Annotated in this window: 51 protein-coding genes, 3 pseudogenes and 1 riboswitch (1 of these 55 running past the window's edge); of the genes and pseudogenes, 22 read left to right on the forward strand and 32 right to left on the reverse strand. The window is 35.7% G+C overall.

Annotated elements, in window-relative coordinates; translation table 11 throughout:
• From A9G23_RS04245 to pepN, 20 genes and pseudogenes are all read right to left on the reverse strand, one after another.
• Window positions 1-722 (reverse strand): contractile injection system protein, VgrG/Pvc8 family (locus A9G23_RS04245; RefSeq protein ID WP_218059489.1); only part of this gene is annotated, 722 nt, incomplete at its 3' end.
• Window positions 670-1,413: a type VI secretion system tip protein VgrG gene (vgrG, locus tag A9G23_RS04250; RefSeq protein WP_065586439.1), complete on the reverse strand. Its 744-nt coding sequence runs from the start codon at window positions 1,411-1,413 to the stop codon at window positions 670-672. The genes vgrG and A9G23_RS04245, both read right to left, overlap by 53 nt.
• A 117-nt stretch (window positions 1,414-1,530) precedes the next feature.
• Window positions 1,531-2,442, reverse strand: coding sequence for a triphosphoribosyl-dephospho-CoA synthase CitG (gene citG, locus A9G23_RS04255; RefSeq protein ID WP_081296945.1), 912 nt, complete (start codon window positions 2,440-2,442; stop codon window positions 1,531-1,533).
• Between the two features lie 100 nt (window positions 2,443-2,542).
• Window positions 2,543-4,087, reverse strand: a pseudogene (locus tag A9G23_RS11720) (DNA translocase FtsK); the annotation flags it as partial.
• Between the two features lie 879 nt (window positions 4,088-4,966).
• A pseudogene (locus A9G23_RS11725) lies at window positions 4,967-5,488 on the reverse strand (DNA translocase FtsK 4TM domain-containing protein); the annotation flags it as partial.
• Window positions 5,489-5,608: 120 nt separating this feature from the next.
• The gene (locus A9G23_RS04265; protein ID WP_065586440.1) at window positions 5,609-6,130 is read right to left on the reverse strand and encodes a gamma carbonic anhydrase family protein; all 522 of its coding nucleotides are present in this window, start codon (window positions 6,128-6,130) and stop codon (window positions 5,609-5,611) included.
• Window positions 6,131-6,135: 5 nt separating this feature from the next.
• Entirely contained in the window at window positions 6,136-7,377 is a 1,242-nt protein-coding gene (locus tag A9G23_RS04270; RefSeq protein ID WP_065586441.1) for a Bcr/CflA family multidrug efflux MFS transporter, read from the reverse strand.
• Between the two features lie 131 nt (window positions 7,378-7,508).
• Window positions 7,509-8,198, reverse strand: a complete 690-nt coding sequence (rsuA, locus tag A9G23_RS04275) for a 16S rRNA pseudouridine(516) synthase RsuA (protein WP_065586442.1) — start codon at window positions 8,196-8,198, stop codon at window positions 7,509-7,511.
• 21 nt (window positions 8,199-8,219) lie between these two features.
• The gene (locus tag A9G23_RS04280; protein WP_065586443.1) at window positions 8,220-8,951 is read right to left on the reverse strand and encodes a class I SAM-dependent methyltransferase; all 732 of its coding nucleotides are present in this window, start codon (window positions 8,949-8,951) and stop codon (window positions 8,220-8,222) included.
• Entirely contained in the window at window positions 8,938-10,965 is a 2,028-nt protein-coding gene (prlC, locus tag A9G23_RS04285; protein WP_065586444.1) for an oligopeptidase A, read from the reverse strand. Before prlC ends, A9G23_RS04280 begins: the two co-directional genes overlap by 14 nt.
• Window positions 10,966-11,060: 95 nt before the next feature.
• A complete protein-coding gene (locus tag A9G23_RS04290; RefSeq protein WP_065586445.1) occupies window positions 11,061-11,318 on the reverse strand; it encodes a BolA family protein in 258 nt (85 codons plus the stop codon).
• Window positions 11,319-11,409: 91 nt separating this feature from the next.
• Complete coding sequence (locus A9G23_RS04295; RefSeq protein ID WP_065586446.1) at window positions 11,410-11,682, reverse strand: STAS domain-containing protein; 273 nt, start codon at window positions 11,680-11,682, stop codon at window positions 11,410-11,412.
• Between the two features lie 6 nt (window positions 11,683-11,688).
• Window positions 11,689-12,330: a phospholipid-binding protein MlaC gene (gene mlaC, locus A9G23_RS04300; protein WP_065586447.1), complete on the reverse strand. Its 642-nt coding sequence runs from the start codon at window positions 12,328-12,330 to the stop codon at window positions 11,689-11,691.
• Between the two features lie 9 nt (window positions 12,331-12,339).
• Window positions 12,340-12,924, reverse strand: a complete 585-nt coding sequence (mlaD, locus tag A9G23_RS04305; RefSeq protein ID WP_065586448.1) for an outer membrane lipid asymmetry maintenance protein MlaD — start codon at window positions 12,922-12,924, stop codon at window positions 12,340-12,342.
• 11 nt (window positions 12,925-12,935) lie between these two features.
• On the reverse strand, window positions 12,936-13,715 hold the full coding sequence (gene mlaE, locus A9G23_RS04310) for a lipid asymmetry maintenance ABC transporter permease subunit MlaE (protein ID WP_141669964.1): 780 nt from the start codon (window positions 13,713-13,715) through the stop codon (window positions 12,936-12,938).
• Window positions 13,715-14,533 (reverse strand): phospholipid ABC transporter ATP-binding protein MlaF, encoded by an 819-nt coding sequence (gene mlaF, locus A9G23_RS04315; RefSeq protein WP_065586450.1) that lies wholly within the window; start codon window positions 14,531-14,533, stop codon window positions 13,715-13,717. The genes mlaE and mlaF overlap by 1 nt, the downstream gene beginning before the upstream one ends.
• Before the next feature lie 266 nt (window positions 14,534-14,799).
• On the reverse strand, window positions 14,800-16,323 hold the full coding sequence (locus A9G23_RS04320) for a phosphoethanolamine transferase (protein ID WP_065586451.1): 1,524 nt from the start codon (window positions 16,321-16,323) through the stop codon (window positions 14,800-14,802).
• Entirely contained in the window at window positions 16,310-16,903 is a 594-nt protein-coding gene (locus A9G23_RS04325) for a hypothetical protein (RefSeq protein ID WP_065586452.1), read from the reverse strand. Before A9G23_RS04325 ends, A9G23_RS04320 begins: the two co-directional genes overlap by 14 nt.
• Before the next feature lie 833 nt (window positions 16,904-17,736).
• Window positions 17,737-18,066 carry a rhodanese-like domain-containing protein gene (locus A9G23_RS04330; RefSeq protein ID WP_065586497.1) on the reverse strand — a complete coding sequence of 110 codons (330 nt, stop codon included), beginning with the start codon at window positions 18,064-18,066 and terminating at the stop codon, window positions 17,737-17,739.
• 123 nt (window positions 18,067-18,189) lie between these two features.
• Entirely contained in the window at window positions 18,190-20,823 is a 2,634-nt protein-coding gene (gene pepN, locus A9G23_RS04335) for an aminopeptidase N (RefSeq protein ID WP_065586453.1), read from the reverse strand.
• Between the two features lie 158 nt (window positions 20,824-20,981).
• Between pepN and pncB the strand changes: the two genes are divergently transcribed.
• From pncB to A9G23_RS04360, 5 genes are all read left to right on the forward strand, one after another.
• Window positions 20,982-22,172 (forward strand): nicotinate phosphoribosyltransferase, encoded by a 1,191-nt coding sequence (gene pncB / locus A9G23_RS04340; protein ID WP_065586454.1) that lies wholly within the window; start codon window positions 20,982-20,984, stop codon window positions 22,170-22,172.
• 173 nt (window positions 22,173-22,345) lie between these two features.
• Complete coding sequence (asnS, locus tag A9G23_RS04345) at window positions 22,346-23,749, forward strand: asparagine--tRNA ligase (protein WP_065586455.1); 1,404 nt, start codon at window positions 22,346-22,348, stop codon at window positions 23,747-23,749.
• 302 nt (window positions 23,750-24,051) lie between these two features.
• Window positions 24,052-25,197: a porin gene (locus A9G23_RS04350; protein WP_081296947.1), complete on the forward strand. Its 1,146-nt coding sequence runs from the start codon at window positions 24,052-24,054 to the stop codon at window positions 25,195-25,197.
• A gap of 304 nt (window positions 25,198-25,501) precedes the next feature.
• Window positions 25,502-26,641, forward strand: coding sequence for a porin (locus A9G23_RS04355; protein WP_065586456.1), 1,140 nt, complete (start codon window positions 25,502-25,504; stop codon window positions 26,639-26,641).
• A gap of 856 nt (window positions 26,642-27,497) precedes the next feature.
• Complete coding sequence (locus tag A9G23_RS04360) at window positions 27,498-27,698, forward strand: hypothetical protein (RefSeq protein WP_065586457.1); 201 nt, start codon at window positions 27,498-27,500, stop codon at window positions 27,696-27,698.
• Window positions 27,699-28,084: 386 nt separating this feature from the next.
• On the opposite strand, the gene A9G23_RS04365 is transcribed toward A9G23_RS04360, so the two are convergent.
• Both A9G23_RS04365 and lpcA read right to left on the reverse strand, forming a co-directional pair.
• Window positions 28,085-28,864 (reverse strand): class II glutamine amidotransferase, encoded by a 780-nt coding sequence (locus A9G23_RS04365; RefSeq protein ID WP_065586458.1) that lies wholly within the window; start codon window positions 28,862-28,864, stop codon window positions 28,085-28,087.
• 1 nt (window position 28,865) lies between these two features.
• Window positions 28,866-29,444 carry a D-sedoheptulose 7-phosphate isomerase gene (gene lpcA / locus A9G23_RS04370; protein ID WP_065586459.1) on the reverse strand — a complete coding sequence of 193 codons (579 nt, stop codon included), beginning with the start codon at window positions 29,442-29,444 and terminating at the stop codon, window positions 28,866-28,868.
• A gap of 395 nt (window positions 29,445-29,839) precedes the next feature.
• Here lpcA and ribH point away from each other — a divergent pair, with 395 nt between their 5' ends.
• The 11 genes and pseudogenes from ribH to gorA all read left to right on the forward strand — a co-directional run bounded on the left by ribH (window position 29,840) and on the right by gorA (window position 39,808).
• Entirely contained in the window at window positions 29,840-30,310 is a 471-nt protein-coding gene (gene ribH / locus A9G23_RS04375; RefSeq protein WP_065586460.1) for a 6,7-dimethyl-8-ribityllumazine synthase, read from the forward strand.
• 4 nt (window positions 30,311-30,314) lie between these two features.
• Complete coding sequence (gene nusB / locus A9G23_RS04380; protein WP_065586461.1) at window positions 30,315-30,734, forward strand: transcription antitermination factor NusB; 420 nt, start codon at window positions 30,315-30,317, stop codon at window positions 30,732-30,734.
• 21 nt (window positions 30,735-30,755) lie between these two features.
• Window positions 30,756-31,811 (forward strand): TrmH family RNA methyltransferase, encoded by a 1,056-nt coding sequence (locus A9G23_RS04385; RefSeq protein ID WP_065586462.1) that lies wholly within the window; start codon window positions 30,756-30,758, stop codon window positions 31,809-31,811.
• 147 nt (window positions 31,812-31,958) lie between these two features.
• Window positions 31,959-32,894: a multifunctional transcriptional regulator/nicotinamide-nucleotide adenylyltransferase/ribosylnicotinamide kinase NadR gene (gene nadR / locus A9G23_RS04390; RefSeq protein ID WP_065586463.1), complete on the forward strand. Its 936-nt coding sequence runs from the start codon at window positions 31,959-31,961 to the stop codon at window positions 32,892-32,894.
• 61 nt (window positions 32,895-32,955) lie between these two features.
• Entirely contained in the window at window positions 32,956-33,732 is a 777-nt protein-coding gene (ubiE, locus tag A9G23_RS04395) for a bifunctional demethylmenaquinone methyltransferase/2-methoxy-6-polyprenyl-1,4-benzoquinol methylase UbiE (protein ID WP_065586464.1), read from the forward strand.
• 14 nt (window positions 33,733-33,746) lie between these two features.
• On the forward strand, window positions 33,747-35,291 hold the full coding sequence (gene ubiB, locus A9G23_RS04400) for a ubiquinone biosynthesis regulatory protein kinase UbiB (protein ID WP_065586465.1): 1,545 nt from the start codon (window positions 33,747-33,749) through the stop codon (window positions 35,289-35,291).
• Window positions 35,292-35,377: 86 nt separating this feature from the next.
• On the forward strand, window positions 35,378-35,599 hold the full coding sequence (tatA, locus tag A9G23_RS11885) for a twin-arginine translocase TatA/TatE family subunit (RefSeq protein WP_442899764.1): 222 nt from the start codon (window positions 35,378-35,380) through the stop codon (window positions 35,597-35,599).
• Window positions 35,600-35,602: 3 nt separating this feature from the next.
• A pseudogene (gene tatB, locus A9G23_RS04410) lies at window positions 35,603-35,896 on the forward strand (Sec-independent protein translocase protein TatB); the annotation flags it as partial.
• 44 nt (window positions 35,897-35,940) lie between these two features.
• Entirely contained in the window at window positions 35,941-36,702 is a 762-nt protein-coding gene (tatC, locus tag A9G23_RS04415; RefSeq protein WP_065586467.1) for a twin-arginine translocase subunit TatC, read from the forward strand.
• Between the two features lie 54 nt (window positions 36,703-36,756).
• Window positions 36,757-38,181, forward strand: coding sequence for a bifunctional D-glycero-beta-D-manno-heptose-7-phosphate kinase/D-glycero-beta-D-manno-heptose 1-phosphate adenylyltransferase HldE (gene hldE / locus A9G23_RS04420; RefSeq protein WP_065586468.1), 1,425 nt, complete (start codon window positions 36,757-36,759; stop codon window positions 38,179-38,181).
• 274 nt (window positions 38,182-38,455) lie between these two features.
• Window positions 38,456-39,808 carry a glutathione-disulfide reductase gene (gorA, locus tag A9G23_RS04425; RefSeq protein WP_065586469.1) on the forward strand — a complete coding sequence of 451 codons (1,353 nt, stop codon included), beginning with the start codon at window positions 38,456-38,458 and terminating at the stop codon, window positions 39,806-39,808.
• Between the two features lie 81 nt (window positions 39,809-39,889).
• Here gorA and A9G23_RS04430 read toward each other — a convergent pair whose 3' ends face one another.
• Complete coding sequence (locus A9G23_RS04430) at window positions 39,890-41,242, reverse strand: MFS transporter (protein ID WP_065586470.1); 1,353 nt, start codon at window positions 41,240-41,242, stop codon at window positions 39,890-39,892.
• Window positions 41,243-41,485: 243 nt separating this feature from the next.
• Between A9G23_RS04430 and A9G23_RS04435 the strand changes: the two genes are divergently transcribed.
• The 5 genes from A9G23_RS04435 to A9G23_RS04455 all read left to right on the forward strand — a co-directional run bounded on the left by A9G23_RS04435 (window position 41,486) and on the right by A9G23_RS04455 (window position 47,627).
• Entirely contained in the window at window positions 41,486-42,055 is a 570-nt protein-coding gene (locus tag A9G23_RS04435) for a DNA-3-methyladenine glycosylase I (protein ID WP_065586471.1), read from the forward strand.
• 4 nt (window positions 42,056-42,059) lie between these two features.
• Window positions 42,060-42,644, forward strand: a complete 585-nt coding sequence (locus A9G23_RS04440; RefSeq protein ID WP_065586499.1) for a YdcF family protein — start codon at window positions 42,060-42,062, stop codon at window positions 42,642-42,644.
• A gap of 152 nt (window positions 42,645-42,796) precedes the next feature.
• Window positions 42,797-44,158, forward strand: coding sequence for a tRNA uridine-5-carboxymethylaminomethyl(34) synthesis GTPase MnmE (mnmE, locus tag A9G23_RS04445; RefSeq protein ID WP_065586472.1), 1,362 nt, complete (start codon window positions 42,797-42,799; stop codon window positions 44,156-44,158).
• Between the two features lie 500 nt (window positions 44,159-44,658).
• On the forward strand, window positions 44,659-45,039 hold the full coding sequence (locus A9G23_RS04450; protein WP_065586473.1) for a hypothetical protein: 381 nt from the start codon (window positions 44,659-44,661) through the stop codon (window positions 45,037-45,039).
• A 1,097-nt stretch (window positions 45,040-46,136) separates the two neighbouring features.
• Entirely contained in the window at window positions 46,137-47,627 is a 1,491-nt protein-coding gene (locus tag A9G23_RS04455; protein ID WP_065586474.1) for a hypothetical protein, read from the forward strand.
• A 503-nt stretch (window positions 47,628-48,130) separates the two neighbouring features.
• On the opposite strand, the gene A9G23_RS04460 is transcribed toward A9G23_RS04455, so the two are convergent.
• Window positions 48,131-49,066, reverse strand: coding sequence for a hypothetical protein (locus A9G23_RS04460; protein ID WP_065586475.1), 936 nt, complete (start codon window positions 49,064-49,066; stop codon window positions 48,131-48,133).
• Window positions 49,067-49,310: 244 nt separating this feature from the next.
• Here A9G23_RS04460 and A9G23_RS04465 point away from each other — a divergent pair, with 244 nt between their 5' ends.
• On the forward strand, window positions 49,311-49,514 hold the full coding sequence (locus A9G23_RS04465; protein WP_065586476.1) for a heavy-metal-associated domain-containing protein: 204 nt from the start codon (window positions 49,311-49,313) through the stop codon (window positions 49,512-49,514).
• Window positions 49,515-49,729: 215 nt separating this feature from the next.
• Here A9G23_RS04465 and thiD read toward each other — a convergent pair whose 3' ends face one another.
• From thiD to rpe, 8 genes are all read right to left on the reverse strand, one after another.
• Complete coding sequence (thiD, locus tag A9G23_RS04470) at window positions 49,730-50,527, reverse strand: bifunctional hydroxymethylpyrimidine kinase/phosphomethylpyrimidine kinase (RefSeq protein ID WP_065586477.1); 798 nt, start codon at window positions 50,525-50,527, stop codon at window positions 49,730-49,732.
• Between the two features lie 11 nt (window positions 50,528-50,538).
• Window positions 50,539-51,180 (reverse strand): thiamine phosphate synthase, encoded by a 642-nt coding sequence (thiE, locus tag A9G23_RS04475; protein WP_065586478.1) that lies wholly within the window; start codon window positions 51,178-51,180, stop codon window positions 50,539-50,541.
• Window positions 51,181-51,192: 12 nt separating this feature from the next.
• Entirely contained in the window at window positions 51,193-51,978 is a 786-nt protein-coding gene (gene thiM / locus A9G23_RS04480) for a hydroxyethylthiazole kinase (protein ID WP_065586479.1), read from the reverse strand.
• A 54-nt stretch (window positions 51,979-52,032) separates the two neighbouring features.
• Window positions 52,033-52,134: riboswitch (TPP riboswitch) on the reverse strand.
• 403 nt (window positions 52,135-52,537) lie between these two features.
• On the reverse strand, window positions 52,538-53,569 hold the full coding sequence (locus A9G23_RS04485) for an AI-2E family transporter (protein WP_065586480.1): 1,032 nt from the start codon (window positions 53,567-53,569) through the stop codon (window positions 52,538-52,540).
• Between the two features lie 287 nt (window positions 53,570-53,856).
• Window positions 53,857-55,218, reverse strand: coding sequence for a Trk system potassium transporter TrkA (gene trkA / locus A9G23_RS04490; RefSeq protein ID WP_065586481.1), 1,362 nt, complete (start codon window positions 55,216-55,218; stop codon window positions 53,857-53,859).
• Window positions 55,219-55,327: 109 nt separating this feature from the next.
• Window positions 55,328-56,323 carry a tryptophan--tRNA ligase gene (gene trpS / locus A9G23_RS04495; RefSeq protein WP_065586482.1) on the reverse strand — a complete coding sequence of 332 codons (996 nt, stop codon included), beginning with the start codon at window positions 56,321-56,323 and terminating at the stop codon, window positions 55,328-55,330.
• Between the two features lie 23 nt (window positions 56,324-56,346).
• Window positions 56,347-57,042 carry a phosphoglycolate phosphatase gene (locus A9G23_RS04500; protein WP_065586483.1) on the reverse strand — a complete coding sequence of 232 codons (696 nt, stop codon included), beginning with the start codon at window positions 57,040-57,042 and terminating at the stop codon, window positions 56,347-56,349.
• A protein-coding gene (rpe, locus tag A9G23_RS04505; RefSeq protein WP_065586484.1) for a ribulose-phosphate 3-epimerase crosses the window boundary here: on the reverse strand, window positions 57,035-57,671 show its 3' portion. 41 nt of this gene lie beyond the right edge of the window; 637 of the gene's 678 nt are visible here — the last part of the coding sequence; its start codon lies beyond the right edge, outside the window; it ends in the stop codon at window positions 57,035-57,037. Before rpe ends, A9G23_RS04500 begins: the two co-directional genes overlap by 8 nt.

A 57,671-nucleotide genomic window follows, 5' to 3' on the forward strand; every position in this document is an offset into this window, starting at 1 on the left:
CGGACCCACAAGCTTTCCATGCCACTTTTCCACTCTTTTAAATCAAAGTTAAATTTAACCCGATAGCGTCCTTGGGTATCAATATAGCCATAAATGTCATTGTCGGGACTGGTGACCCTTGCCGGTAAAGTACCACTGACTTGTGGCCAGCGTATGGGCGCGGGGCGATAGGGTTTTAAGGCTTGATAAGGAATGGCGGTAAAGGTGAGCTCATAAGCATCAGTGCGATTACCTTGCCCCTGTACATTTAAAATAATGATACCGTCATTAATATCTGCTAGCGGACTGCCGTTGAGGTTAATCCATTGACCGGGGGCAAGGTGATAGTGATTACTCTTGCCTTTGAGAATAATTTGCTGGCTAATCGCCTGTTCATGACGAATACGGGCATACCACTGACCACTTTCAATCTGATTATCGTAAGTGTTATGGTCATTATCACTATTATCCTCACCATGAGTGTGTGGATTTCCCTGTCCGTTGCTCGCTAAGCCTTGATAGTGCTCAGCATAACGATAGTCGCTGCCATAGGTGGTAAGGTCTTTGGGTTGGGTGTTAACTTCTCCCCGTAAATTGGCGAGGGCATCACGGTAGTGATAGTCTTGTACTTTGACTGAGGAGACCACCACTTCGCTATGCAGGCTGATATCCCACACACTTTCCACACCCCTATCGAGCGTGCCAGAGGGGGGGGTTATCGTCAATATTAGCCACCTGCGCATAGCCTTGCTCATAATCACTTAACACCATTACATCACAGTGGCGCTCGGCGTGGGTTTCAAAGCGAAACCAGATACCCACATCGGCCAATAAGCGTTGAATAAATTCAAGGTCACTCTCTTGCCACTGCGTGATAAACTCCCGCTCAGGATAGCTCTCTTTTAACTCTAAACGGTAATCAATGCCCGTTAAACCATGACTGCGCAGCACTTCTTCAACCACACTCACCACGCTTTGCTGTTGAAATATGGCACTATGTTGCCCAATAGCCAGCCGTGCTAAACACGAAGATAATACCACCTGATAATGAGCTTCCTCTTTATTGACCGATAACTGACTAAACTCAGTAATCACCCCATGCAAGGTGCGTTTATCATTCACCGACGGTAAGTCACTTAATGATGAGATTGTTGACATTACGCTTTGATACGGTTGATGGATAACAGGATTAAAAGAGAATGTGGCTTTTTGATTAAGCACTGAATCAATGGATAACGCTTTGTCAGAGCTGGTAAAAGTAATCACATAACGCCAAGGCTGGTTTAACGACTCATTACCGTCAACATGCCAAACCGAAATCGGCGAGCGCAGCCCCTCAACAGTTAAGCTATAGCGATTATGGCTAACGCCCCCTAAGCCCGTCACTAATCCGTCCCCAAATTCACCGATTAAGTGATTAAGCGTGTTGTCCATATTGTTTTCCTATTTTCCCTAAAATCTCTATATTTTATTGTTAATGAGGTGATTGGCTTATCGTTATTTATAGTATTGTTTTAAGCATAAACGATAATGGGAACAGAGTATAAACCATTATGAGGTAAAATTTAATGGTTTTTTATACTGGGACAAAAACCAAGTGATTGCAATTAAATCAGCCGAACCACCGGGGCTTAAATTGCGTTTTATTAATTCGGTGTCAAGTTGATATAGGTTGTGTCGACCATCAGGATGAATGATACCACCTTGATTAATGAGTTTCTTGGCTTGTTTTTGAACAAAGGTTAATCCATCTAAGCCTCCTCTTGAAACTACATTTGTATCTTGATTATAAGCAAGTAGATGTAACATGGCTTGTAATAAGCAACTTTCTTCATCATAGCCACTGTTTTGCATTTCTTCAAAGATAGGCAGTGAGATATTTCTAACTGTTGCATAGCCGGATTCAGCTTCTCCTCTTGCTCCAGTAAGGTTATGGAGCTTAAATAGCTTCTCGCCTACAGAACTCGTTAGATTATTTTGCTTTAGTTCGTTTTGAACCATGCCTTGGCAAAAGGATGAAACCTCGTTGCAAATACTTTGCGTGTTGAGGGGTAATTCTAGCTGTTCTAATTTGCCAATCGCGCCGAGTAGTAGTCCAAAGGCGAATATCCCCCCTTTATGAGTATTAACTTGATTGGTGGCTTGTAACATGGCTTGTTCACACTCAATACCAATCGGTCTAATTCCCGCTAAAAATAGTTTGTTATTGTGTAAAGCGGATGCTTTGCCATATTGATAAAAACATTCAAACCAGTTGCTAATGGCACTGATACTGTGGACAAAGGTTTGAAAATCCATATCACGATGCGCACCACTATTATTCATATCAACCAATCCGGGTTTTGGTGATAGGCAAATTTCTTTTATTAATGCTTGAGTTGCTAATTGCGCAGGTAAACATCGATTGGGGGCATTATTGAGTTTTAATTCTAATAATGCGATTTGCTGATAATAATCACTCATTATTATGGGTTACCTATTGGGATGATATGTATCATGTTATGTGATGCTAGGGCGTCATAAACCAATTCATTGCCTAAAATGGATTAGTTTATGACAAGGATTAATAATTGCTATGTGTAGATACCGCTAGTACTTCCCGATTACCATTGTGGCTTGGAGCGCTAATGATGCCCTCTACTTCCATTTGTTCCACAATGCGGGCAGCTCGGTTATAGCCAATTCTAAATTTTCGTTGTACGCTAGAAATAGATGCTCTCCGCGTTTCTACAACAAATGCAACAACTTGATCGAATAATGGATCGAGCTCTTCACCTAACATATCTGCGTTACCATTTTCACTTTCGTCGGTTGCTACAGTGACATTTTCGATATATTTTGGTGTGCCACGAGCTTTCCAATCTTGTACAACGGCATGCACTTCTTCATCGCGGACAAAGGCGCCATGAACGCGAATTGGAATGGAACTATTAGGAGCTAAATAAAGCATATCCCCCATACCAAGTAGTGATTCAGCGCCCATTTGATCCAAAATAGTACGCGAGTCAATTTTACTTGATACCGTAAAAGCGATACGGGTTGGAATATTTGCTTTGATTAAGCCGGTAATGACATCAACCGAGGGGCGCTGGGTCGCTAATACCAAGTGAATACCAGCCGCCCGTGCTTTTTGAGCAAGCCGTGCAATTAACTCTTCGACTTTTTTACCAACTGCCATAATAAGGTCAGCAAACTCATCAACCATAACCACAATATATGGTAATTTTTCCAGTGTCGGCATGTTAAGATCCATGCTGTCTGTTGGTTTCCAAAGCGGATCGGGAATAGGCCTGCCCATTTGTTCTGCCAGTTTGATTTTTTCGTTATAACCGGCAATATTACGGACACCTAACGCCGACATGAGTCGATAGCGTCGTTCCATTTCGTTAACACACCAATTAAGCGCATTGGCAGCATCTTTCATATCAGTTACTACTTGGGTTAATAAGTGTGGTATCCCTTCATAAATAGATAGTTCAAGCATTTTCGGGTCGATCATAATAAACCTGACATCTTCAGGCTGTGATTTATACAAAATACTTAAAATCATTGCATTAACGCCGACTGATTTACCTGAACCTGTCGTACCGGCAACTAATAGATGTGGCATCTTTGCCAAATCAGCAACCACTGATTGCCCAGCGATATCTTTCCCTAAGACTATCGTTAGTGGTGATTGCGCATCTTTAAACTGTGGACTATCTAAGACTTCTCTAAAATAGACCGTTTGGCGATTTTTATTAGGTAATTCAATGCCAACATAAGGCTTACCCGGAATGACTTCGACCACACGAACCGATGGCATGGATAGTGAGCGAGCTAAATCACGGTCTAGCGTTGAAATTCGAGCAGCTTTAATACCTGGTGCCAGTTCAATTTCAAATCGAGTAATCACAGGCCCAGGTAAATAATCAACCACTTTAGCTTTAACTCGGTAATCTGATAGACTCTTTTCAATTAGTTCAGCCATGGCGTTTAAAGCGGCATGATCAACTTCGATTCGCGCTGTCGGTGGTGCAGTTAATAAGTTTAGCGACGGCAAAGGTGTAGTTGGTTTAGGTAATGGTTTATCATGACGTCGCAATAATGGATGAATTAAACTTTCTTCGTCGCTTTCATTGGAATAATCTTGAATATCTTCAACGCGATCTTCTTCAGGGTAGATGTCGTCAATGATTGGATTGGCTTTTTTTAGCGCTTCAGTATCAATATATTCCAGTTGTTCTATGTCTTTTTTTACTTCTGTTGTAATTTCTGTATCTGCTATGTTTTTTAAGCCTGTAATAACTTCTGGCTCTTGTATAAATGGTTGCTCGGCTTCAATTGTTTCAATCGTTGAAACGTCTGTGGTGGGTTCAAAGGGTGTTTGTTCATGAGTGAATTTAATTTCAGGTTCGTGATGTGCTGAAGTAAAAAAGGGTTTACTTGGGGCATCTGAAATTTTGTATTTATCTGATTTTTCAAATGATAATTTTTCTTCGGAGTTTTGCGTTTGTATAGCTTGTTTAATTTTCTCCATTGATGACGACAACGCTTGCTCTTGAGCTGGAGTGGTTTTATTTCCATTCATGTTTTGAATAATCGATTCAAGACGAGACAAAATTTCGTTTGGATCGAGTTCTTTCTTTGGCGAATTATTGTCAATTGTTTGCGGTATCGCTGTTGACTGTGGTAATTGCGTATTTTTGCGAGTTGATTCGATTAATTCGTCAGTGGTTTTTATTAATATTTCTTCATTGTCAGTTGATACGATTGTATTTGAAGACGGTTCTTGAGATGTTTCATTACTAGGGATAGCATTCGATGTTTGAATGATATGAGTATTATCATTTTTTGTATCAAAAGGCATAGTAAATTGAGGTTCTTGGGTGTCCTCATCAGACCTTGCTGTTGGTTTTTCATGCTGTTCAAGTTTATGAGTTGTACGATAATTAATGAACCATCTAATCGGCGACAGTAGCATCATGACAAAAGCGCCTAATTTTTCAATTAGATTGAGCCATGATAATCCAGTTAATAACGTGACACAAGCTAAACAAATTCCAAGAAGAATTAATGATAAAGCAACGCTATTTATAATGGGTAAAAGGCTTTCAATGACTATCGCACCCAGATAGCCACCCGCTTCAAATTGTTCAGAATCACGGATATTTAAAGCAAAAAATCCAGTCGCACTAAATATAAATGCTAAAATACCAATAATCCGAAATGAAAGGCTAAAGTAGTTAATAGGATCATTTGCATGCTTATAAAGATAAACGATTGTCTGTAAGCAAATAAAGATAGTAATGAAGGGTAGGCTATAAGCAATAAAGCCTAAAAATTGAAAAAAAATATCGCAGGTATATGCGCCAATATAACCACCAAAATTGCTAATAGGGTAGTGCCAAGCAGTACGAGACCAACCGGGATCGGATGGATCGTAACTGAACTGTGATAATAATAAACAAACAGATAAACCTATTATTGCGAGGAGAATGAATTGAGTAATAATCTGTTTTCTTGTCATTTTTGGCTTTTTCAAACAAGTACCTAAAAACTATTGCTATTAAAATTGCGAGCATTTTATCATAAATTGTGTCTGCTCACAGAGTCAATACTCCCTAAAACGTGATTTAATGTTAGGTTATTATGTAACGGGAAATAGGGTGGTATTGAATCTTATACCATTTTGTACATATCGATGCGCATTAGTAATATTGGCAGTAATTTCAGTTTCGGTTAATTTGCGAATAATTTTGGCAGGCGCACCCATAATTAAACAACCTTCTTCATAGGGTATGGTGTGTGTTACTAGTGAGTTAGCACCAACAAGGCAATTTTTTGCAATTTTGGCATTGTTTAATAAGGTACTTCCCATACCAATTAATACATTATCTTCAATTGTGCAGCTATGTAGGATGACATTATGCCCAATAGTGACATTTTCACCGATAATGCAGGGAATATCAGTTTCAATATGGATGGTCGTGTTATCTTGTACATTACTATTTTTTCCAATATGTATGGGGGCTATATCACCCCGTAAAACAGCGTTAAACCAAATAGATACGCCTTCTTGTAATACAACATCACCAATGATATCGGCAGATTTTGCAATAAAACAATTTGGATGAATTTGTGGATATAAATTCCCTAGTTGATAAATCATAATTGTTACCTTTTATTGTTTTTGACACTCAAAAATAAGCTAACAGAAAGGAAATTGCATAACACCATAGAGCTAATCATGAGCCATTCTGTTGTATTGTCGACCGTTATAGTTACCGCAGTATGCGATGATACTAATATTGATAATAATATACCCATTGTTCCTGCAATTGCGAATCGAATTGTACCTGCCAGCGAAGAAGCTGTGCCGGCAATATGTGGGTAAAAATCTAAAACGACGGCCATACTATTGCCACCAATGATTGACATACAACCAATATAACCAGCAACACAAGCAACAAGATAGGCAAATCCTAAATTAAATAGTGTGACGAGCATCAGCCCTATTGCCATAATAAATTGGAGCAAAAGACCCAACTGCATCATTTTAATAGCGCCAACATGTTTAACAAAACGGCTATTTAATGTATTCATCAGAACCATCACTATGATATTGAACGCAAAGTAGTAACCAAAGTTAATTGATGCCACACCATGCAGATTCATATAAACAAAAGGCCCTAAACTTAAGAATGAAAACAATCCTGCACTAGAAAATGCGCCTATCATCATATAAGTTAACACTTGCCTATGGCGAAATAGGGTAATGAAATTACTTAATATACGCATTAAACTGAATTTATCACGTTTTGTTTTGGCTAGTGTTTCGGGAATAAAGGTGACAACTAGACCAAAGCAAGTCAAAGCAATTAAGCTGATAGTGTAGAAATTAGCTTGCCAATTAAACCAATATAAAATAAATCCACCAATAATCGGTGCCAGTAATGGTGCAACATTGGATATCAGCATCACAAACGACATCATTTTAGAAAACTCGTCACGATCATGATAAATATCTTTCATTAACGCATTAATGACTATTGCTGTAGCTGCCGCCGCAATACCATGAAAAAAGCGAGCTGTAATTAATTGATTAATATTGTTGGCAATACCACAGCTTAACGCCGCAACTATAAAAATAATTAGACCAAAAATGAGAACATTACGACGCCCATAACTATCTGTGAGTGGTCCAAATAAAAGTTGCCCAACAGAAAATCCTAATAAATAGCAACTAATTGTTAACTGTACCGTGCCATCGGTTACATTAAAGTCGCGTGCAATAGTTGGCATCCCGGGTAAATACATATCTATAGATAGAGGCATCAGCATAGAGAGTAATCCAAGGATAAATATAAGTGCTTGTTTCGAAATTTTAAGATTAACTAAAGTATTTTGAGTTGGCACGTGGTACCTCCTTCAAAGTTTATTCAAAATGCGCATAATAATATACGCGGCAATAAATACCGCCAAATTATTTAAAAACATTCAAATGGTTAAAAGGAATATTTTTGTTAAAAATTATGCAAATTCGTGTGTCAATTAAACGAGTCGATTTCATCTTGTGTAAGTGGTCGATATTCCCCTTCAGGTATATCAAGGTTTACTTTGCCTATCTGTTTTCGATGCAACGCAACAACATGATTATTGACCGCTGCAAACATGCGTTTAACTTGATGATATCGTCCTTCACTAATGGTTAATTCAGCTTGATAGTCATCAATAATATGTAATTTAGCGGGTTTAGTGAGCGATTTCTCACTTTTTAATTGAATGCCATTTTTAAACATATCAATCAGTTCAATGCCTAATGGTTGTTCAACCGTGACAACATAGACTTTTTCGCAATGATGCTTGGGTGATGTAATTCGGTGTGACCATTTACCATCATCAGTCAGCAATACCAGCCCTGTCGTATCAAGATCAAGCCGGCCTGCTGCATGTAGTTTTTCAGGCATCGGTTCATCAATAAAATAAAGAATAGTGGGATGGTCGGGATCATCGGTTGAACAAACATAGCCTTGGGGCTTATTGAGCATGAAATAGCGTTGGTTGGTCACTTGTTCGATTTGGTATCCATCATAATGAACAATTTGTTTTGGCGATAATTGATAAGCGCCCGATTTTATAATCTCACCATCGACAGTTACTTTTTTTGCTTTGAGTTCTTTGGTTACAATCGTGCGGCTGGCGCCTAAGTGATGAGCAAGAAATTTATCTAATCGCATAATTTAAAAAGTGTTCCTGTATTACTTTAAAGGTGTATATATATCAAAGCGGTGATTTTTAGTTTTTATTTCGGCCGTGGGTTTTTGATTGGCTAAAAATGGTGCATAATCGGGTCTTTTTACCACAACTCTTTTTTGGGCTAATTGCCTTGCTGGTGCTAATAAGTTATCTGCATCATTATCACTGCCAACTAACTGTTGAAATATGCGCATCTCTTTTTTGACAAGTGCACTTTTTTGTCGATGTGGAAACATCGGATCGAGATAAACCACATCGGGTTTTTCAGGGTAAGAACTTAATCCCTCAATGCTTGAATAATGAATTAAACGTAAATGCTGATTAAGCCAACTACCAATATGGGGATCTTGATAAGCCCGTTGTAAACCATCCTCTAGTAATGCAGCAACGACGGGGTGTCGTTCAAACATAGTGACATGGCAGCCGATAGACGCTAAAACAAAGCCATCTCGACCAAGCCCTGCTGTGGTATCAACAACGGTAGGTAAATACTCACCTTTTACACCAACGGCTTTAGCAATTGCTTCACCGCGACCACCACCAAATTGGCGACGATGTGCCATAGTTCCAGAAACGAAGTTTACGCATATCGAACCTAATTTTGGTTCGTCAGTCTTTTGTAACTCAAGTTGATTGTTTTGGGTAATCAGAGCGAACGGTAGATCGGCATGTGCGGATAACCATTGCTCAGCTAATAATTTTAGCTGAGCTACGTTAGGACTAGTGGATACCATAATGACGAAGTAATGCTTCAAGTTGAGGTTCGCGGCCTCGGAAGTTTTTAAATAGTGTCATTGGTTCATCGCTACCACCTTGCGACAAGATGTTATCAAGAAAGGCATTCCCCGTTTTGGTGTTGAAAATACCTTCTTCTTCAAAACGTGAAAATGCATCAGCCGATAATACTTCTGCCCATAAATAGCTGTAATAACCCGCAGCATAACCACCAGCAAAGATATGACTAAATGCATGTGGGAAACGACCCCATTCAACGGTAGGCACAACAGCGACTTGCTGTCTTACTTCGGCTAACGTATTTAGAATATCAGGATCTTTTTGTGTATGTAATTTAAAGTCAAAAAGACCAAATTCCAATTGGCGCAAAATAAATAGTGCAGCTTGATAGTTTTTAGCATCTAGCATTTTTTCTAACATTTCTGCTGGTAGAGGCTCGCCTGTTTGATAATGTCCTGATATAAATGCAAGTGCTTCAGGCTGCCAACACCAGTTTTCTAAGAATTGACTTGGTAACTCAACGGCATCCCAAGGTACCCCATTAATTCCGGCAACAGATGAAGTATCAATCTCGGTTAACATATGGTGTAAGCCATGACCAAACTCATGGAATAGGGTGGTGACTTCATCGTGCGTAAATAATGCTGGCTTGTCGCCAATAGGGCGATTAAAGTTACAGGTTAAATAGGCAACTGGTTTTTGTACATGACCGTCAGCAAAACGCATACGACCAATACAATCATCCATCCAAGCACCACCACGCTTGTGTTCGCGTGCATATAAATCAAGATAGAAGCTGCCTTTCAATTCACCGTTAGCGGCAAAGAGATCATAAAATTTTACTTCAGGATCCCAAACTTCTACGCCTTGGCGTTCTTTGGCTGTAATCCCAAAGATGCGATGTACTACTTCAAATAAACCATTAATTACTCGTTGCTGAGGAAAATAAGGTCGCAACTCTTCATCGTTAATACTATATAAATACTGTTTTTGTTTTTCGCTATAATAAGCCACATCCCATGGCTTGATATCACTAGCACCAAAAAACTCGTAAGCATAACGTTTAAGTTCAGCCAGCTCTTTTTCACCTTGAGGTTTAGCTTTAGTTGCTAAATCATTTAAAAATTCGATGACTTGTGAGGTGGATTGTGCCATTTTTGTTGCAAGTGATTTATCAGCATAAGTATTGAAGCCTAGTAATTGTGCAAGTTCATGACGTAGCGTTAAGATTTGTTTGATGATCTCGGTATTATCCCACTTACCAGCATGGGGTCCTTGATCTGATGCACGAGTAGTATAGGCTTGATAAAGTTCAAATCGTAAATCACGATTATCACAATAAGTCATAACAGGAAGGTAACTTGGCATATCTAAGGTCAGTAACCAACCCTCTTCACCTTTTATTATGGCTTGTTCTTTGGCAGCAGCAAGCGCACTTTCAGGTATGCCAGAGAGTTCTTTAATATCAGTAATTAATTTTGACCAACCCATGGTCGCATCAAGCACATTATTGCTATATTTTGAGGATAATTCTGATAGTTTTGCAACAATTTCACCGTAGCGTTTTTGTTTATCATCAGGTAAACCAATTCCGGATAATTCAAAATCACGTAATGCATTATTAATAACTTTTTTCTGTGCTTTGCTTAACGTAGCGTATTGTTCGCTTTCTCTGAGTTGTTTATAGGCTTGATATAAAGGTTTATATTGTCCTACCCATGTACTGTATTCAGATAGTAATGGCAGACAAGCTTCATAAGCTTCACGTAATTCTGGGCTATTTTTAACTGAATTAAGATGGCTAACTGGAGACCAAGCTCGGCCAAATTTTTCGTCCATTTCATCAATTGGTTGGATTAAGTTATCCCAAGTATATTGGCTATTTTGCTTTAATACTGTTTCAATTGTATTTCTGCAGTTTTTTAAAGTCTCTTGTATAGCAGGCAAAACATGCTCGGGCTTAATTTGTGAAAAGAGGGGTAATGGTGCATCTGTTAATAATGGATTAGTCATGTAGCGATACCTTTATACACATGGGTTGTCTATTGATAGAACATAATATGGTGGCAAATTTAGTTAATTCAAGAGAATGTCATGCTTGGGAAGCATTATAATCCCATCAATTTGCGTTCACGCTGCCACTCTGAGGGAGTATAGGTTTTTATCGAAAGTGCATGGATACGGTTATCGCTAATAAATTCTGCCAAAGGAGTATAAATCGCTTGTTGTTTTTTTACACGATTTAAATCGGCAAATAATTCACCGACAGCAATCACTTGAAAATGGCTACCATCGTCGGTCAAGACATGTACATCATCAAGCTCAAGCGAACTTTTTAATTTATCTATAATTTCTTGTTTATTCATTATTCATACTCATCTTTAATATAAATTATGGGTGTTATGTTTTGTTAAAAAGTTTCAGGTAACCATGTGTTTTAGTATAAAACCTAACTTTTTATATATTGATCACAGGTTGTAGATCGTACAATGTAATTAATGTTTGTAACTGAGGATTAATACCCTTGAGCTTTACATCATATTGATTGCAAAAATAAATTAACGTCGCAAGCCCTGAAGAATCAACTCGAGTTAGCTGCCCTACATCAATGTATTTGACACCATCTAAAATGGTATTTTGTGTTGACCATAAGTCGTTTAAAGAGTGAACATCAAGTTCACCCAGTAAACACAATACATCTTGTTGTTTTTCTGATTTGATTCGCGACATTATAGACTAACCTTCTTGTTTAGCATTTGGATCAATATTGCGATTTGAGAGATTAGTTAATTGTTTAGTTAATGCATCAATACCGTCTTGACGTAAAATCGTTGACCACTCATTTTGTTTGGTGGTGATCATGCTTACACCTTCAGCAATTAGATCATAAGCTTTCCATTCGCCAGTCACAGAGTTTTTGCGCCATTGGAAATCAATTCTTAATGGTTGAGCTTGATTTGGTTGAATTAATAAAACTCGAATAGAAATGAGGTTTTTACCTGTTAAATTCTTTGCTGTTTCAACTTGGTACTGCTGCCCATTATACATAGAAAGTGCTTGAGCAAAAGCTTGTACAAGATAGTTTTCAAATGCCGAAAAATAAGCTGCGCGTTGTGTTTCTGTTGCACTTTTATAATAATTACCTAAAATGAGTGCACCAGCATATTTGACCTGAACATAAGGTAATAAATCTGATCTTACGATCTCTTTTAGTTTGTTAGGGTTTGATTTTAATGCTGCGGATTGTGCATTCATAGTGCTAAAAATTTTATCAGCAGCAACTTGCATCTCTTTATAGGGATCATTTTCGGCAAATGCAGCAGCACTAAATATTAAAGCTATTACTAAAAAAACAGCCTGTTTGAATTTGATTAACATAATAACTCCTTACTTTTCGTTTATGTCTTGCGTATCTTGTTTTTTATCTTTATCAGATGAACTGCCTACACTATAAAGAAATTGGCCAATTAAATCCTCTATAACCATGGCTGGTTTGGTATTGTTTACCACAAAACCATCTTGAAAATAAGCTGGTTTATTATCTTTTTTCTGTGCTACATGTGTTGTATCATCAGCTTCTAATGCATCAAGCTCAAATTCAGTATTTTGATCTAATCCAAAATTAATATCTATGAATTGTTCACCTAATAATCCTGAAGTTTTAATTGAAAGCGAGCTTGAGCTTGGAATTTTATCATATTGTGCATCTATATCCATTGTTACATAAGGCTTGTACTCATCGTCATTTGACGCATTTAGTGAAATATTACTGACACGACCAATAACTACCCCACCAATTTTGATAGGTGATCGCACTTTTAGTCCACCTATGTTATCAAATACTGCATAAACCCGATAAGAATGATGGCTAGTAAATGATGTTGGATCGGTAACTCTAAAGCATAAAAATAGTACTGAGCAAATGACCAGCACCATAAATAATCCTACTGTAATTTCAACTTTACGACTCATGTTTAATAACCTCAATGACTAAACATTAATGCGGTTAAAATAAAATCTAACCCCAAAATAACTAATGATGAATAGACAACAGTATTAGTTGTTGCCCGGCTAATTCCTTCTGATGTTGGCACACAATCATAACCATTAAAAAGTGCAATCCAAGTGCTGGCGATGGCAAAGGCAAAGCTTTTGACAAAACAGTTACCTAAATCATGCCACCAATCCACATTACTTTGAATAGATGACCAGAAGAATCCTGAATCAATACCTTTCCAATCAACGCCAACAAGTGCACCACCTAAAATGCCAACTGTGACAAAAATTGCAGTTAAAAATGGCATACTAAAAAATCCAGCCCAAAAACGCGGAGCAATAATACGTCTTAAGGGATCAATTGCCATCATTTCCATACTTGATAACTGTTCAGTTGCTTTCATTAAGCCGATTTCGGCCGTTAATGCAGAGCCTGCACGACCTGCAAACAGTAGTCCAGCAACAACAGGACCTAATTCACGAAGTAAAGCAAGAGCAACCATCATCCCTAAACTTGCTTCTGCACCAAAGGTAGTTAGAATAAAATAGCCTTGCAGAGCCAAAACCATGCCTATAAAAAGACCAGAAACAATAATAATGGTCAGTGACTGTACACCAACAAAATAAAATTGCTTAACGAGTAATGGAAATTGTTTGTTCAATTGAGGTTTACCAATTAATGCTCCAAAAAGCATAACACCAGAACGACCAATCATCGCAATGAAATTGATAAACCATTGCCCCAATTTTGCTAGTAAATTCAACATTATTTTATACCTCTGCTTAGGTCTAATTTGTAATCATCAGCAGGATAATGAAAAGGTACAGGTCCATCAGCTAATCCGTCAAGGAACTGTTTAACCCGTAAATCGTCATTATCACGTAATTGCTGTGAAGTGCCACCTGCAATAATGTGCTGTTCAGCTACAATATAAGCATAATCTGCAATACTGAGTACTTCATTCACATCATGGCTGACAACAATGCAGGTTAATCCTAATGATTGGTTAATTTCAGATATCAGTTTAACAATAACACCCATCGAGATAGGATCTTGCCCAGCAAAAGGTTCATCAAACATAATTAAATCGGGATCAAGAGCAATGGCCCTAGCTAAAGCGGCTCGCCTTGCCATACCGCCAGATAGTTCGGATGGCATCATTTGAGCTGCACCGCGTAAGCCAACAGCTTGTAATTTCATTAAAACTAAATTATGCAATACAGGTTCCGGCAATTTGAAGTGTTCGCGTAGTGGATAGGCGACATTATCAAATACAGTCAGATCGGTAAATAATGCCCCTGACTGGAATAACATGCTTATGCGTTTACGCACTTCATAAAGTCGGGATCGAGACATGCCTGGAATGTCCTCTCCATCAAATAAGATTTTTCCTGACTGTGGTTTTAGTTGACCACCGATGAGTCGTAATAGTGTAGTTTTACCAATTCCTGAAGGCCCCATAATAGCAGTCACTTTACCTTTAGGGACATTTAAACTCATATTTTTATAAATAGGCCTTGTTCCACGATAAAAAGACATATCATGGATTTCAACCAAATTCTGTGGTAATGCCTCTTCCACCATTATTTCCTATACTACTAAAATTATAATTGTGGCTATTTTACTTGATATTTGTGAATAAAGGAATTAAAAGTGGTTATTGAATTGTTATTTTTAAACAAACTTTTAGCAACGAAGGTTAGAGGAAAAAATAAATTGAAATGCACAAAATAAAAAAGAAATCAGACCTTACCTAGCAAACGTAAATCAGACAATTAGCAAGTAAGTTTAATAAAATTTTTTATTTTTTGATTTCTTTTTTATTTAATATCTTGTTGATTGGTTTCAAATTAATCGTTTAATTTTAATATAGTATTTTTTATTGCAGGTTGCAATGGTAATGATTTTGTTCTTGAAATATGATTAATTTCTTCTTCATTGTCAAATGGAATATTTGAGAAAAAGTCATATTTTTGTTTAATATTTGTCGCATCTATTCCTAACCAATTCGCTATTCCATTAGTAAAAAACAAGCCCGTTTTATTTAAACTTATTATTTGTCTAGATGTATCGTCACTAGATATTTTAATTAATGGAATGTGATAACCTTCTTGCTCTTCTGAGTGCATTAATTCTGAATTTTTATCCTTGATGTTACGTATCTTTATTCCGTGATCAGAAAAATATATCATACTAAAACTTTCGTTAGTTTCTTTTAATTCATTATAAATTTCTTCAATTAATTTATCTGTGAAATAGACTATTTGATTATAACAGTTTATATTTTTATAATTTTTAGTTAATTTTATGGGGAAATTAAACCGTTGATATCTTTTTATAACATCGCACACTTCGTATGGATGAAGATCATGAAGATGTATAACAAAAAAGTTTCGTTTATTATCATGAGATAATTGTAAGTATTTTTTAAAAGTTACTAATAAATCATGATCTGTTGTTGTATCGGCGTCTATTTTTTTTTGGAAAAAAGAATAATTACTTTTTAATCCAATACTTGTAATTGGAGTAGCATGTCTTCCTACATAATTTTGATTAGATATCCAAAAAGACGTAAATCCTGCACTATTCACTAAATCAATTAAATTTAAGTTATATTTAGGCTTAAAATTGTTTTGTAAGGTCAAAACTCTTGTTAAAGATGGTATTGTATGGGTAGCAGGGGATAACATGCCATCAACGATAGTACCATTAACATTGCTTAAAAAGGGAGTTGTATCTGGTTTATAGCCATATAATCCGTGATAAAATTTGGAACCACTTTCGCCAATAATTAAAACATAATTTTTATATTTATTGTTGACATTAACTACATGCCAATCGTTCTTGTTAATATTTTCTTTAAAATCTTTTAATTCAGTTATTGCATTTTTAGTGGACAAATATAATTCTTTAAAAAATATTAAGTTTGGTATAAAAATAAGACTTCCAATTAAACTAATAATTAGAATGAATTTGTTGTTGATTTTGAGTTTACCTTTGTTAACTAAGGTTTTTCCCCATAAAATAAAATAAGTTAATATAAAAATACTGTATATAATATATTTTATTGATATTTTTGATAAAAAATCTGAAGATTCTGCTACATTAGTTGAATATAAAGTAATAAGATAATCTGAAGTGATAAAACCAAATTTCAATCCAATCGGTAAGTATAAAGATAAAAATACAATTACGGGGAAAAAAATAAACCAATACAATTTTTTATATTGTGAAATAAATAATATTAAACATGTAGATGTAACTATATTGATTATAGTAAATTGGATATGAATACATCTAAATAACAGCCATAGTGCAAAGTATAATAGGCATGCATTGGTTATATTTACTAATATTTTTTTATTTGATGTCATTTTTCTTTTTCCATAGTGATGTAATAATTAGCAATATGATTAATATGATAAATCCAATAAAGAATTTATTATTGTCTTTTATTTTTATTAAAATATCAGTCGAAGCTGAATATAAAATTAAATAAGGCAATGCCCCTAAATATGAATAGAGCAAGTATTTAAATTTGTTTTCCTTAAAATAAACCCCCATATAATTAATTGCATTATATGGTATAGGGCTTAATCTCAAATAAAACAAATAATGAGGTTTTGAAGGATTTATTGATACTTTATATTTTTCAGTTAATGCTTTTATATCAAAAAATAAAAGACTCTGTGGAATGTAAATCATTATGAACATATTGATTATAATTCCTGTGCTTGAAATTAAAAAACCTTGTTTTTGTCCTAAAATCAAAATAGCTAATACATACAGGATTGGCATAGGAAAGAAGAATATTGGTAATATTGCAAAAAAAATTAGCAAATATAGTTGTACAAATTTTAAATTTTTTAAAATGTTAAAAATATAAACGTAATCAGTAATCTTAAATAAAAATAAGATTAAAATTAAAACCAGTAGTTTGATATAAATATTCATTTCTATATATTAGCTATTATCATCAATAAATAGTCATGCGATTGCTTGTTATAACTGTAGGAAGATGCTGGGATGTTTACGCTTCATGACTAAAATAATCCTCTAAAAATTTATAAGGCGTTTTACTCAAGATCACTTTAGGCAATTTAATCGTATTATAGTAGTTTACAAATCTCTTAAGCCTTTGTTTTCTATTTTCTGAATTGTTCAATATTTGCGGATTATGCCACATCTCTATTAAAGTGTGTATCATTTCTTTCGTTTTTCCCATTTGTTTAAGGGCAGATAGGTTTCGTGAATTTTTGATTGATACGATAGTTGTAAGGCGTTTTTACAAATAGGTGTTTGCTCATTCCTTGATATTCACATCAGATATACAATAAATATTTTCTGGTTTTCTGCTTCCTTTCATTTTTAAGTATAAGGTAAAAGCCTGGTGTCGACATACAACATTTCACACGGATAGATTTTATTACCGCGTTTAGCTTGTCGACTTAATTTATCTTCAATGAATTTTTTATTATTAATAAAAAGGTTAGATTCTTCACTCATGATTTTATAACGTTTGTTTTTACGCAGTAAGGAGATAAATAGCTTCAATCTAGCTTTTGTTAGCTCGTTATAAAAATATTTAGCCTGATCGGCGACTATTATTTTTTTCCCCTATAATATAGTTGCTATATCTCCAGCCAGTGAAACAACGTTATGCATATTCATTACAGTAGTTTCTCCAATTACTGTAAATAACGTGAGTAATTCCTATAGATTAATTTCCCATCTTATTAAATCTAATTTATTCTATGATTAGGTAATTATTCATGTTCATTAAGTGTCTAGTACCTAGCCATTTGTTTGTCAACCGTTAGTGCCCAAGCATCAATCCCGCCCGTAAGGTTATATAGGAAGTGGGGATCAAAGCCGTTTTCTGCTAAATAATAAGCAACGTTTAGGCTTCGCCTGCCATGATGACAATAAATAACTATATCGATCTCATCTGGGATTTTATCTAAATATAGCGGGATCATATTCATTGGAATATGCGTTGCGTTATTGATAACACAAATGGCTACTTCATTGGATTCTCGTACATCAAGCAGAAATAGATTTTCTTGCTGCTTTAATTTTTGTACAAGTTCGACTGGGGTGATTTCCTTTATTGTCATTATGTAAAACTCATTAGAATAATTGTCAAAAAGTTTCAGGTAGGTATGTGTTTCAGTATAAAATTTCAATTTTAAATTGATTAATATATCCTGCAATGATATTGCAGGATATATTTTTACCACTTATACCGCTAATGCCTTACTAATTTTTTCAAATAAATCTTTAGATAAATTTTCAATTTTTAGTAATGCTTCAAGTGCTTTTCGCATTTGTTGTTGACGTTTTTCGTCATAACGTTTTAATCGAATAAGCGGATCGATAAGCCTTGCTGCAACTTGCGGATTTTTTTGGTTTAACTCAGTAAGAATCTCAACTAAGAATTGATAACCACTGCCATCTTCAGCATGAAATGCCACAGGGTTATTATTGACAAAGGCGCCAATTAATGCACGAATCCGATTTGGGTTACTGAGTGTAAATGACCGGTGAGTTAATAATTTTTTCACGGTAGCAAGAACATTCTTTTCTGGGCTTGTTGCGTTCAATGCTAACCATTTGTCCATAACAAGTCCATCTTGATGCCATTTATTATCAAAGTCAGCTAATAAGTCAGTTCGACAATCCAGTTCAGCTTTTACCGCTACATTTAAGGCCGCTAAACAATCGGTCATATTATTGGCTTGATGGTATTGTTGGCCAACTAATGTATTGGCGCGCAAACTATCATCGGCATATGCTAATAAAGTTAAACAACAGTTTTTAAGTGACCGTTTAGCTATATCATTATGTTCAATTTGATATTGTGATGTTTTATTGTGGTGATAAACGGCTAATAATTCATCATAGAGTTCGTTTGCAAAATGAGTTAATAAAAATAGACGCACTTGATAAATTGCGATTGGATCAACCACAGTAAATAAATTCGCCAACTCGTTTTCAGACGGTAAGGTCAAGATTTGCGCAATAAGGAAAGGATCAGTATTTTCTGATAACAATACCGCTCTAAAACTATCTAATACTGAATCAGGTAGCATTAATTTCTGATTTTCCTGATAATTTTTTACATTTAAGCGAACATATTTTGCTAATAACATTTGAGCTGCATCGTAACGGCTAAATGTGTTAGTCGCGTGTTGCATTAAGAAAATAAGATCATTATCTTGATAATCATAAGTTAACTTAACAGGCGCTGAAAAATCACGTAATAATGAAATGATCGGTTTTTGAGTGACATTATCAAAGATAAATTGTTGTTTGTTTTGTGTTAAATTTAAAACATGGTGAATAGTTTTGCCTTGGTATTGCAGTGGAATTATTTCACCATTATGTTGATATAACTCGATATCAAGTGGGATATGCAAAGCTTGTTTTTGTGCTTGATCTTGAGTTGCTGGCGTATATTGTTCTACCGTTAAAGTATATTGTTGATTTTTTTCGTTGTAATTATCGGTAACGACAAGTTCAGGCGTACCTGATTGACTATACCATAATTTAAACTGAGTTAAATCGATACCTGAGGCATCTTGCATGGCGGCAACAAAATCATCGCACGTTGCAGCACTACCATCATGGCGTTTAAAGTAAAGTTTCATCCCTGCTTGGAATTTATCTTCACCTAATAAGGTGTGCATCATACGAATAACTTCAGCCCCTTTTTCGTATACGGTTACTGTATAAAAGTTATTCATTTCAATGACTTGTTCTGGACGAATAGGATGAGACATTGGGCTAGCATCTTCGGCAAACTGAACAGTACGCAAGAGTTTGACATCTTCAATACGTTTTACTGCACGTGCTCCCATATCGGCGCTAAATTCCTGATCTCGAAATACTGTTAATCCTTCTTTTAAACTGAGTTGGAACCAGTCACGGCAGGTAACTCTATTACCTGTCCAGTTGTGAAAATATTCATGACCAATTACACCTTCAATACCGAGATAGTCATCATCTGTTGCTGTTTGTGGTTTGGCAAGCACATATTTTGAGTTAAAGATATTCAAACCTTTATTTTCCATTGCTCCCATATTGAAAAAATCGACTGCAACGATCATAAAAATATCTAAATCATATTCAAGTCCAAAACGAGTTTCGTCCCAACGCATGGCATTTTTTAAGCTAGTCATTGCCCAGTGCGAACGATCTAAATTACCTTTATCAACATAAATTTCTAAATCAACTTTGCGTTTGGATTGCGTAATAAACTGATCTTTTAAAATATCAAAATCACCAGCAACTAAGGCAAATAAGTAAGCAGGTTTAGGGAACGGGTCTTGCCATTGTACCCAATGACGTCCATCAGCGAGTTCGCCTTGCGCTATGCGATTACCATTCGAAAGTAGGTAAGGATAACTTTGTTTATTCGCGGTAATGCGTGTTGAAAAGCGTGCAAGCACATCGGGTCTGTCAAGATAATAGGTGATATGACGAAATCCTTCTGCTTCACATTGAGTACAAAGCGCTTCGCCTGATACATATAATCCTTCAAGTGCTGTATTATCAATTGGTTTGATTTCGTTAACAATCGTTAAAGTAAATTCTGCAGGAACGCCTTGAATGATTAATCCTGTTTTCGTGATTTGATAATCATGCCATGGTTGCTCGTCGATATTAACGGAAATCAATTTAAGATCTTCACCATCTAAAATTAGATCGTTCGCTTGCTTATTTTTTTGAACGATGCGGCTACGAGCTGTTACAGTTGTTATTTCGGGTGCTAAATCAAAATCAAGATCAATGTCGGTAATGGTAAAATCAGGTGCTTTATAATCAAGACGGTTTTTTGCAATAGGTTGCGATTCAGGTGTTTTTGTATTCATGTTGTTATAACCTTTTTGGTTTGGACTCAATATATATGTTGTGCTAGCGAATATTATAGCTGATTAAAAACAATCTTATTACATAATTAATCTATATCTTCATTATTATTCTGCTATAATCTTCGGAATTTTCTTTAAAGTAATAACACTAAAATTACATGTTACCAGCGATAATTACATCAATATTAGATACTGATGCTTATAAGCTGCATATGCAGCAGGCCGTATTTCATCACTATCCTGAAGCAACTGTAGTTGCACAGTTTCGTTGTCGTAGTGATGATCTACTCGGGCAATATGCTGATCAAATAATGCATCAAGTGAAATTAATGGAATCATTAGCGCTATCTGATGATGAATTTAATTATTTATCAAATATCTCCTTTTTTAAATCTGACTATTTAAATTGGCTTAAAAAATGGCGTTTCAATAGTAATTTACTCACTATAAAAGATGAAGATGGAGTACTTTCCATTACGATTGAAGGTAAATGGTTAGATGTCATTTTGTGGGAAGTGCCATTACTTGCTGTTATCAGTGAAATTGTTCATAAAGATCGTTCGCCAAATATTGGCGTGCCCGAAGCATTAGCAAGGCTAAAAGATAAATTAGCGATGTTTAATGAAAAAACAGCTAATATGGATATGTCAGGCTTTAATTTAATGGATTTTGGTACTCGTAGACGTTATTCGTATGCGGTACAAGAGGCCGTTGTTAATTATTTGAAAAGGCATTTTAATAACTTTCACAGTACTAGCAATTATTTAATAGCCTATCGTTTAGGGCTTACCCCCACTGGAACGCAAGCGCATGAGTGGTTTCAAGCTCATCAGCGTTTAAGCCATAGACTTCAGGATTGTCAAAGCAATGCGCTTCAGGTTTGGTTAGATGAATATCCGCATGATTTGGGGGTGGCATTGACCGATTGTATTACAATGGATGCGTTTTTACGTGATTTTGATTTGCACTTTGCTTCTAACTACCAAGGGCTTCGCCATGATTCGGGTGATGCAATTGAATGGGGCGAAAAAGCGATTGCGCATTATCAGCAATTGGGCATAGATCCGCAAACCAAACTGTTAGTTTTTTCTGATAGCTTAAATTTTGATAAAGCGATTAACATCTATCAGCATTTCAATCAGCGTGTAAAATTGTCATTTGGTATTGGTGGATTTTTAGCTTGTGATATTCCATCTAAAGATGCTAATACTAAGGCATTGAATATAGTGCTTAAATTAACGGAATGCAATAACCAAGCTGTCGCTAAACTATCAGATAGCCCAGGTAAAACGATATCTCAGGATTTAGATTTTATTGATGAATTAAAACGAACTTTTAGTGTTAAATAATGATAATAATTTATATTTAACCCATTATTAATATTAAAAAATAAAATCAGTAATAAAGGTTTTATTATTCATGGATTCCATTTTTATTATGGAATAGTCGTTAGAATATATCTGTATTACTTTATTACTGTAAATATTACTTAAACAAATTAATGTAGAGATGGATAATTAAAATGACTTCAGTTGCATCTATTGTTGATGTGTTACAAGGCAAAATTGCTGTTGGTAGCACTATTTCGGTTCAAGGTTGGGTAAGAACTCGACGTGATTCTAAAGCAGGCATCTCATTTTTAGCCGTTTATGATGGCTCTTGCTTTGATCCTATTCAAGCAGTTATTGAAAATAATTTACCTAATTATGAACAAGAGATCTTACGTTTAACGGCTGGTTGTTCGGTTAAAGTCACCGGTAAAGTGGTGGAGTCGCCAGGTCAAGGTCAAAAATATGAATTGCAAGCAACACAAGTTGAAGTATATGGCTTTGTTGACGATCCGGAAACTTATCCTATGGCAGCTAAGCGCCATTCAATTGAATATCTGCGTGAAGTAGCACACTTGCGTGCAAGAACCAATATTGTTGGTGCGATAACGCGTGTACGCCATACGCTTGCGCAAGCTATACATCAATTTTTTGATGAGCGTGGCTTTTATTGGCTATCAACCCCAATTATTACCGCATCAGATACTGAAGGGGCGGGCGAAATGTTCCGCGTTTCAACACTTGACATGCTAAATCTGCCTAAATCGGATAATGGCAAAGTTGATTTTGATAAAGATTTCTTTGGTAAAGAAGCTTTCTTAACAGTTTCTGGACAATTAAACGCTGAAACTTATGCTTGTGCACTTTCTAAAGTTTATACTTTTGGTCCAACATTTAGGGCAGAGAATTCAAACACTACTCGCCATTTAGCTGAGTTTTGGATGATGGAGCCTGAAGTGGCATTTGCCGATCTAAACGATAATGCTAAGCTTGCCGAGGATATGTTGAAATTTGTGTTTAAAGCAGTGTTAGAAAAACGTGCTGACGATATGCAATTTTTTGCGCAGCATGTCGATAAAGAAGCAATTAATCGCCTTGAGAACTTTATTAATGCTGATTTTGCTCAAGTAGATTATACCGATGCTATTACTATTTTACAAAATTGTGATGCTAAGTTTGAAAACCCTGTTAGTTGGGGAATCGATTTAGCCTCTGAACATGAACGTTATTTAGCCGAACAACATTTTAAAGCGCCAGTAGTTGTTAAGAACTATCCTAAAGATATTAAAGCGTTTTATATGCGTATGAATGATGACGGTAAGACTGTTGCCGCAATGGATGTTTTAGCGCCAGGAATTGGTGAAATCATTGGTGGTTCACAGCGTGAAGAGCGTTTAGAAATGTTAGATAAGCGTATGGATGAAATGGGACTTAATAAGGAAGATTATTGGTGGTATCGTGATTTACGTCGATATGGTACAGTGCCACATTCAGGCTTTGGACTTGGTTTTGAACGCTTAATTGTGTATGTAACAGGTGTTCAAAATGTACGTGATGTGATTCCATTCCCAAGAACGCCACGTAACGCGAACTTTTAAAAAAGCTTAAATAGTATACATTATTTTTGTCCGGGGGTAATTTGGAGTAATAAGATGCGCTAATTTTAAAACAATATAGATTAAAAAACGAACAAATAGGTTTAGATTTAGCCTTAGGCATCCTATTTAATGAAAAGTTCGCTTGATTTTAAAAAAAAATTATACATAATTTAACATACTGTAAAAAGTAGATAAGAAAGTAATAGATAAAATATTATTTTTTGGATGAATAATTATTGTACAAAAATGGCGCTAAAACTTATGGAAGGTGTCATTTTAAAATAACCATGAGGGTAAAAATAATGAAACGTAATCTTTTAGCAATCGCAATCCCTGCTCTTTTAGTAGCAGCTGGAGCAAATGCATCTATCGAAGTCTGGAACAAAGATGGTAATAAAGTTGACTTTTACGGTCGAGTAAAAGCAGCTAACAACATCACAGATCGCGCCCAAAAGGGTGAAGGTGATGATACTTCAGCTCGTTTAGGTATGTCTGGTCAAACCCAAATCACAGATAGTGTAACTGGCTATGGCCGTTGGGAATACGAAGCTAAAGCAGGTAAAAAATCTGCTAGCGAAATACGTTATGCATTTGCTGGTTTGAACTTTGGTGATGTAGGCTCGTTCGACTATGGTCGTAACGATGGTGTGTTAAAAGCAATTACAGCTTATACCGATGTGTTACCTCAATTTGGCGGTGACGCTGCAAACAATGCTTGGAATGTACTTTCATCTCGTACTAAAGCAGTTGCAACTTATCGTAATAACAACTTTTTTGGTTTAACTGATGATTTAAGTTTTGCATTGCAATATGCTGATAATGGTGATAATTCAGCATATACTGAAGACTCTGTTAAAGATGAGTCAAGAGAAGCTTATGGTGCTAATGCACAATGGCGTATCTTTGATACAGGTCTAACATTGGGTGGTGGTTATGCTCAATCAGCTGTTAGTAATGATCGTCATAGTACTTGGACTACAGGTTTAAAATATGATAATTACAATTTATATTTAGCAGCTAGTTACTTCCAAAGTAAGTTAAAACGTTATGTAGCCGTAACAAGTGCAAGTGGTGGAAAAACCGTTGCTCATTCTGATGCTAAAATCAGAGGTATTGAATTAGTTGCTCAATATGGTATCGATTTAGAAGTGGGGCGTTTAACTCCATCTGTCGCTTATGTTGAACATAAAGGGAAACATGGTTCGGTTCATTATAACGATGAAAAACTATTCAGCTCAGTTAATTCACCTTTAGCTAAATATGTATCTGTAGGTGCAACTTACGATTTAAACAAAAATTTTAGTGCTATCGTAGAATATAAATTCAACCTTCTTAAAAAGGATGATGTTGGTGCTGGAAACAATACCGAAACTAGTGATAATAGTAATCATCCAGCTAAACCAGGTACTAAAGATGTGTTAGGTGTTGGTTTAATTTACCAATTCTAATTATTTTTAATATGTTATAGAAAGGCACTTAGGTGCCTTTTTTCATTTCTTAGATTTTTTTCTATCTAAAACACATTTTATGTTTAAAAAAAATTTACATTAAGTATTAAAATTCTCGTAATTTCGCAGAAATAATTTAACCTATTTTGTTAAATAGGCAAGATATGCAATAAAATCTATTTATTATCTAGTAAAAATAGTTATCACAGTAATAATGTAATTGCTATTTATTGGCAGTTATTTATTAAACTAAGAGCAAAATAATTTGCATTTTTAATAAAAATATACCTACGAGGGTAACAAAATGAAACGTAATCTATTAGCAATCGCTATTCCTGCGCTTTTAATTGCAGGTACAGCAAACGCTTCTATTGAAGTGTGGAATAAAGATGGTAATAAAGTGGACTTTTATGGTCGAGTTTATGCATTAAACTATATTACTGATCGCGATAATCAAACAGGTGAAGGTGACAAAACCACTGCACGTTTAGGTATGTCGGGTCAAACACAAGTGACAGACAGTGTAACTGGATATGGACGTTGGGAGTACGAAGCAAATACAGGTAAAAATGCTGATAACGAAACGCGTTATGCTTTTGCTGGTTTAAACTTTGGTGATTTTGGTTCATTTGATTATGGGCGTAATGATGGCGTGTTAAAAACATTAACGTCTTATACTGACGTTTTGCCAGAATTTGGTGGTGATGCTTCAAATAATGATCTTTATGCATTAACAGATCGTACTAAAGCCGTTGCTACTTACCGTAACTCAGATCTCTTTGGCTTGGTAAATGGTTTACGTTTTGCTGTTCAATATGCAGATAACGGTGATAACAGCTCAACCAGCCATTTTAAAAAAGCTCGTAATGATAAACGTAATAGTGCTGAAGCATGGGGTTCTGTTGTTGACTGGGATGTGCTTGATACTGGTTTATCTGTTGGTGCTGGTTATGCACAAACGGGTGGTCATAAAGATGCTAAAGCATGGTCAGCTGGTATCAAATATGATAACGACAACCTTTATTTAGCAGCGTTATATATTCAAGGTAAACAAAAATACGGCTGGGGCAATGCATCAACAACTCGTAGTGCTGACGATTTAAAAACAAAAGGTTATGAATTTGTTGCTCAATATGGCATTGACTTCGAAGTGGGTCGTTTAACTCCTTCTGTTGCTTATATCCAACATAAAGTTAAAGATGCATCTAATTATTCAAGTGATGCAGGGCTTAAGGGTAATGATTTAGCTAAATATGTTGATGTTGGTTTAACTTATGATTTTAATAAAAATCTACAAGCTATTATCGATTATAAAATCAACTTGTTAGATAAAGATGACATCGGTGCACGTCGTGCTTTATATGAAGATAGTTCATTTACTAAATCACAAATCAAGGGCACAACAAAAGACACAGTGGCACTTGGTTTAATTTACCAATTCTAATAGGTTTTATCTTGGTAATTTTAAAAGGCACTTCGGTGCCTTTTTTATTATCAGCTATCGATTAAATATTCTTTGTACTTTAATTAATACTCTGTTAAAAAAATATATAAATAATAAATTATGATAACAATGAAGCTTTATACAACGCAGTAAATTATTGGCTAAAAAATATTGCCTTAGATGTTAACGATCACTTGAAAGAATTTTTATTCAATTGGTGTAAAAAATCGTGAAGCGATTTCTTGTCATAATTTATGTAGCGCAATGAAATAAATAAAAAAAGAGATTCGACAAATTATCACTCCAATGTTAAGTGATCCTATGAGGGGTGCTTAACAAATTAGTGCATCAATTGCAGAAGGTAAAATTGATATCTTAATCTTTTTGTGGGGTTATCTTAATGCAGTACCTCATTCTATGAAGTTAAAGCACTGTTACGACTATCGATGGTTTGGAATATCCTTGTTGCCACTCATCAAGCAACAGCCCATCATTGATACACTCTTCTATTTTTACGCAAGAGATTAATACGAAATACCTAATTATCAAAGTTATTTAGCGCAAAGAGTTAAATAAATATCAATACCATTCCAAATTCGTAAAGTAGGTCGGCAAATATTTCCGTTTGTTTTACCCCCACTTTGTTAGTCATGTTTATATCACTACTAGTGATATAAGATAATGCAGTAGCTGTGATTAGCACTATTATTGGGGGGGAATTTTAATTGATTATGACTTCCCTTTAGTGTGTTGGTGTTTCGCTTGTACTTTTTTCTTATGTGGGATTGTTAATATTTTCTTTCTCTCGGCTTCCTGTATTACCATTGCCAAAGCTTCTATTATTAATGGCGTGAAAATGGTTGTAAAAGACAAAAAAATTACATGCTATGTGCTTACGTTAACCAGTTATTATGTACTATGGGCGCAATTTAAGTTGATATTACCATTAACAATCACAAGCGTAATAGGTAGTCCAAGTTATGTAAAATGGATGCATTATGCTATTCAAGCCGGTATTTTAACTTATACTGCTTTGCCCACTCGCTCGTTGGATTAAGAAATATTTTAGTTTAGATCAACGCCTTAAATTTGGTCTATTTTTAATGTCATGCGCTTTTATTATCATGGTTTTTATATCAAAACTCATAGTACTATTATCACTGATTGAGCTATTTTATTTAGAGGCAATTATTCTGAACCCGGTCGTGAAACTTTATTGACAGTACTGAGTAATCTCAAGGTAAAGGGAGGGGAGTCATATGGGATTTAGTCGTTTAGGGCTTGCGCTAGTGAGAATTTATTAGTTATACCGGTGCTGGCTATTATGAATTGCCATGCAAATTAATTTTCCACGCCTGCCATAGATAGTGCTGACCAGAATTGGAATATTAACTTTAAGTTATCTACAATATCAATTTAAAAATGAGCCACCAATGCCACACATTAAAATGAGGAAGATTGGCTAATTTCACCACCTTTAAATAAAATAGCCTCGTTAGTATTAAGTTTATGCCATGTTTCATTCGAGGTTAATGGTAATGTAGAAATAATGGTAACAACATCATTTGGTGTTGTATGTTGTTGAAAATCAATTTCGATATCTTCATCCAGCAATTTTGCTTTGCCAAATGGCGCTTTACGGGTTATCCAATGTAAATTGGTTGAGCAGTAGGCAAACACATATTGCCCATCAGACAGAAGCATATTAAATATACCAAGTTGGCTTAACTGATTGGCACATTGTTGAATAAAATTAAACAGCTCAAGATCATTGGTCGGTTTTTGCGAATACTTTTGATGTAGTTGATTTATTAAGTAACAGAAAGCATATTCGCTATCAGTTTCACCAATAGGTTGAAATAGCCCTGTATCTAAATGTTGGTAATCAGTTAATTGCCCATTATGAGCAAAAGTCCAGTTCTTTCCCCATAGTTCTCGGGTAAATGGATGGGTATTTTCTAAGGCGACCCCGCCTCGATTAGCTTGGCGAATATGGGCAATTACGGCTTTAGATTTGATGGGATATTCTTTCACCATTGTAGCAATAGGTGAATAGCTGCAAGGTTCGGGATCTTTAAATGTCCGGCAGCCTTTTCCTTCATAAAAAGTAATTCCCCAACCATCTTTGTGAGGACCTTTGTCCCCACCCCGTTTAATTAAACTAGTAAAACTAAAGCAAATATCGGTTGGCACATTAGCACTCATACCCAATAATTCACACATATTATTTGGCCATTTCTTTTTCAATTAGCAAAATAAGTATATGGATCACTTTGATATGGATTTCTTGTACGCGATCGGCATAGCCAAAATGTGGAACACGGATATCAACATCGGCAAGTCCATTCATTTTACCGCCATCTTTACCAGTTAATGTAATGATTTTCATGCCTTTTTGCTTTGCTACTTCAATTGCTTTAAATACGTTGGTTGAATTTCCTGAAGTTGAAATTCCTAAAAGCACATCACCTTTTTGCCCGACACCTTCTACATAACGTGAAAAAATGGAATCAAATCCAAAATCATTACCAACACATGAAATATGACTGACATCTGATATGGCAATAGCTGGGTAAGCAGGGCGATTATCACGAAAGCGGCCGGTTAGCTCCTCAGCAAAATGCATAGCATCGCAATGAGATCCACCATTACCGCATGATAACACTTTGCCACCTTGTTTAAACGAATTAGCAATTAAGATTGCGGCTTGTTGAATTTGTTGCAGGTTTTTATCATCTGAAACAAAATTAGTTAATACGTCGATAGCTTGGTTTAATTCATTACGAATATTGTCAATGTACACGGATATTTCTCCATCAATAAATTTATCTACTATTGTAATTTGTTCAAAATAGCTTGCAAGTGATAAAAATAAAATTCCCTATCTTAATAAAAATTTTCAGGAAAATATGCCATTAAGTATAAAAATAAGCATTGAATTAAAAATAAATTAAGATTACTGCTAATAATGACGGTTGAAATAAAGATAAAATTTAAATTAATTTTAAAATTAACAAATAATACATTTGCAATAGTAAAATTCTTTGCATTTATTTTAAACAATATCTTGAATAGAACTTGGCCGTAACGTTATTTGCCAATAGGATAAGTTTTTCTTTCGTGATACAATTTATTAAGTATTTTTTCACTTAAAAAAGAGTGAAATGACATTCATAATAGAATTGATAAGGAATTAATATGCAAACAATTGAAGGTAAAGTGGCTGCGCCAAAGGCGAAAGTTGCAATTGTGGTGGCACGTTTTAATCATTTTATTAATGATAGTCTAGTAAATGGTGCAATTGATGCATTAACACGTATTGGACAAGTTGACGATAAAAATATCACGGTTATCTGGGTTCCTGGTGCTTATGAAATTCCACTTGCCGCAAAAGTTGCAGCACAGTCGAAAAAATATGATGCAATTGTGGCGTTAGGTACCGTCATTCGGGGAAGTACGGCGCATTTTGATTTTGTAGCAGGTGAATCAAGTTCTGGCTTATTAAGTGCAAGCCTAGATAACACCATTCCAGTTGGATTTGGTATTTTAACCACCGAAAGTATAGAACAAGCTATTGAACGTGCAGGTACTAAGGCCGGCAATAAAGGTGCTGAAGCCGCATTAACTGCGCTGGAAATGCTAAATATTATTAAAGCAATTAAGGAGTAATTTAGTGGCATTAGTTAATCCTCGTCGTCGAGCAAGAGAATGTGCGGTACAAGCCATTTACTCGTGGCAAGTTTCCAGAAACGATCTTGCTGATGTTGAGACAAGTTTTATTGCAGAAGAAGATATGAAAGGCGTTGATACTAAGTATTTTCGTGAATTATTAAATGGGGTAGCAAAAAATACCGCCGATTTAGATGATAAAATGGCGCCTTATCTCACTGAACGCTCTGTTGATGAATTAGGACAAATTGAATTAGCGGTACTAAGAATCGCATTATATGAATTAATGAAACGTCAAGATGTACCTTATAAAGTAGTCATTAATGAAGCTATTGAGTTAACTAAAACATTTGGTGCCGCTGACAGCCATAAATTTGTTAATGGTGTATTAGATAAAATAGCCCCAACCATTCGTACGCGATAACCGATTAATTATGAGATTGATATGAACGACAATAACGAAAAAAGCAAACCCACTATTTTTTATGCCAAAAATAGTGAACCTAAGAAACATTCTCGCTCAGCTACAGAAAAATCTACCGGATGGAAGGGTAAGCGTAAAGATGATTCATTTCAGTCGAAACCCAAACGCGATCGTCAAGATCGTATTGAAACTTTCAAACCTCGAAATGATAAATCTAATTTTATAAAAAATAAGTTTAGTGTTGAATTTAATCAATCTCAATCTTTCATCGATAACGATTCACCATGGAAAAAAAAAGTTCGCACTAATGAACAAACACCTACATTTGGTTATGACGGATATCGTCAACGGAAAGAAGAAACTTTAGTTTATAGTGAAAATAGTTGTAGGGCTGTTTTCAAACATCGGCGTGCAGCGATTGTCAAATTATTTATTACTCAAGAGATGGCTTATCTTTTTAAAGATTTAATTGACTGGTTAGTTAAACAACGGTTAGGTTATGATGTTGTCTCTAGTGAACAAATTAGTAAAATAACCCAAACTCAACACCATGGTGGCGTCTGTTTAATTGTTAAAAAGCGTGTTCCACTCACATTATTAGATTATTTAGATGACAATAGTGATAAAGAGCATGATCGTGTTTTAGTAATTGACGATGTCAATAATCCACATAATCTAGGGGGATTAATTCGTAGTGCCGCTTTTTATGGGATAAATGGTGTGATGTTACGTCAAACAAATTTACTCGATAGTGGTGCCGCTATGCGCGTAGCAGAAGGTGGTATTGAGGCTATTGAATCAATTAAAAGTGATGATTTTGTTGCTTCACTCGATATGCTTAAACAACGTGGTTACCAAGTTGTTGCACTATTACCTTGTCAGGCAAAGTCTATTGCATCAAGTGAACTACATAAAATTCGTTTTAATAAAAAAGTTGCGTTAGTCATATTTCAACAAATTAATATGAAACTCATCAATTCTGCTAGCGTTGTTGTGCATTTAAAAGGCAATGATAACATGCCCGCTTTAAATATTTCGGTCGCAACGGGGATTTTATTGTCTAACTTACAAAAATAAAGGCATATTTTTTTATTTAATATCAGTTGATTATATAATAATAGTTATTTTACCAGTTGATAAAATATATCAAATAGCATAATTTGATTAGAAATTGCTTTTTTTTTCTGTAAATTATTATTAATTTCTTGTGTTTTGGTAATGGTCATGGCTTTTAAGCATAAAGTTGGTTTAATTTTCGGGAAGTTTTATCCTTTACATTGTGGTCATATTTATTTGATTGAAAAAGCCATGAGCCAAGTTGATGAATTACATATTCTTCTTGGTTGTGAAGCAACACGCGATAAGCAACTTTTTAATAAAAGCCATTTACCAAAACAACCTCAAGTCAGCGACCGTTTTTCGTGGTTAAAAGAGACGTTTAAAGATCGCCACAATATTCATATCCATGTACTTGATGAAGCGGGTATTGAATTTTATCCGAATGGTTGGCAAGATTGGAGCTATCGTGTTAAACAGATTCTTTCTTCACATAAAATTAAACCCAATGTAGTATTTACTAGTGAGCCGCAAGATGTCAAAAACCATGAATTCTATTTTGGCTGTCCAGTAGTCATTGTCGATGCTAATCGAGATTTTATGAATATTAGCGCGACACAAATTCGTGAAAATCCTTATAAAAACTGGTCTTTTATTGCACAAGCAGCAAAACCTTTTTTTGTTAAAAAAGTAGCTATTATTGGTCAAGGGAGATTTTGTGACTTACCTATTCAGCTGGCTAATATTTATAATACTCAATACGTGTCTAATGGTTATATTAATTATATTGAGCGCGAAATATCAACTCATCATAATAAACGCTATTTGAGTGAAACTGATTACATTAAAATTGCGATGTTACATGTTGAACGAGTTTCAAAGGCCGTTGAAACCGCTAATAAGCTTGTTTTTACCTCAATTGATTTTGAAACACTAGCGCACTATTACAATCAAATCTTCCAAAAAGATAATGATGTTTTAAAAGCCTTTAAAGACAGTTACCATTTTGATTTAGTTATTCACGAAAAAGATTTAAACTCACAATTTTCACAACTGGACTATTTTGAAACAGTCTCCAAGAAGGTTGAAGCATTATTGATTTAGTTCATCACATTTATTGTGGCTTATGCTAAAATAAGGTAAATCTTTGTGATAGGTAAATTTTATGTCTCAATCTTCTGATAAACAAGACAATACAAATCAAGAAAAAATTGATTTTGGTTACATGCAAGTTCCAAAACAAGAAAAAGTAAAACGTGTCGCTGAAGTATTTAACTCGGTTGCTGATAAATATGATGTCATGAATGATCTCATGTCATTTGGTATCCATCGAATTTGGAAAAGAATTGCCATTGAATATAGCAGTGTGCGTACAGGACAAAAAGTTTTAGATCTGGCTGGGGGCACTGGTGACTTAACGGCAAAATTTTCGCAACTTGTTGGTGATAATGGATTAGTTGTTTTAGCTGATATTAACGAATCGATGTTAAAAGTTGGGCGGGATAAACTGCGTGACAAAGGATTATTTAAAAATATCGAATATGTACAAGCCAATGCTGAAGAATTACCTTTTGCTGACAACTATTTTGATTGTATAACAATTTCATTTGGTTTACGCAATGTCACTGATAAAGAAAAGGCCTTACGTTCTATGTGGCGGGTATTGAAACCTGGTGGACGTTTATTGATTCTTGAGTTTTCTAAACCTCAATATCAAATTCTAAATAAAGCGTATGATCTGTATTCATTTACCATGCTACCATTAATGGGCAAAATTGTGGCAAATGATTCTGAAAGTTATCGTTATTTAGCCGAATCAATTCGCATGCATCCCGATCAAAATACATTGAAAAAAATGATGGAAGATGCTGGTTTTGTTGATGTGAAATATCACAATATGACTGGTGGCATTGTTGCATTACATACTGGCTTTAAATTTTGATGTGATAAATAATAATGACATTTTTTAGACTGTATAAAATATTAACCGTATTTCGAGCCTATCAATTAAATGAACTATTGCCGACAAAATATCGTTTGTCAAAATGGCTGCGTACTTTATTGTTTTGCTTGTTTTGGGTTAGACCTAAAGCGAAACAGCAAGAAGTTGGTGAGCGCTTACAACAAGCACTACAAGAATTAGGTCCGGTTTGGATAAAGCTTGGACAAATGATTTCAACTCGGCGTGATGTTTTGCCAAAACACATAGCTGATGCTTTAGCTAAATTACAAGACCAAGTTATTCCTTTTGACGGTAACATTGCTAAACAATTGATTGAAACAGCTTTAGGGCAACCTATTGATTATTATTTTGCTGATTTTGACGAAACACCACTAGCATCAGCATCAATTGCACAGGTTCATACCGCAGTATTAAAACGTAGCCAAGCCGAGGTTGTTATCAAAGTTTTACGCCCTAATATTTTACCGGTTATTCAAGCTGATATCGCGGTGATGTATTGGGTAGCTAAACAATTTACTAAACGTATCAAATCAGGCGAAAAATTGCGAGCTGTTGAAATAGTGTATGATTATGAAATGACACTATTAAAAGAATTAGATTTACAAAAAGAGGCTTACAATACCATTAGATTGCGTGATAATTTTATCAATAGCGATACGTTATATATCCCTTATGTTTATCAAGAACTGTGCCGAAAAAACGTGATGGTTGAAGAGCGTATTAAAGGAGTTTCTATTGCAAATATCGACCAGCTCAAGCAGAATAATGTCAATATGAAATTACTTGCAGAACGAGGTGTACAAGCCTTTTTTACTCAGGTATTTCGTGATAACTTTTTTCATGCTGATATGCATCCGGGTAATATTTTTGTCGATATTACCGATCCACAAAATCCACGTTATATTGGAATTGATTGTGCCATTGTTGGCATATTGAGTGATGATGATCAACGCTACCTTGCTGAAAATTTCTTGGCCTTTTTTAATCGAGATTATCGAAAAATAGCCGAAACCTATATCGCTTCAGGCTGGGTACCAGCAACGACTGATGTTATAGCGCTTGAAATGGCGATGCGCAATGTTTGTGAACTAGCATTTGCAAAACCTCTTGCTGAGATCTCATTTTCACAGATTTTACTGCAATTATTTCAAGTGGCGCGTCAATTTGAAATGGATATTCAACCCCAATTAACTCTTCTTGAAAAAACGTTATTTTATATTGAAGGGCTTGGACGCCAGCTTTACCCCGAACTTGATTTATGGCAAACAGCAAAGCCGTTTTTAGAAAAGTGGTATAAAGATAAATATAGTGCTAAAAAAATTCTGCAACAAGCTTGGGAATCGTTACCAGAGTGGCGAACCATGTTGCCACAGTTACCAGAAAAATTAAATAACTATGAGCGAATAACCAAACAGATGAATGTTCAATTAAAACAAATCAATCAAGAATTACAACGTAGTAAAAGGCGTGAACGAAATCTATACGGGATGCTTGGGTTGTTTTGTACTTTATGTATTATAATACTGTTTGTTCATTAAAGATATCGCTCTAAGCTAGTTATTTTGGAATATTATAATTTGCGTGTATAATTTAGCTATTAACCCCATAGGAGATAATTATCATGATGCCAAGCTTGCCTCAACTCCTCATATTAATTGCTGTTGTTGTATTGTTATTTGGAACGAAAAAATTACGTTCATTGGGCTCTGATCTTGGCGCATCAATTAAAGGCTTTAAAAAAGCCATGAGTGATGATGACAATGACGGTAAAAAAGAGTTTGATAATTCACAAAAAGTCGAGAATATCGACTCATCTGATTCTAATAATCACAACAAAAAAGAGTAAACTGTGTTCGATATCAGCTTTGGGCAATTACTATTAGTATTAATTATTGGTCTGGTGGTGTTAGGGCCAGAACGATTACCTGTTGCGATAAAAGCAGTTGCAGGATGGATAAAGGTGTTACGTCGCATGTCAGCCACTGTACAGTTAGAGTTAAATAAAGAACTTAAACTACAAGAATTACAAGATAGTTTAAAAAAGGCTGAACAAAGTGGTTTAACAACACTTACGCCAGAAATTCAAGAATCTATCGATGATTTAAAGCGCGTAACAGAATCCTTAAAAAATGAAATCGACTCTACAACGCAAATCAATCCCCAAATTGACACAGATAAAAATAAACCATGACAGACGACGCTACTCAACCATTAATTGGTCATCTTGTTGAACTCAGAACACGATTACTACGTTGCATTATCTGCATCTTGTTGGTATTAGCTTGTTTACTCTATTTTTCCAATGATATTTATTACATTGTAGCAAATCCACTTATCAGCCAATTACCTCAAGGTAGTAGCATGATAGCAACCGATATTGCAGCCCCATTTTTTACGCCAATTAAGCTAACAACCGTGGTGGCGATATTTATTTCAATTCCGTATGTACTGTACCAAATTTGGGGATTTATCGCACCAGCATTGTACCAACATGAAAGACGTTTGGTGATGCCACTAATTATATCAAGCACGATTCTTTTTTATCTTGGTATCGCCTTTGCTTATTTTGTGGTGTTTCCACTCGCGTTTTACTTTTTTATTCATACAGCGCCGGTTGATGTGGCTATTAATACTGACATCACAAAGTATCTTGATTTTGTTATGACACTTTTTGTGGTATTTGGTTTTGCTTTTGAAGTTCCAGTCGCTATTATTTTGCTTTGTTGGACAGGAATAACGACGCCTAAAAGTCTACGAAAAAAACGCCCATATATTATTGTTGGGGTATTTGCTGTCGCGATGTTTGTAACACCTCCAGATGTATTTTCGCAAATATTATTGGCTGTACCTATCTGTTTATTATTTGAAATAGGGACTTTCTTTGCCCGTTTTTATCAACCACGTAATAATGACAATATAGAAGACGATAGCCAAGAATCTGAACAATAGACATAAACAGATAACCAATGAATTAAACAGAACAAGTAAGGATAAAGAGTCATAATGAATACATCATTACCTGATTTTAATTGTGCCAATGTATTAGTTGTGGGCGATATTATGTTAGATCGCTATTGGTATGGGGGAACTAATCGAATATCGCCTGAAGCACCAGTGCCAGTTGTTAAAATCGACTCTTTAGAAGAACGCCCAGGCGGCGCTGCCAATGTTGCCATGAATATTACTTCACTTTGTGGTAATGCACGACTTATTGGCTTAACAGGCATTGATGAACCTGCAAAAATTCTTGATGAACAACTCAGTAAACATAAAGTTCACTGTGATTTTGTATCCGTTTCAACGCACCCAACCATCACCAAATTACGAGTTCTATCACGCAATCAACAATTGATTCGTATCGATTTTGAAGAAGGATTTGGTAATATTGATGCAACGCCTATTCTTGAGCGCATTCAAACTGCATTAACAACCCATAAAGTGTTAGTTCTGTCAGATTATGCTAAGGGGGCATTATCAGCAGTTCAAGCAATGATTAAGCTTGCCAATCAAGCCAATGTACCGATTTTAGTTGATCCCAAAGGTACGGATTTTGAACGTTATCGTGGAGCAACAATCCTAACACCTAATATGTCAGAGTTTGAAGCCGTAGTCGGCCATTGTCAAAGCGAAGAAGATATCGTAGAGAAAGGTTACCAGCTGATTAAACAGTACGATCTAAAAGCACTTTTAGTAACACGAAGTGAAAAAGGCATGACGTTACTCCAATTAGATAAACCGATCTATCATCTACCGACTCAAGCCAAAGAAGTGTTTGATGTGACTGGTGCTGGCGATACTGTAATTGCCACCTTAGCAGCGGCGTTAGCAGCGGGGCAATCTTTAGAAGAGAGCTGTTTTTTAGCCAATGCCGCAGCCGGTGTTGTTGTTGGTAAACTGGGTACATCAACGGTTTCGCAAGTCGAGCTAAGTAATGCTATTCGAGCCCGTGCCGATGACGGTTTTGGGGTAATGACAGAAGAGGAACTCAAAGAAGAAGTACAAAAGGCGCGCATGCGTGGTGAAAAAATTGTTATGACCAATGGTTGCTTTGATATCTTACATGCGGGTCATGTTTCTTACCTTGCTAATGCGCGTAAACTAGGGGATCGTTTAATTGTTGCTGTGAACAGTGATACCTCGGTTAAACAGTTAAAGGGCGAATCCCGACCGATTAACCCGTTAATGCAACGAATGATTGTACTGGGAGCGCTTGATTCAGTTGACTGGGTTGTTCCATTTGAAGAAGAAACCCCTCAACGATTAATTGCTAGCGTCTTGCCCGATGTCTTAGTCAAAGGTGGCGATTATAAACCCGAAGATATTGCTGGGGGAAAAGAAGTTATCGCTGCTGGCGGTAGTGTTAAAGTGCTTAACTTTGAAGATGGCTGTTCCACGACTAACATTATTAATGCAATAAAAAATCGCTAAATTGTAGTAGATAAAATCGGCTACTTCGGTAAGTAACCGATTGTTTCTCAAGCTTCTATAACTTCAATTAGCTATTATCTTGTTTTAAACATAACTTAATATAAAAATTGGTCACCATTTTCATCAAGTCTCTTAATAATATAGAACGTTAATAATGATTAGTATGATCAATCGTTAATAACTATTATTAAATTTCAAAATTAATACTTTTTTTATTATGCGCTTTATGCAAAGCTAATAACCAAATTATGAAAATGAGTATTAAGGATATTTTATGACCAAACATTATGATTATATTGCTATTGGTGGCGGTAGTGGTGGGATAGCATCAGTTAACCGAGCTGCATCCTATGGAAAAAAATGTGCTATTATTGAGGCAAAATTATTAGGCGGAACCTGTGTAAATGTTGGGTGTGTGCCTAAAAAAGTCATGTGGTATGGTGCACAAATTGCTGAAGCGATTAATCACTATGGCCCCGATTACGGTTTTGATACCACCATGAATCAATTCAATTGGGATAAATTAATTGCTAGCCGAACTGCTTATATTGATCGAATCCATCAATCGTATGATCGAATTCTCAATAATAATAAAGTTGATGTGATTCATGGATATGCTAAGTTTGTTGACTCTCATACCGTTGAGGTAAATGGCGAACATTATAGTGCCGATCATATTCTGATAGCTGTCGGGGGTAAACCAACGATTCCGAATATCCCTGGTGCGCAATATGGTATTACATCTGATGGTTTCTTTGCACTAAAAGCCTTACCTAAGCGTGTGGCGGTTGTTGGCGCTGGTTATATTGCTTGCGAAATCGCAAGTGTATTACATGCACTTGGCGCGCAAACTCATCAATTTGTTCGCAATGCTACACCACTACGATCTTTTGATCCACTTATTGTTGAAACCTTGATGGAGGTTATTACTACTGAAGGGCAACAATTACATACCTTTGCGATTCCGCAATCTGTTACAAAAAATAGTGACAATTCTTTAACATTAATCCTTGAAAATGGTGAAAGTTATACAGTCGATTGTTTAATTTGGGCAATAGGTCGTGAACCAGCTACAAATGACATGAATTTACAGGCAGCAGGAATTGAAATTGATAATAAAGGCTTTGTGATAGTGGATAAATATCAAAATACCAATGTACGGGGTATTTATTCTGTCGGTGATGATACAGGTGCCATGGCATTAACGCCGGTTGCGGTTGCTGCTGGTCGTCGCTTATCAGAAAGGCTTTTTAACAATAAGCCTGATGAACATTTAGATTATAGTAATATTCCAACCGTTGTCTTCACCCATCCAGCAATTGGAACAGTAGGGTTGACGGAGCCAGAAGCGATACAGCAATATGGTCAAGAAAACGTCAAAGTCTATAAATCCACTTTTACGGCCATGTATACCGCAGTTACACAACATCGTCAACCATGTCGTATGAAGCTAGTGTGCGCCGGTAAAGATGAAAAAATTGTTGGTATTCATGGTATTGGATATGGGATGGACGAAATGTTACAAGGCTTTGCCGTAGCACTAAAAATGGGTGCAACGAAAAAGGATTTTGATAACACCGTTGCAATTCACCCAACTGCTGCTGAAGAGTTTGTTACTATGCGTTAATATGGCAGCTACTGTATAGCACTAAGTTAAATAAAAAAGCAGAGGAGTTCTCTGCTTTTTATTGCAAAAGAAATCTTACTGTTAATGATTAGTTGAATTACTGCTCCAGCCCTTTTTTGCTAAAGGATAGAAACCCACTCCAATTGCAATTAGTGCCACAAAAGAGATATAGATACCCGCACCCAGATAACTATATTTCCCTAATAAATGTTCAGGACTTAATAGATAAATCGTTAACGTTGGCGTAATAGCACTAAATAACGCATAAGCTAAATTATAAGAAAAAGACAAACCTGAATAGCGGATTGCTGGTGGAAATGTCCTTGTTCCAATAATTGGTGTCATGACAACAGAGCCGATAAAAAGCCCAAACACAGCCCAAATCAAATAAAGCTTGGTGATTGACATATCAGGTGATAAAGAACTATAAAAATAGAGACTAGAAACAGTAAGACCTCCCCAGCAAATCATTACGGTTTTTGTTGAGCCAAGTTTATCATCCAACCATCCAAAAATAACACAACCTAATGTTAAGGTTAAAGCCGCAATACAACCACCGATCCGCCAATCAAGGTTAGCAAAATGATACATTCCGCCCACAATACGGCCAGGCGTAATTAAAATTCCCACCATAATTGCTGTGGATAATGACCAAGTTAATAATGCAACAATCAAACAGGCTGTTTTGTGTTTTTGAAGTACAGTAACAACTGGGATATTTTTCTCAATTGCTTTACGAGCAGCTAATTCTTTAAAAATAGGTGTTTCAGAAAGAAAACGGCGTAAATAAACTGAAATAATCCCAAAAATTCCCCCAATAATGAAGGGAATACGCCAAGCGTAATCTAAAATATTTTGTGTCGTAAAACAAAGATCGATAATAATCGTGACAATAAAACCAAGCAAAATCCCACCAGTAATACCCGAAGTTAATGTGCCAACGCCGAGTCCATAACGCTGCTTTGGTACATGTTCAGCAATAAATACCCAAGCGCCAGGCATTTCACCGCCAATAGCGGCTCCTTGCAACATACGCATGACCAAAAGTAACAATGGCGCAAAAATACCAATCATTTCGTAAGTAGGCAAAATACCAATGATAAAGGTTGGTAGTGCCATCAAGGCAACACTTAAAGTAAACATCTTTTTACGGCCAACTTTATCGCCAAAGTGAGCCATAATAATGCCACCAATAGGGCGCACCAAATAACCAGCAGCGAAAATCCCCCAAGCAAACAGATCTAATGTCAAAGGCGATAACGAATGGGGTAAAAAGAGTGGTTTGACGATGGTATCAATGTAAAGTGCATAGATAACAAAATCATAGAACTCTAATGTACCGCCTAAAGAAGACAACACTAACGTTTTTAAATCTTTACTATTTAATGGTCGTGCAGTGGGTTGCCACTGAGCATTGATTTCAGACTGATTCATGAACTAACCTTATTTTCATTGTTAAATTGATATAGCAAATCAAGAAAATTTATTTTTTTGACCAAATCTTATAAAGAATCCTCATTCTGCCACAAAAAGATGCCTTTTTTTCCATCATAAAAAAATTTAATGAATGACATTAAACTGTCTATTTGAATTATAATCTTAATATATTTATATTTTATTGGATAAAAATATCGCCATTTACCATATCATGGTGGTTAATACAATAAGGATGATTTAATGATAGACCAAAAAGTAAAGCGTTGCGGTTGGGTAACAAATGATCCGCTGTATATCGATTATCATGACAACGAATGGGGCATAGCCCAATATGATAGCCTTAAACTATTTGAAAAAATTTGTTTAGAAGGACAACAAGCCGGTTTATCGTGGATCACTGTACTAAAAAAACGGCAAGAATATTGCCGTTGTTTTTTTGATTTTAATCCTGAAAAAATTGTTCAATTGACCGAAGAAGACATTGAATTATTTATGGAAAACAAAGGATTAATCCGTAACCGTCTCAAGCTCAATAGTATAATCAAAAATGCTCAAGCGTATTTATTAATGCAAAAAAATAACGAAGATTTTTCACAATTTATTTGGTCTTTTGTTGGGGGTAAGCCGATGATTAACCACTATAAAGACAAGAGTGAAGTCCCCGTGAGCACCGAACTATCTGACCAGATGTCAAAGGCATTAAAAAAGAGGGGCTTTAGTTTTGTTGGCTCAACGATTTGTTATGCATTTATGCAATCAATGGGACTAATCAATGACCATTTTGACGATTGCTTTAAAAAAGGATATTGATTTAATGATAATTTTAAAATTATTCAATTATGCTGTTATCGCCATTTTAGGTTATTTTATTGTTTGTAATATTATTATTTTTATCTATGCTCAACAAAAGCCCATTAATAACGCTGATACACTAGTTGTGTTGGGTTCACAAGTTGTTGGCACGCCAGCAATGGCGCCTTTAACCTTACAAATTCGCTTAGATGTAGCTGCCACTTATTTGCAAAATAATCCCAATACGAAAGCTGTTGTTTGTGGTGGACAAGGCAAAGACGAATCAGCCACTGAAGCTAGCGTGATGTTTAATTACTTGGTAAACCAAGGAATAGACGCTTCGCGAATCTATATTGAAGACAAATCAACCCGAACAGCCCAACAATTTATATATGCCAATGTGGTATTGCCTTTAGGGAAAACGGTTGTTGTTACTAATGATTTTCATTTATTACGCTCGGTAATGCTAGCTCAACGTTCAGGGGTGACGGATGTATCGGGATTATCGGCGCCATTGCGTTTTTCTAATTTTGATAAATATATCGCAATGATAAGAGAGCCTTTAGCATTAGCTAATTCGTGGTTATTTGATCATCCTAAAAATTAGATTTAGACAGAACCTTTTTTGACTATTCATTTAAACCGCTTGATTTTTAAAATGACATATCTTTGTATGATTAGCTAAATAAGCAACAGCTGTTTTTGCGTCTTGTCCATGGTATTATGATGTATTGCTGTTTAATTTAGAAATTGATACATATGAATTCAGATACTATTGTCGCGCAAGCAACCCCACCTGGTCGTGGTGGGGTCGGTATTTTACGTATTTCAGGGCCAAAGGTTCAGGCTGTTGCTCAAGCTGTATTAGGCAAATTGCCTAAGCCTCGTCATGCTGATTATTTGCCTTTTTTAGCCTCAGATGGTTCAACCTTAGATGAGGGCATTGCTTTATTCTTCCCAAATCCTCATTCATTTACTGGCGAAGATGTGCTTGAACTACAAGGACATGGTGGACCGATTATTTTAGATTTACTCTTAAAACGTGTTCTTGAAGTGCCGCATGTCCGTATTGCTCGCCCAGGTGAATTTTCAGAACGGGCATTTTTAAATGATAAACTAGATCTTGCTCAAGCCGAAGCGATTGCTGATTTAATTGATGCTAGTTCAGAACAGGCAGCAAAATCAGCAATATCATCCTTACAAGGTGTATTTTCTAAAAAAGTAAATGCACTGGTTGAGTCATTAATCCATTTACGCATTTTTACCGAAGCAGCAATTGATTTCCCCGAAGAAGAGATTGACTTTCTATCAGACGGTAAAATTGAAGCACAACTAAACGAAGTCATTACTCGCTTAAGCGAAGTACGGCAAGAAGCGAAACAAGGAACGCTATTACGAGAAGGCATGAAAGTCGTTATAGCAGGACGGCCTAATGCCGGTAAATCAAGCCTACTTAATGCACTGGCAGGGCGTGATGCCGCCATTGTGACCGATATCGCCGGCACAACTCGAGACGTGCTACGCGAACATATTCACATTGATGGTATGCCGCTGCATATTATTGATACCGCAGGTTTACGTGAAGCCAGTGACGAAGTGGAACGCATTGGCATTGAACGCGCTTGGCAAGAAATAGAGCAAGCTGATCGTGTATTATTTATGGTCGACAGCACAACGACAACAGAAACCAATCCAGAAAAACTATGGCCAGAATTTATTGAACGCTTGCCTAAAAATATGCCCGTCACCGTCATCCGCAACAAAGCCGATTTAACTGGCGAAGCACTAGGATACAGTGAAGTAAACGGCTACTCACTGATTCAGCTTTCAGCACGAACAGGAGAGGGAATTGCTTTATTACGTGATCATCTTAAACAAGTCATGGGCTTTACCAGTAGCACTGAAGGTGGATTTTTAGCACGTCGCCGTCATCTGCAAGCACTAGAAAAAGCAGCAGAACACTTAAATAATGGTAAGTACCAACTCATTACTTTCCATGCTGGCGAACTGCTAGCTGAAGAGCTAAGACTAGCACAAGAAGCCCTGAGCGAAATTACGGGAGAATTTACCTCTGATGATTTATTAGGCCGTATATTTAGTTCATTTTGTATTGGTAAATAAGTAAATCTAAATTTACTATTTTTGAGGCTTTGTTTAACAAAGCCAAATTAAATCTCAGATATATCTTTTTGCTAATTATCGAGAACAAATATACCTTAATCAAACATTTTAAGGTAATTGAAAAATGGGGAGTTATACAGCAAGTCTTATCAAAATGGCTATATTGAATGAATTAATAATACTCATCAAACAGAAGCATGAGATTTATATCTTTTGGGTAAGTTAGAGCTAGCCAGGAGGATAACGGAAGAATGATTAATAATTTAACGTAGAAATGACACTATAAAGCGCTAAATAACATGACTCAACTGAATATAAAACACACAGCGTAATTTTCTGCATTATTTTTGTACTAATGATGGCGTATTTACAAAATTTTACATCAAAATGGTAGTTAATTTCGTTTTAAACGCTATACTTTTAAATTAACCATTAAAAATTAATTTAGCTTATCTTATAAGCTAATAACTATAAAAATATTACTCGGAAGGTTGGATGTTATGCCGTATAAGATTACCTATCACCAGCTTTGGCAACCTTGTTTTTTGAGTATTTTTAATACCGTCTATTCCTTAACTTCGTTATTATCATCTAAAGTCTCTTTATTATTTGCGCCATTATTGCTGTTGTCCTATTCATTAAATATGCATGCGTTATCAGCGGCTATCAAAAATGCCATTGAAGGCAGTCCTCTGTATTTAATGTTTGATAAATGTAGAAACAAAACTACTGCAATGAAAAATTTTTTAGGCATCAGGTTATCAAACGGCACAAAAATTACATCATTAAGCAATAAATCAACGCCTATACACCCAATAGTGTTATCTAATACAAAGGGGGAGCATTTTGCTGATATTGGCTGGATGGTAACCAACAAGTAAACTTGATAGGAGTTAAATGCAATTATTAGTTCACATAGCTACAGGGGCGATGATAATGGATATGAGGAAATAGGTTAAGTGCAACAGAGCGTTTAACTGTTTGGTTTACCGATAAAAATAAGCGTATAGTTAAACGTAACGATATATTAAATATCTGTTATACTTCTATATAAGGTGGTGTTAGGCCTCACAGAAGGTAGTTCAAGTATGCCGTACGGTTATACCTAACAGTGGCATCTTTGATGGCGGTAAAGTAGATTATTACATTGCTCCAACAAGATTATCAGTCATACAAACTAGATGATCTTATTGGCTTTTCCTTGTCAGCTAATTCAGTTTTTGCTGATATGTGAGACGAATATGGGAAGATATTTCCCAATCTACTGCATCCGAATCTTACGGCGATAACTTTCCGTCTATTGACGATCACTGATTATAATTTGATTTGAATATAGGGGAGAGTTAGTGGGTCTACTGAATTGGCTCCAGTTGTGCAGAGTGTGAAATAACCACGAATATGACTAATGTGGCTAGTATTAGTGTATGCGTCACACTAGAAGATCCAAAGGCAACCGAGGATCAAAAGTAAACAGGTAATCCTGTTTACAAACCAATCTTACCGCAGACATTCGTGTTATTGGGTAGAGATAGTAGAGTGGTATTAAAATATGGTTTTGTATTGTAGAAGTGGTTTGTTAACTGCGGAACCATAAAAAGGTGTTTTGATGACGTAGTAAATTGGTGTTCTAACTTAGGTTATCGGCAAGGAATCTTAAAAGATATTACCAATGCGATTTGTTACGCTAATTATTTCCGTCATAAATATGGTAGTAAAGTATCTGGTGCTATACCGACATCAACAGGTAACTATAGTTAATTTCGAATTGGTAGTGGTCTGTTGGTGAATGGGCACAATAAGCAATTTCTTTGTAGTAGGTTTTTCCTTTAAGGAGTACTGGGCAATTAATGAAGTTAGGTTTGTGTGCCTATCTTTAGCCTTTAGTGCTTAATCTTTTGTTTTACGAGCAAAGTGCTTTTGCTGATAAATAGCAAAAGCACACAAGGTTATCAAAAAATTACTTAATAGGTAGAATGTTATGCAATACTATTATAGATACAAGTACTGTTGGTTTTATGTCTTAAATATCTCTAAACGTCACTTTGGACAAGCTTCTTTCTTAATCTTATTATCATCATCTAAAGTCTTTTTATCATTAGCACTGTTGTTGCTGTTGCTATATTCATTAAATACACATGCGTTATCTGCCATTACGACAAATGAAATTGAAGGCTCTGCGCCGTATTTAACGTTTGATGGAGGTAGAACGAAAATTAGCACAACGAAAGGTTTGTTAGGTATCACGTTATCGGATGGAACTAGAATCACACCATCAAACAATACTTCATCATCGACAAATCCGATTGAGTTACCACAAATCGATGAAACTTTTGCAGATATTGACACGTTGGTACCTACATCAAAGAATTTTATCGACTTAAATTCGCTCGTAAGCGACCCTTATAACCATTGGGGAGATGATGATGATGATGGACAAGAGGAAAATGGGGTAAAAGCACAAGGTTATTTGTATGTTTACATCACAGATAAAAACAACAAAACCGTTAATCGTAGTGATGAATTAACTCTATGTAATGCCCCTTATAAGATGGTGTTAATAAGTTCAGAAGGCAGTTTAAAAACGCAGTACGGCTTACCTAACAGTATTTCTTTCAGCAGCGATCGAGAAACGTATTACATCACCCCAAAATCATCTCCTGTAATTTGCTATGCTAAACCGTCTTTGAAATATGGTGGTGGTAGTGGTAATAATATCTACTTCGCCGGTCCTACTAACATATGGAGCTCAACCAAGGGTTTTATTCCTCAATCTACTACACCGACATCATACGATCGCAATTTCCCAACTACGGGTGCTCATAATTTATACTTTGATTTAGACATAGTAGGATCAGATGCATTGACTTGGGCACCAGTTACCCATGAGGGTATAACTGCATCTATGACGCCGGATTCAACGGGTAAAACTGTTCGGGTCACCCTGACTGGTCCAGAGGCAAAAGACCAATGGAACAATGATAATCCTAATCGAATTACTAAGCCAATCTTACCTCAGACATTCGAGTTAGTAGGAAAAGATAGTAGTGGTAATGTGATAGTAAAATATGGATTTACGTTACAGAAGTGGTTCGCCGGCCGAGGTGACAATGAAAATTTATTATCTAATCAAGCAGCATGGTGTCGCAGTTTAGGTTATCGTCTTGTACAAGTAAAAGACATTACCAACTCAAATTGTAATGGTGGTGGGGCAACTGACCGTTGTCGAGGAGCCGTTGGTGCTACACCGATATCAAATGGCAACCATTATCAGCGTTATATTGGAGCAGGATTTTTTGCCGAGTGGGGCATCTTGAGTAATTACTCCGATGCAAACTTTTTCTCCAACAGCTACTACTGGACGAGCGATGTAGCTGGAGTCGGCTACCAGTTCTTTGTCCGCTCGAACGACGGCTCCGTGAGCAACAGCTATAATGGTAACACATCTAGAGGGCTTTGCGTCACTCCTTAGTTTTAGTTCTTAATTTTGGGGGTGTGGGCGAGATTATATGACAAATTAAGGAGAAGTTACCAAAGAAATTAGCCCCTGCGTAAGGAGGGGCTATGAGCTGATCACTTTGCTATTAATTTGCTATTAAATAGCAAAAACACTTTCCCCAAAAAAATGTCAAAATCAATAAGTAATAAAAACTTAATTTTTATACTCAAGCATATAGCTACCTGAAAATTTTTAATAAGGTTTTTTAAGGATTATCACCAATTTCTATTGTGTGGAGCGTTATCGCAATTATTATTTTTAACTAAGCTCAACATTTTCAAAATTAACCAATAATTATAGCAACGATAAAATCACCTCAAAATTAGTAATAACTGATTTAAGTTTTATGATAAAAATCTTCTTTATAGATGTAGATTAGATTTAAGGAATAAAACTATTTTAAATAATTTTATTCCTTTGCAGATAGATAGTTTAACAAACTCTTTTTTAATCTTTTGTAAATGACTATGGCAAGATTATTTGATCACATAAAAGTTGACGTCGCGAGCATTTCGGAGAGCATCCAGAAATTGTCCTAATGTTTTATGGTAACTTTGATCTGGGTCATTGTCTTTAGTACATTTCTTTTCAGAAGCGTAACTTTGGATAATTGCATCATCTGTTCCTATCTTCTTAAATGATTTTTCAAAAGCATCTCCTTTTAATGTAATAAGCTGATTCCAATCATTTAAAAGGTTCTTCATATATTGGCGACCTTCCTCACATTTTATGTTATCTACATCAATATTTGGAATAACATATTGGACTATATCTATGAACTTTTTAGGATGATAAGGGAAGCTAATTTCTTCTTTCACTCCATCTTGTTTTAAATGCTCAATAAAATCACTTTCTCGGTATAATTTTTTAAATCGTTCGTAATAAGATTGATGTTTCTTTAAATTTAGATCTTGTGTTATTTCTTCAGGGAAAGATTGATCAAAAGAGTAACTCCAATGATAATTGCTCCTTTCAATAAATACATCATTGACTATTTTTACAGGGAGCTCTATTTCTGATTCTTCTCCGTTAATCATTGCAGGAATACGATTAAGCTCTTTTTCTAACACTTTATTGTATTCATTTTCATCCATATTAGAGGTTGCATATATAATAGTGTATAGCAAATAATTGCTTTGTGTTGGGTTAATAAAACCTGAATCACTAAATTTAGCAGGCTTTACAATAAAATTGAGAGAATCATTATTATACGACATAGTGTGTTTGCCATATGAAAACGTATAATTAACGCCTGATTTTGCTGGGATGGTTAACTCATCACCATCAATGATTACTTTTATTTCATTAGCTGTTGGATTGTCAATCCAACGTTCGATAGAACTAGACTCCGAACAGCCAACAAGGGTTAAGCTACAAGTTAGCAACACAATATATTTTATTTTCTTGTTCATGATAATTTATTATAAGTATAAAAAAAGATGTAAATATTATCATTTTTTTGAAAAAAATATATAAAATTAATGCATAATTTATGTAAATTTTAATTAAGACTATTAAATTGAAATGAATAGTTAAACTTAATGATATAAGTGATTAAACAATGATTTGACTTAGATAAAATAGGTTATAACTCAGCCCTTTTATTTTTTGATTTATTAAAGATGACATTAATATTGATGATAAAGAGGTTTTTTTATGAAATTAATAGTAGATAATATAAGTTGTCAACATTGTGTTAAAACGATAACTAAAGCAATCAATGATATTGATCCAAAGGCAAAAGTGACAGTTGATATAGCTAAGCACGAGGTTGATATCGAAAATAGCACTATTTCTCAAGAAGCCGTTATTACGGCGATTGCTGAAGCTGGCTTCCAGTTCGTTGGTGTTTCTTATTAAGTTAAGTGGTTTTTGATAAGATTTTTTGCATTTATCTCTGAAAAGTACTGTGTCGACAAACATTCTGTTTGTCGATTTCACTTTATTTGGTTATCGGTTTTCCAAAGAATAACTTTAAACTCTATAAGAGTTAATTAAAAATTTGATAAAATCAATTTGTTTATGGATATTTTTTAGCTAAATTGTGTGATAAAACATTGATCACTGCTGACTTATTACCACCAGTGATAAAAATGGTGTGTAGGGCCATCACCTTTGCCAATAGTTAAATCATCGGCATGGCTAATGGCACCTTGCAAATAGTTTTTAGCCTGTTTTATGGCCTCTTCTAAGTTGTTATATTTGGGTACTAATGCTGAAATTGCGGCAGAAAGTGTGCAGCCGGTTCCGTGGGTATTTTTAGTTTGAATTCGCGGAAAGGTCATTCTTATGATGCTATCTTGAGTTATCAAATAATCTGGACTTTCATGGCTTAGCAAGTGCCCACCTTTCATTAAGACCGCTTTGCAACCTAGTTTAAGTAATTCACACCCTTGTTTTTGCATATCATCTTCGGTTTTAGCTTCGTTACAATCGAGCAGCGCTGCAGCTTCAGGTAGGTTGGGAGTAATAATTGTTGCTAGGGGCAATAATCGCTCACGAATGGTAGTTACTGCATTGGATTTTAGAAGTGGATGTCCGCCTTTGGCTACCATGACGGTATCTAATACGATAATAGGAATGGGATTTGTTTGGAGAAGATGGTGAACAGCTATGACTATCTCTTTATTCATGAGCATTCCTATTTTTACGCTATCAATTTGAATATCTTGATAAAGCGTATTAAATTGGGCTTCAATAAATTCGGGCGGGATCGCTAATACCGCATCAACTCCTTGTGTACTTTGTGCCGTTAGGGCGGTAATAACTGACATACCATATGCACCAAGTGCAGAAAAGGTTTTTAAATCGGCTTGAATACCTGCGCCACCGCTAGGATCAGATCCAGCAATGGTTAATGTAATTGTTGTCATGATAGTATTTCCTATTTAGCGTGCTTGATTTTGTTAATAAGCGATAACGTTGCTTGTTGAATATCTTTTTTGCCACAAATAGCCGAAACCACTGCAACACCGTCAATGCCTGTTTGGATAATATTAGTTACATTGTTTTCATCAATACCACCAATGGCAACAGCAGGGCGCTGCTTTAGTTCTACTAACTTGGTTAACTGTTCGGTTCCCAGTGCTACTGTTACATCTTTTTTGGTTGTGGTTGGAAAGATAGGACCAATACCAATATAATCAACCAGCTGCCAAGGCGTGGTATCAAGTTGTTGGCGATTGGATACTGAAAACCCTAACCATTTATCTTTGCCAATGAGTTGGCGAGTGACATCGGCAGGTAAATCACTTTGTCCAATATGTACGCCATCGGCATTAATTGCTAAAGCAATATCCACGTGATCATTTATAAATAGCGGGACAGGTGTATCACTTAGCGTTTCTTTCAATGCTAATGCTGCTTGATACCAATCTTTACCTGCCAGTTCTTTTTCTGATCTTAACTGTATAGCAGTTACGCCATTTTTGACAGCAATTTTAGTTGTATTGACCATACCACTAATACCACCGCAAAGTAGTGGTTCGAGCACTAAATAAAGGGTTAAATCCAATTGTTTTTTCATTTGATACCCTTATTAAAGCGAGGAGTTAAATAGCGAGAGTTGATCTAATAGAGATACCATAAAGGTGCCTAATCCTTGCTGTTTATTGGCAAGTTCAGCGGCCTTTTTCATCATAAAACATGCTGAGGCAGTAGCGAATAAAGGGTCAGGTGAATTGGCTATAAAGGCTGCTACCATGGCGGATAACGAACATCCCGTTCCCGTCACTTTAGTTAAAGCAATATCGCCTCCTGTTATGCTATATACATTGTTACCGTTAGTGATATAGTCGATATCACCTGTCATTGCAACAATTGTTTGATATTTTTGCGCAAGCTCTTGGGCGGCGTTTAAAGCTGATTGGGTTGAGTCTTGACCGTCAGGTCCTTTTGCCGATGAGTTTTGACCATTTAGCGCTAATATTTCTGAGGCATTACCACGAATTACTGTTGGTTTTAATGATAATAATTGATATGCAATTTCAGTACGGTAATTAAGTGCAGGTCCTACAGCGACAGGATCGAGTACCCATGGGGTTTGTGTTTGCTGAGCTTTAGCTGCTGCTAATAACATACTTGAGGCTATGCTGCTGTGAATGGTGCCAATATTAATCAGTAAACTATCGGCAATGGTAACAAATGCCGCAACTTCTTGCTCGGCAATCACCATTGCGGGTGATGCACCAATAGCAAGTAGTACATTGGCGGTAAAATTTTGGACTACATCATTAGTTATGCAATGCACGAGTGGGCGTTGTTGTTTAATGTGATGGATAAAAGCGATTGCTTGCGTGGTGTGAAATGATTTGACTGCTGGCATATTTCTTCCCTCCTTATATTTTATATACGTTAGGAAGAATTGGCCAATTTAGTGACTTTATAGCTTAGACTTCCCTACGCTGGCATAATCCAGATCAGGTTCAACGGGTAAAATCTCAGTTTTTTGTTTAAACAAAAAACACCCCGAGTCAAAATTGTGTAGTTATTATGAACTGACTATCGGTTTTTAACAAGTTATTGTAATAATCTTTCAATACTCGTAATTGCCATTCTATCTGGCAAGAAGAGAATTAGATGATCATGGTCTTCTATCGTTAAATTAGTATTAACGATAATCGTATCTTCGCTATTCGCTACAACCTGAAAAGCCTGTAGGTAGTTTTAAGCCATGCATATTTTCTCCACAGAGTATTGAGGTACCATTATTTCCTGCATTACACCATTTAAAGAACAATTAACGAATTCATTATAGATACCAGCAAAAATAAACTTGGTACAGGCATTTTTAGCTTTAGTGACATAAGAAACAATATTTCCAATTTAAATATTTATTCAAACAAATCATTATTGATTTTTGCCAATTTTTATTATTATTAACTTTAAATGATTCGTAGTTCTTTTAATGATAATTTAATAAATGCATAAAAAATAGGCGCAAAAATTAAACCAATGACACCAAAAAGGGTCTCTAAAAATAGCATCGAAATTAACAATTCACAGATACCAGCATGAATTTTTGTCCCGACTATTTTTGCATTAAGTACATATTCCATTTTATGAATTAAGATTAAATAAACAATAATCACCATTGCGACGGTAAATGATACGGTAAATGCAACAAAAAAGATTAATCCATTAACAATCAAATTTCCAATAATTGGAATAAGACCAAAAACAAATGTGGCTAACACTAAACTTTTACTAAACGGTAAATGAATGCCAAATACAGGCAAAATAATAAATAGCAAAATGGCAGTCATGATAGTATTAAATAATGCAATCACAACTTGGGACATCGCTACATATTGGAATACCACCACTAATCGATTTAAACTGGTTTTTAAGGCTTTAGTTAATGCTCTTTGTGTCATTTGATTATTATTGCTACTACGTTGATTTTCTTTATAGCCTAAGATTAATCCAATAATCATTCCCACAATTAATATGACTAAATCATGAAATACTTTTTTGATGATAGATTGTAGATAAAAGACGTGATCTTTAAGGTAAATCATTATAGTTGATTTCACTTCGTCTAAATCATCAGGTAAATAATGGGTCACGCTTGACGGCAGACTGTTTACTACATTGTTTACTACTAATTTCATATTTGTTAATGTTTCGGTAGGGTGCTTGGCCATATCAACAAACCAAGCAAATAAATACCAAAAACCACCAATAAAAATACTCATAATCAGTGTTGTGAGTACTAGTACCGAAACTAATTTTGATTGATGGCTAAAACGTATCATTTTTCGTGATAAAAACTCATCTAATTTTTGAGTTAATGTATAGGTTAATAAACCGGCAATTACTGCTGGCATTAAATGAACTTGCATTAAAATAATGAAAAAAACGGAAAATAGCGTGAGGCAAAATAGACCTAATTTTTGATTATTATTGAGTAACATGGTAACTAATTCCTTTCAATAAATAAGCCATTAAAGTCAAATAAAATTTTGCAGCTTAAGCTCTGTGCTTAAAGCCCACTTTAAGGCAAACTTTGTTTAAAATCTAAATTTTTTTAAATGATTATGTATATCGAACTAATCTTATGTAGTTGCAGGTTTTCTAAAGTTTAAATTCAAACTCCAGAAAACAGACGTAAAAGTCTCAATAAAAATTAATAATCCTCCTGACAGTTTTTATATTAAATTTGTGGGAACGTGTTTTTATTTACATTATATTTTTTAAAAAACTATTGTAATAATCTTTCAATCTCTGTAATTGCTTTTCTATCTGGCAAAAAGATGATTAGATGATCATTGTCTTCTATTGTTAAATCAGTATTAACGATAATCACATCTTCGCCTCGCACTACAGCTCCAATAGTTGCGCCTGAAGGTAATTTTAAACCATTAATATTTTTGCCAACGAGTCGTGATGTTTCATTATTCCCATTGGCAGCAATTTCGACAATCTCGGATTCACCTTGTCTTAATGAAACGACTTTAACAACGCCCGTTTGCCTTACATGGCTTAACAGTTCTGAAATTGTGGCGTGTTGTGGTGAAATTGCAATATCAATCACACTGTCATTAATCAATTCAAGGTAGGCTTGGCGTTGAATCAACACAATCACTTTTTTTGCTCCCATCCTTTTTGCAAGCATAGAAGACATGATATTGGATTCATCATCATTGGTGACAGCAATAAACAGATCAGTAAGTTCAACTTGCTCTTGTGAGAGTAATTCTTGATCCGATGATTCGCCATGCAGAACCGTTGTATTAATAAGTTGCTCAGCAATTAATTCGGCACGTTCGGCATTGCGTTCGATTAATTTAACTTGATAATCGTTTTCTAAACGCTTTGCTAAAGTGACAGCTACACCACCGCCGCCGCTAATAATGATTCGTTTATAGGGCTTTTCTAAACGTTGTAGCTCACTAGTCACCGCTTTAATATTAACCGGCGGTGTAATGAAATAAACCATATCTCCTGCTTCAATAAGGGTTGACCCTAGCGGACGTATAAAGCGATTTTTACGATAAATTGCGACAACCCGAGCTTCAACATGAGGTAAGTGTTCTTTAAGTCCAGATAGTTCACTCCCAACTAAAGCACCGCCGTAATAGGCCGTCACAGCAACCAAACAGACGCGATTGTCATAAAAAGATGCAAATTGTAACGAACCAGGATATTGGACTAATTGACTAATATGATTAGTGATAAGGTTTTCTGGGGCAATAATATGATCGATATTAATACAATCTTTATTAAAAAAGGGATAATTTTCGTCATTGTATTCAGGAGCTCTAATGCGTGCGACTTTTTGTGGAATGTTAAACATGACATGCCCAATTTGGCAGGCCATCATGTTGACTTCGTCAGAGTTAGTTACCGCGACAAGCATATCGGCCGATTCGGCACCTGCACTTTCTAAAACCTGAGGATAGGATGATTTTCCACAAATCACCTGTAAATCAAAACGTTCTTGTAGTGATTGTAATTTATTATAATTTTCATCAACTACGGTGACATCGTTTTGTTTTTCGGTAACGAGATATTCAGCAAGTGCACTACCGGTTTGCCCTGCACCAAGAATAATAATCTTCATAACTAACCCGTATAGTTAAATGGCTTTAATCGTTGCCAATTTATTTAGTCTATTAAAGCCATTGCATACTGTTTTATTTTTGAGTCACAATCAATTATTGATTTGGCAATTATACAAAACCGATTGCATCATAGACTTTTTTCAAAGTTGGTTCGGCTTTTGAATACGCTTTTTCTGCGCCTTCTTGCATGATGGCAAATAGATAACTTTCGTCATCTCGGTACTGATGATACTTGGCTTGCAAAGTGGTCAGCATATCGATGACTTGCGCTGCTACTTCAGTTTTGAGATGACCATACATTTTGCCTTCAAACTCTTTTTCAAGCTCAGTAATGGGTTTACCTGTCACGCCAGTCAAAATATCAAGTAGGTTTGAAACGCCTGCTTTATTTTTAAGATCATAACGTACCACTGGAGGCTCATCAGAATCGGTCATTGCACGTTTGATTTTCTTCTCAATATCTTTAGGATTTTCGAGCAAGCCAATTACGTTATTGCGGTTGTCGTCTGATTTAGACATTTTCTTTGTGGGTTCTTGCAATGACATAACACGTGCGCCCACTTTTGAAATAAATGGCTCTGGAACAGTAAATATATCACCGTAAAGCGCATTAAACCGCATAGCGATATCACGAGATAATTCAAGATGTTGTTTTTGATCATCGCCTACAGGCACTAAGTTTGCTTGATAGAGCAAAATATCGGCAGCCATCAGGACTGGGTAATCAAATAAACCCGCATTGATATTTTCGGAGTGACGAGATGATTTATCTTTAAATTGAGTCATACGGCTGAGTTCACCAAAATAGGTATAACAATTTAATGCCCAGCCCAGCTGTGCATGTGCAGGCACTTGAGATTGTACAAAAATAGTGCTTTTTTGTGGATCGATGCCACAAGCTAAATACAGAGCGAGTGTATCTAATGTAGCTTTACGTAATTTGTTGGGATCTTGGCGTACGGTAATCGCATGCTGATTGACAATACAATAAACGCAATCATATTCGCCTTGCAGAGCCACCCAATTTTTTAATGCACCTAAGTAGTTGCCAAGTGTTAGTTCTCCTGATGGCTGAGCGCCACTAAATACAATCGGTTTACTCATAATTTGTTCCTAATTTATGCTAATTATTTTTTTGCATCAGCTTTTGGCTGAGGTAATAATGTTAATATGTCTTTAAAATCATCTAATAAAAAATCAGGGTTGCTGGTAGCGATCGAGATGCCATAGTTATAGCCATAGCTTAATGCAACGGTTGGACAGTTAGCATTTTGGGCGGCAGTAATATCATTTTTAGAATCGCCAACAAAAAGCAACTGATCACTAAACAATCCAAATGTAGCCATTACTTGATACAACGGCGCTGGATGTGGTTTTAATTTAATCACATCACCACCACCAAGAACTAACGAAAAGTACTCTTTTATACCTAAGGAAGTCAGCAAGGCCGGTAAAAATTGTGCAGGTTTATTGGTCACTAATGCCAGCGGATAATGATTATCATGAAGCACTTTTAGGGTTTCTTTAACATTGGGAAACAGTTTCGTTTCTGCATCAATAACTTTATCATAATGCTGGTTAAATAGATTTTTAGCTTTTGCCAGTAGCTCAGTTGATGGATCAACTTGAATGGCTTTAAATACTCGCTCGAGCATGATATCAATACCATTACCGACAAAATTTTTGACTTGTTCATTGCTGATTGTCGGTAGATTCAAGTCTGCCAACATATTTTGTGTAGCTAGTGCCAGCCCCGGCACACTATCAACCAATGTACCATCTAAATCAAATGCGATTGCTTGAATATCTTTTAGTTTATTCATGTATAACTCCTGCTAACTCTTTACGCATGGCATCAATGACGGTTTTATAATCAGGCTGGCTAAATATGGCGGAGCCTGCAACAAACATATCGGCACCTGCTTTGGCAATTTCTGCTATATTTTCGACTTTTACGCCACCATCAATTTCTAAACGAATATCGCGCCCAGATGCAATAATACGTTGTTTGGTTTGTTGTAACTTCTTAATTGTAGAAGGTATAAAAGATTGTCCTCCAAAACCAGGATTAACACTCATTAATAAAATAATATCAATTTTGTCAATAATATAATCTAAATAATCAAGCGGTGTTGCAGGATTAAATACAATACCTGCAGTGCAGCCGTGATCTTTAATTAACTGTAATGACCGATCCAAATGAACGGTCGCTTCTGGGTGGATTGATATGTTGGTTGCGCCTGCTTTGGCAAATGCGGTGATGAGTTCTTCAACCGGTGATACCATTAAATGCACGTCAATAGGTGCTTTTATGCCATAGTCTCGTAATGCTTTACAAAACATCGCACCCATGGTTAGATTAGGTACAAAATGGTTATCCATAACATCAAAATGAATAACATCAGCACCTGCATCGACAACTTTTTGGGTATCTTCGCCAAGACGAGCAAAA

The organism is Gilliamella sp. App4-10 (genome assembly GCF_001690495.1).
Taxonomy (GTDB): domain Bacteria; phylum Pseudomonadota; class Gammaproteobacteria; order Enterobacterales; family Orbaceae; genus Gilliamella; species Gilliamella apicola_G.

What these genes read in the sequence shown, in the direction of transcription:
- vgrG (WP_065586439.1), bottom strand. Translation starts at nt 1,413, where the DNA reads ATGGACAACACGCTTAATCACTTAATCGGTGAATTTGGGGACGGATTA.
- gorA (WP_065586469.1), top strand. Translation starts at nt 38,456, where the DNA reads ATGACCAAACATTATGATTATATTGCTATTGGTGGCGGTAGTGGTGGG.
- tatA (WP_442899764.1), top strand. Translation starts at nt 35,378, where the DNA reads ATGCCAAGCTTGCCTCAACTCCTCATATTAATTGCTGTTGTTGTATTG.
- thiM (WP_065586479.1), bottom strand. Translation starts at nt 51,978, where the DNA reads ATGCCAGCAGTCAAATCATTTCACACCACGCAAGCAATCGCTTTTATC.
- A9G23_RS04330 (WP_065586497.1), bottom strand. Translation starts at nt 18,066, where the DNA reads ATGACAATAAAGGAAATCACCCCAGTCGAACTTGTACAAAAATTAAAG.
- citG (WP_081296945.1), bottom strand. Translation starts at nt 2,442, where the DNA reads ATGAGTGATTATTATCAGCAAATCGCATTATTAGAATTAAAACTCAAT.
- mlaF (WP_065586450.1), bottom strand. Translation starts at nt 14,533, where the DNA reads ATGGTGGAAGAGGCATTACCACAGAATTTGGTTGAAATCCATGATATG.
- hldE (WP_065586468.1), top strand. Translation starts at nt 36,757, where the DNA reads ATGAATACATCATTACCTGATTTTAATTGTGCCAATGTATTAGTTGTG.
- A9G23_RS04355 (WP_065586456.1), top strand. Translation starts at nt 25,502, where the DNA reads ATGAAACGTAATCTATTAGCAATCGCTATTCCTGCGCTTTTAATTGCA.
- ribH (WP_065586460.1), top strand. Translation starts at nt 29,840, where the DNA reads ATGCAAACAATTGAAGGTAAAGTGGCTGCGCCAAAGGCGAAAGTTGCA.
- A9G23_RS04385 (WP_065586462.1), top strand. Translation starts at nt 30,756, where the DNA reads ATGAACGACAATAACGAAAAAAGCAAACCCACTATTTTTTATGCCAAA.
- A9G23_RS04320 (WP_065586451.1), bottom strand. Translation starts at nt 16,323, where the DNA reads ATGACATCAAATAAAAAAATATTAGTAAATATAACCAATGCATGCCTA.
- A9G23_RS04455 (WP_065586474.1), top strand. Translation starts at nt 46,137, where the DNA reads ATGCAATACTATTATAGATACAAGTACTGTTGGTTTTATGTCTTAAAT.
- mlaD (WP_065586448.1), bottom strand. Translation starts at nt 12,924, where the DNA reads ATGAGTCGTAAAGTTGAAATTACAGTAGGATTATTTATGGTGCTGGTC.
- trpS (WP_065586482.1), bottom strand. Translation starts at nt 56,323, where the DNA reads ATGAGTAAACCGATTGTATTTAGTGGCGCTCAGCCATCAGGAGAACTA.
- A9G23_RS04465 (WP_065586476.1), top strand. Translation starts at nt 49,311, where the DNA reads ATGAAATTAATAGTAGATAATATAAGTTGTCAACATTGTGTTAAAACG.
- A9G23_RS04485 (WP_065586480.1), bottom strand. Translation starts at nt 53,569, where the DNA reads ATGTTACTCAATAATAATCAAAAATTAGGTCTATTTTGCCTCACGCTA.
- A9G23_RS04295 (WP_065586446.1), bottom strand. Translation starts at nt 11,682, where the DNA reads ATGTCGCGAATCAAATCAGAAAAACAACAAGATGTATTGTGTTTACTG.
- pepN (WP_065586453.1), bottom strand. Translation starts at nt 20,823, where the DNA reads ATGAATACAAAAACACCTGAATCGCAACCTATTGCAAAAAACCGTCTT.
- rsuA (WP_065586442.1), bottom strand. Translation starts at nt 8,198, where the DNA reads ATGCGATTAGATAAATTTCTTGCTCATCACTTAGGCGCCAGCCGCACG.
- A9G23_RS04325 (WP_065586452.1), bottom strand. Translation starts at nt 16,903, where the DNA reads ATGAATATTTATATCAAACTACTGGTTTTAATTTTAATCTTATTTTTA.
- A9G23_RS04360 (WP_065586457.1), top strand. Translation starts at nt 27,498, where the DNA reads ATGGTTGTAAAAGACAAAAAAATTACATGCTATGTGCTTACGTTAACC.
- trkA (WP_065586481.1), bottom strand. Translation starts at nt 55,218, where the DNA reads ATGAAGATTATTATTCTTGGTGCAGGGCAAACCGGTAGTGCACTTGCT.
- pncB (WP_065586454.1), top strand. Translation starts at nt 20,982, where the DNA reads ATGTTACCAGCGATAATTACATCAATATTAGATACTGATGCTTATAAG.
- thiE (WP_065586478.1), bottom strand. Translation starts at nt 51,180, where the DNA reads ATGAAAAAACAATTGGATTTAACCCTTTATTTAGTGCTCGAACCACTA.
- nadR (WP_065586463.1), top strand. Translation starts at nt 31,959, where the DNA reads ATGGCTTTTAAGCATAAAGTTGGTTTAATTTTCGGGAAGTTTTATCCT.
- mlaE (WP_141669964.1), bottom strand. Translation starts at nt 13,715, where the DNA reads ATGTTGAATTTACTAGCAAAATTGGGGCAATGGTTTATCAATTTCATT.
- prlC (WP_065586444.1), bottom strand. Translation starts at nt 10,965, where the DNA reads ATGACTAATCCATTATTAACAGATGCACCATTACCCCTCTTTTCACAA.
- A9G23_RS04435 (WP_065586471.1), top strand. Translation starts at nt 41,486, where the DNA reads ATGATAGACCAAAAAGTAAAGCGTTGCGGTTGGGTAACAAATGATCCG.
- A9G23_RS04350 (WP_081296947.1), top strand. Translation starts at nt 24,052, where the DNA reads ATGAAACGTAATCTTTTAGCAATCGCAATCCCTGCTCTTTTAGTAGCA.
- A9G23_RS04365 (WP_065586458.1), bottom strand. Translation starts at nt 28,864, where the DNA reads ATGTGTGAATTATTGGGTATGAGTGCTAATGTGCCAACCGATATTTGC.
- A9G23_RS04290 (WP_065586445.1), bottom strand. Translation starts at nt 11,318, where the DNA reads ATGAATAAACAAGAAATTATAGATAAATTAAAAAGTTCGCTTGAGCTT.
- A9G23_RS04430 (WP_065586470.1), bottom strand. Translation starts at nt 41,242, where the DNA reads ATGAATCAGTCTGAAATCAATGCTCAGTGGCAACCCACTGCACGACCA.
- ubiE (WP_065586464.1), top strand. Translation starts at nt 32,956, where the DNA reads ATGTCTCAATCTTCTGATAAACAAGACAATACAAATCAAGAAAAAATT.
- A9G23_RS04280 (WP_065586443.1), bottom strand. Translation starts at nt 8,951, where the DNA reads ATGGTATCCACTAGTCCTAACGTAGCTCAGCTAAAATTATTAGCTGAG.
- tatC (WP_065586467.1), top strand. Translation starts at nt 35,941, where the DNA reads ATGACAGACGACGCTACTCAACCATTAATTGGTCATCTTGTTGAACTC.
- thiD (WP_065586477.1), bottom strand. Translation starts at nt 50,527, where the DNA reads ATGACAACAATTACATTAACCATTGCTGGATCTGATCCTAGCGGTGGC.
- ubiB (WP_065586465.1), top strand. Translation starts at nt 33,747, where the DNA reads ATGACATTTTTTAGACTGTATAAAATATTAACCGTATTTCGAGCCTAT.
- A9G23_RS04460 (WP_065586475.1), bottom strand. Translation starts at nt 49,066, where the DNA reads ATGAACAAGAAAATAAAATATATTGTGTTGCTAACTTGTAGCTTAACC.
- asnS (WP_065586455.1), top strand. Translation starts at nt 22,346, where the DNA reads ATGACTTCAGTTGCATCTATTGTTGATGTGTTACAAGGCAAAATTGCT.
- A9G23_RS04450 (WP_065586473.1), top strand. Translation starts at nt 44,659, where the DNA reads ATGCCGTATAAGATTACCTATCACCAGCTTTGGCAACCTTGTTTTTTG.
- A9G23_RS04265 (WP_065586440.1), bottom strand. Translation starts at nt 6,130, where the DNA reads ATGATTTATCAACTAGGGAATTTATATCCACAAATTCATCCAAATTGT.
- A9G23_RS04500 (WP_065586483.1), bottom strand. Translation starts at nt 57,042, where the DNA reads ATGAATAAACTAAAAGATATTCAAGCAATCGCATTTGATTTAGATGGT.
- mnmE (WP_065586472.1), top strand. Translation starts at nt 42,797, where the DNA reads ATGAATTCAGATACTATTGTCGCGCAAGCAACCCCACCTGGTCGTGGT.
- A9G23_RS04440 (WP_065586499.1), top strand. Translation starts at nt 42,060, where the DNA reads ATGATAATTTTAAAATTATTCAATTATGCTGTTATCGCCATTTTAGGT.
- mlaC (WP_065586447.1), bottom strand. Translation starts at nt 12,330, where the DNA reads ATGTTAATCAAATTCAAACAGGCTGTTTTTTTAGTAATAGCTTTAATA.